This window comes from Aeromonas sp. LsrichE-8G, assembly GCF_022869435.1.
Taxonomy (GTDB): Bacteria; Pseudomonadota; Gammaproteobacteria; order Enterobacterales; family Aeromonadaceae; genus Aeromonas; species Aeromonas caviae.
The window spans coordinates 53,251-108,968 of sequence record NZ_JALIHH010000006.1 but is presented as its reverse complement, the minus strand read 5'-3'; the positions used below and the strand labels follow the sequence as shown (position 1 = coordinate 108,968).

Annotated in this window: 52 protein-coding genes, 5 tRNA genes and 3 pseudogenes (2 of these 60 only partly in view); 34 read left to right on the top strand and 26 right to left on the bottom strand. The window is 62.7% G+C overall.

Going from position 1 to position 55,718, the window contains the following annotated elements:
- Positions 1-866, bottom strand: partial view of an NADH:flavin oxidoreductase gene (locus MUW49_RS01710; protein WP_161470344.1) — the 5' portion only. It extends 241 nt beyond the left edge of the window; 866 of the gene's 1,107 nt are visible here — the first part of the coding sequence; the start codon lies at positions 864-866; its stop codon lies off the left edge, out of view.
- A gap of 116 nt (positions 867-982) precedes the next feature.
- Between MUW49_RS01710 and MUW49_RS01705 the strand changes: the two genes are divergently transcribed.
- Positions 983-1,888, top strand: a complete 906-nt coding sequence (locus tag MUW49_RS01705; protein WP_103259517.1) for a LysR family transcriptional regulator — start codon at positions 983-985, stop codon at positions 1,886-1,888.
- On the opposite strand, the gene tyrS is transcribed toward MUW49_RS01705, so the two are convergent.
- Entirely contained in the window at positions 1,883-3,148 is a 1,266-nt protein-coding gene (tyrS, locus tag MUW49_RS01700) for a tyrosine--tRNA ligase (RefSeq protein ID WP_244812351.1), read from the bottom strand. The genes MUW49_RS01705 and tyrS overlap by 6 nt on opposite strands.
- Before the next feature lie 145 nt (positions 3,149-3,293).
- Here tyrS and MUW49_RS01695 point away from each other — a divergent pair, with 145 nt between their 5' ends.
- Positions 3,294-4,103: a helix-turn-helix transcriptional regulator gene (locus MUW49_RS01695; protein ID WP_010675715.1), complete on the top strand. Its 810-nt coding sequence runs from the start codon at positions 3,294-3,296 to the stop codon at positions 4,101-4,103.
- Between the two features lie 48 nt (positions 4,104-4,151).
- On the opposite strand, the gene exeN is transcribed toward MUW49_RS01695, so the two are convergent.
- The 14 genes and pseudogenes from exeN to exeC all read right to left on the bottom strand — a co-directional run bounded on the left by exeN (position 4,152) and on the right by exeC (position 15,961).
- Positions 4,152-4,910, bottom strand: coding sequence for a GspN family type II secretion system protein ExeN (gene exeN / locus MUW49_RS01690; RefSeq protein WP_161470346.1), 759 nt, complete (start codon positions 4,908-4,910; stop codon positions 4,152-4,154).
- On the bottom strand, positions 4,907-5,398 hold the full coding sequence (gene exeM, locus MUW49_RS01685) for a GspM family type II secretion system protein ExeM (RefSeq protein ID WP_048208487.1): 492 nt from the start codon (positions 5,396-5,398) through the stop codon (positions 4,907-4,909). Before exeM ends, exeN begins: the two co-directional genes overlap by 4 nt.
- Positions 5,395-6,579 (bottom strand): GspL family type II secretion system protein ExeL, encoded by a 1,185-nt coding sequence (exeL, locus tag MUW49_RS01680; protein WP_161470347.1) that lies wholly within the window; start codon positions 6,577-6,579, stop codon positions 5,395-5,397. The genes exeM and exeL overlap by 4 nt, the downstream gene beginning before the upstream one ends.
- 113 nt (positions 6,580-6,692) lie before the next feature.
- Positions 6,693-7,718, bottom strand: a complete 1,026-nt coding sequence (exeK, locus tag MUW49_RS01675) for a GspK family T2SS minor pseudopilin variant ExeK (RefSeq protein ID WP_104452241.1) — start codon at positions 7,716-7,718, stop codon at positions 6,693-6,695.
- A pseudogene (locus MUW49_RS01670) lies at positions 7,708-7,782 on the bottom strand (type II secretion system protein GspJ); the annotation flags it as partial. The pseudogene MUW49_RS01670 and the gene exeK, both read right to left, overlap by 11 nt.
- A gap of 25 nt (positions 7,783-7,807) precedes the next feature.
- Positions 7,808-7,882, bottom strand: a pseudogene (locus MUW49_RS01665) (type II secretion system protein GspJ); the annotation flags it as partial.
- Between the two features lie 125 nt (positions 7,883-8,007).
- On the bottom strand, positions 8,008-8,649 hold the full coding sequence (exeJ, locus tag MUW49_RS01660; RefSeq protein ID WP_103858238.1) for a GspJ family T2SS minor pseudopilin variant ExeJ: 642 nt from the start codon (positions 8,647-8,649) through the stop codon (positions 8,008-8,010).
- Between the two features lie 44 nt (positions 8,650-8,693).
- The gene (gene exeI / locus MUW49_RS01655) at positions 8,694-9,047 is read right to left on the bottom strand and encodes a GspI family T2SS minor pseudopilin variant ExeI (RefSeq protein WP_257713654.1); all 354 of its coding nucleotides are present in this window, start codon (positions 9,045-9,047) and stop codon (positions 8,694-8,696) included.
- A 65-nt stretch (positions 9,048-9,112) separates the two neighbouring features.
- Positions 9,113-9,676 carry a GspH family T2SS minor pseudopilin variant ExeH gene (gene exeH / locus MUW49_RS01650; RefSeq protein WP_010675722.1) on the bottom strand — a complete coding sequence of 188 codons (564 nt, stop codon included), beginning with the start codon at positions 9,674-9,676 and terminating at the stop codon, positions 9,113-9,115.
- 47 nt (positions 9,677-9,723) lie between these two features.
- Positions 9,724-10,155, bottom strand: a complete 432-nt coding sequence (gene exeG, locus MUW49_RS01645; protein WP_010675723.1) for a GspG family T2SS major pseudopilin variant ExeG — start codon at positions 10,153-10,155, stop codon at positions 9,724-9,726.
- A gap of 151 nt (positions 10,156-10,306) precedes the next feature.
- Positions 10,307-11,527: a GspF family T2SS innner membrane protein variant ExeF gene (exeF, locus tag MUW49_RS01640; protein ID WP_244812350.1), complete on the bottom strand. Its 1,221-nt coding sequence runs from the start codon at positions 11,525-11,527 to the stop codon at positions 10,307-10,309.
- Between the two features lies 1 nt (position 11,528).
- On the bottom strand, positions 11,529-13,034 hold the full coding sequence (gene exeE / locus MUW49_RS01635) for a GspE family T2SS ATPase variant ExeE (protein ID WP_103858236.1): 1,506 nt from the start codon (positions 13,032-13,034) through the stop codon (positions 11,529-11,531).
- Entirely contained in the window at positions 13,034-15,088 is a 2,055-nt protein-coding gene (gene exeD, locus MUW49_RS01630) for a GspD family T2SS secretin variant ExeD (protein WP_010675726.1), read from the bottom strand. The genes exeE and exeD overlap by 1 nt, the downstream gene beginning before the upstream one ends.
- Positions 15,089-15,109: 21 nt before the next feature.
- Positions 15,110-15,961, bottom strand: a complete 852-nt coding sequence (gene exeC, locus MUW49_RS01625) for a GspC family type II secretion system variant ExeC (RefSeq protein ID WP_272865916.1) — start codon at positions 15,959-15,961, stop codon at positions 15,110-15,112.
- 213 nt (positions 15,962-16,174) lie between these two features.
- Between exeC and hslR the strand changes: the two genes are divergently transcribed.
- The 7 genes from hslR to MUW49_RS01590 all read left to right on the top strand — a co-directional run bounded on the left by hslR (position 16,175) and on the right by MUW49_RS01590 (position 23,204).
- Positions 16,175-16,573, top strand: a complete 399-nt coding sequence (gene hslR, locus MUW49_RS01620; protein WP_010675728.1) for a ribosome-associated heat shock protein Hsp15 — start codon at positions 16,175-16,177, stop codon at positions 16,571-16,573.
- Positions 16,574-16,677: 104 nt separating this feature from the next.
- Entirely contained in the window at positions 16,678-17,562 is an 885-nt protein-coding gene (gene hslO, locus MUW49_RS01615; protein WP_010675729.1) for an Hsp33 family molecular chaperone HslO, read from the top strand.
- Positions 17,563-17,711: 149 nt separating this feature from the next.
- Complete coding sequence (pckA, locus tag MUW49_RS01610; RefSeq protein ID WP_069784268.1) at positions 17,712-19,337, top strand: phosphoenolpyruvate carboxykinase (ATP); 1,626 nt, start codon at positions 17,712-17,714, stop codon at positions 19,335-19,337.
- Positions 19,338-19,510: 173 nt separating this feature from the next.
- Positions 19,511-20,176 (top strand): GntR family transcriptional regulator, encoded by a 666-nt coding sequence (locus tag MUW49_RS01605; protein ID WP_103858235.1) that lies wholly within the window; start codon positions 19,511-19,513, stop codon positions 20,174-20,176.
- Between the two features lie 33 nt (positions 20,177-20,209).
- Positions 20,210-22,012, top strand: coding sequence for an aminopeptidase P family protein (locus MUW49_RS01600; protein ID WP_244812349.1), 1,803 nt, complete (start codon positions 20,210-20,212; stop codon positions 22,010-22,012).
- Positions 22,013-22,149: 137 nt separating this feature from the next.
- On the top strand, positions 22,150-22,602 hold the full coding sequence (locus MUW49_RS01595) for an N-acetyltransferase (protein ID WP_128296204.1): 453 nt from the start codon (positions 22,150-22,152) through the stop codon (positions 22,600-22,602).
- A gap of 131 nt (positions 22,603-22,733) precedes the next feature.
- Positions 22,734-23,204 (top strand): glycine zipper 2TM domain-containing protein, encoded by a 471-nt coding sequence (locus MUW49_RS01590; RefSeq protein ID WP_010675734.1) that lies wholly within the window; start codon positions 22,734-22,736, stop codon positions 23,202-23,204.
- A gap of 79 nt (positions 23,205-23,283) precedes the next feature.
- Here the strand turns inward: MUW49_RS01590 and MUW49_RS01585 are convergent, their stop codons facing one another.
- Complete coding sequence (locus MUW49_RS01585) at positions 23,284-24,237, bottom strand: CYTH domain-containing protein (RefSeq protein WP_161470350.1); 954 nt, start codon at positions 24,235-24,237, stop codon at positions 23,284-23,286.
- A gap of 169 nt (positions 24,238-24,406) precedes the next feature.
- Between MUW49_RS01585 and MUW49_RS01580 the strand changes: the two genes are divergently transcribed.
- The gene (locus MUW49_RS01580; RefSeq protein ID WP_010675736.1) at positions 24,407-25,087 is read left to right on the top strand and encodes a TIGR00153 family protein; all 681 of its coding nucleotides are present in this window, start codon (positions 24,407-24,409) and stop codon (positions 25,085-25,087) included.
- A 25-nt stretch (positions 25,088-25,112) separates the two neighbouring features.
- Positions 25,113-26,378, top strand: a complete 1,266-nt coding sequence (locus MUW49_RS01575) for an inorganic phosphate transporter (protein WP_039040595.1) — start codon at positions 25,113-25,115, stop codon at positions 26,376-26,378.
- 90 nt (positions 26,379-26,468) lie between these two features.
- Here the strand turns inward: MUW49_RS01575 and MUW49_RS01570 are convergent, their stop codons facing one another.
- A complete protein-coding gene (locus tag MUW49_RS01570; RefSeq protein WP_103858232.1) occupies positions 26,469-27,707 on the bottom strand; it encodes a multifunctional CCA addition/repair protein in 1,239 nt (412 codons plus the stop codon).
- Between the two features lie 229 nt (positions 27,708-27,936).
- Here MUW49_RS01570 and MUW49_RS01565 point away from each other — a divergent pair, with 229 nt between their 5' ends.
- The 5 genes from MUW49_RS01565 (at position 27,937) to mltC (ending at position 33,009) form a co-directional block, all read left to right on the top strand.
- Complete coding sequence (locus MUW49_RS01565) at positions 27,937-29,580, top strand: ExeA family protein (RefSeq protein WP_010675739.1); 1,644 nt, start codon at positions 27,937-27,939, stop codon at positions 29,578-29,580.
- A complete protein-coding gene (exeB, locus tag MUW49_RS01560; RefSeq protein ID WP_042882413.1) occupies positions 29,580-30,263 on the top strand; it encodes a GspB family T2SS assembly factor variant ExeB in 684 nt (227 codons plus the stop codon). The genes MUW49_RS01565 and exeB overlap by 1 nt, the downstream gene beginning before the upstream one ends.
- Positions 30,264-30,431: 168 nt before the next feature.
- Entirely contained in the window at positions 30,432-31,517 is a 1,086-nt protein-coding gene (gene mutY / locus MUW49_RS01555) for an A/G-specific adenine glycosylase (protein ID WP_244812348.1), read from the top strand.
- Positions 31,514-31,786 (top strand): oxidative damage protection protein, encoded by a 273-nt coding sequence (locus tag MUW49_RS01550; RefSeq protein ID WP_010675742.1) that lies wholly within the window; start codon positions 31,514-31,516, stop codon positions 31,784-31,786. The genes mutY and MUW49_RS01550 overlap by 4 nt, the downstream gene beginning before the upstream one ends.
- A gap of 119 nt (positions 31,787-31,905) precedes the next feature.
- A complete protein-coding gene (mltC, locus tag MUW49_RS01545) occupies positions 31,906-33,009 on the top strand; it encodes a membrane-bound lytic murein transglycosylase MltC (RefSeq protein WP_041211728.1) in 1,104 nt (367 codons plus the stop codon).
- A gap of 57 nt (positions 33,010-33,066) precedes the next feature.
- Here the strand turns inward: mltC and MUW49_RS01540 are convergent, their stop codons facing one another.
- Positions 33,067-33,447: a NirD/YgiW/YdeI family stress tolerance protein gene (locus MUW49_RS01540; protein ID WP_039040598.1), complete on the bottom strand. Its 381-nt coding sequence runs from the start codon at positions 33,445-33,447 to the stop codon at positions 33,067-33,069.
- Between the two features lie 234 nt (positions 33,448-33,681).
- Between MUW49_RS01540 and MUW49_RS01535 the strand changes: the two genes are divergently transcribed.
- Both MUW49_RS01535 and ompA read left to right on the top strand, forming a co-directional pair.
- Positions 33,682-34,689, top strand: coding sequence for an SGNH/GDSL hydrolase family protein (locus tag MUW49_RS01535; RefSeq protein WP_041211862.1), 1,008 nt, complete (start codon positions 33,682-33,684; stop codon positions 34,687-34,689).
- A gap of 279 nt (positions 34,690-34,968) precedes the next feature.
- The gene (gene ompA / locus MUW49_RS01530) at positions 34,969-36,000 is read left to right on the top strand and encodes a porin OmpA (protein WP_103858230.1); all 1,032 of its coding nucleotides are present in this window, start codon (positions 34,969-34,971) and stop codon (positions 35,998-36,000) included.
- Positions 36,001-36,055: 55 nt separating this feature from the next.
- Here the strand turns inward: ompA and MUW49_RS01525 are convergent, their stop codons facing one another.
- The 3 genes from MUW49_RS01525 to MUW49_RS01515 are packed head-to-tail and all read right to left on the bottom strand — an operon-like array spanning position 36,056 to position 39,535.
- The gene (locus MUW49_RS01525; protein WP_010675747.1) at positions 36,056-36,625 is read right to left on the bottom strand and encodes an ABC-type transport auxiliary lipoprotein family protein; all 570 of its coding nucleotides are present in this window, start codon (positions 36,623-36,625) and stop codon (positions 36,056-36,058) included.
- On the bottom strand, positions 36,625-38,271 hold the full coding sequence (gene pqiB / locus MUW49_RS01520) for an intermembrane transport protein PqiB (RefSeq protein WP_049636119.1): 1,647 nt from the start codon (positions 38,269-38,271) through the stop codon (positions 36,625-36,627). The genes MUW49_RS01525 and pqiB overlap by 1 nt, the downstream gene beginning before the upstream one ends.
- Positions 38,264-39,535: a paraquat-inducible protein A gene (locus MUW49_RS01515; protein WP_049636120.1), complete on the bottom strand. Its 1,272-nt coding sequence runs from the start codon at positions 39,533-39,535 to the stop codon at positions 38,264-38,266. Before MUW49_RS01515 ends, pqiB begins: the two co-directional genes overlap by 8 nt.
- Before the next feature lie 176 nt (positions 39,536-39,711).
- On the opposite strand from MUW49_RS01515, the gene hfq reads away from it, so the two are divergent.
- On the top strand, positions 39,712-40,071 hold the full coding sequence (gene hfq, locus MUW49_RS01510) for an RNA chaperone Hfq (protein WP_039040603.1): 360 nt from the start codon (positions 39,712-39,714) through the stop codon (positions 40,069-40,071).
- Positions 40,072-40,207: 136 nt separating this feature from the next.
- Here hfq and MUW49_RS01505 read toward each other — a convergent pair whose 3' ends face one another.
- The 3 genes from MUW49_RS01505 to dapA all read right to left on the bottom strand — a co-directional run bounded on the left by MUW49_RS01505 (position 40,208) and on the right by dapA (position 43,561).
- Complete coding sequence (locus MUW49_RS01505) at positions 40,208-40,798, bottom strand: beta-phosphoglucomutase family hydrolase (protein WP_041211731.1); 591 nt, start codon at positions 40,796-40,798, stop codon at positions 40,208-40,210.
- A gap of 148 nt (positions 40,799-40,946) precedes the next feature.
- Positions 40,947-42,593, bottom strand: a complete 1,647-nt coding sequence (locus MUW49_RS01500; RefSeq protein ID WP_043152843.1) for a diguanylate cyclase — start codon at positions 42,591-42,593, stop codon at positions 40,947-40,949.
- A gap of 95 nt (positions 42,594-42,688) precedes the next feature.
- Positions 42,689-43,561 (bottom strand): 4-hydroxy-tetrahydrodipicolinate synthase, encoded by an 873-nt coding sequence (gene dapA / locus MUW49_RS01495; RefSeq protein WP_039040606.1) that lies wholly within the window; start codon positions 43,559-43,561, stop codon positions 42,689-42,691.
- 278 nt (positions 43,562-43,839) lie between these two features.
- On the opposite strand from dapA, the gene rsmC reads away from it, so the two are divergent.
- The 9 genes and pseudogenes from rsmC (at position 43,840) to MUW49_RS01450 (ending at position 48,822) form a co-directional block, all read left to right on the top strand.
- Positions 43,840-44,868, top strand: coding sequence for a 16S rRNA (guanine(1207)-N(2))-methyltransferase RsmC (gene rsmC, locus MUW49_RS01490; RefSeq protein WP_053288787.1), 1,029 nt, complete (start codon positions 43,840-43,842; stop codon positions 44,866-44,868).
- A gap of 147 nt (positions 44,869-45,015) precedes the next feature.
- A pseudogene (glgC, locus tag MUW49_RS01485) lies at positions 45,016-46,236 on the top strand (glucose-1-phosphate adenylyltransferase); the annotation flags it as partial.
- The gene (gene glgA, locus MUW49_RS01480) at positions 46,226-47,686 is read left to right on the top strand and encodes a glycogen synthase GlgA (RefSeq protein WP_244812347.1); all 1,461 of its coding nucleotides are present in this window, start codon (positions 46,226-46,228) and stop codon (positions 47,684-47,686) included. The pseudogene glgC and the gene glgA, both read left to right, overlap by 11 nt.
- 116 nt (positions 47,687-47,802) lie before the next feature.
- Positions 47,803-47,888 (top strand) — tRNA-Leu (locus MUW49_RS01475).
- A gap of 55 nt (positions 47,889-47,943) precedes the next feature.
- Positions 47,944-48,029, top strand: a tRNA-Leu gene (locus MUW49_RS01470).
- 45 nt (positions 48,030-48,074) lie between these two features.
- Positions 48,075-48,160, top strand: a tRNA-Leu gene (locus MUW49_RS01465).
- A gap of 45 nt (positions 48,161-48,205) precedes the next feature.
- Positions 48,206-48,291, top strand: a tRNA-Leu gene (locus MUW49_RS01460).
- Positions 48,292-48,362: 71 nt separating this feature from the next.
- Positions 48,363-48,448: transfer RNA gene (locus tag MUW49_RS01455), tRNA-Leu, on the top strand.
- A 101-nt stretch (positions 48,449-48,549) separates the two neighbouring features.
- Complete coding sequence (locus tag MUW49_RS01450) at positions 48,550-48,822, top strand: late competence development ComFB family protein (protein WP_029314828.1); 273 nt, start codon at positions 48,550-48,552, stop codon at positions 48,820-48,822.
- Here MUW49_RS01450 and MUW49_RS01445 read toward each other — a convergent pair.
- Entirely contained in the window at positions 48,819-49,028 is a 210-nt protein-coding gene (locus MUW49_RS01445; protein ID WP_244812346.1) for a hypothetical protein, read from the bottom strand. The two genes, MUW49_RS01450 and MUW49_RS01445, sit on opposite strands and share 4 nt — an antisense overlap.
- Positions 49,029-49,327: 299 nt before the next feature.
- Here MUW49_RS01445 and nhaC point away from each other — a divergent pair, with 299 nt between their 5' ends.
- The 6 genes from nhaC to MUW49_RS01415 all read left to right on the top strand — a co-directional run.
- Complete coding sequence (gene nhaC, locus MUW49_RS01440) at positions 49,328-50,737, top strand: Na+/H+ antiporter NhaC (protein WP_010675759.1); 1,410 nt, start codon at positions 49,328-49,330, stop codon at positions 50,735-50,737.
- A 105-nt stretch (positions 50,738-50,842) separates the two neighbouring features.
- Positions 50,843-51,766 carry a LysR family transcriptional regulator gene (locus MUW49_RS01435; protein WP_043152857.1) on the top strand — a complete coding sequence of 308 codons (924 nt, stop codon included), beginning with the start codon at positions 50,843-50,845 and terminating at the stop codon, positions 51,764-51,766.
- Positions 51,767-51,962: 196 nt separating this feature from the next.
- Complete coding sequence (locus MUW49_RS01430) at positions 51,963-53,108, top strand: ABC transporter substrate-binding protein (RefSeq protein ID WP_244812345.1); 1,146 nt, start codon at positions 51,963-51,965, stop codon at positions 53,106-53,108.
- 72 nt (positions 53,109-53,180) lie between these two features.
- Positions 53,181-54,194: an ABC transporter ATP-binding protein gene (locus MUW49_RS01425; protein WP_244812344.1), complete on the top strand. Its 1,014-nt coding sequence runs from the start codon at positions 53,181-53,183 to the stop codon at positions 54,192-54,194.
- On the top strand, positions 54,191-55,159 hold the full coding sequence (locus MUW49_RS01420; RefSeq protein ID WP_202041249.1) for an ABC transporter permease: 969 nt from the start codon (positions 54,191-54,193) through the stop codon (positions 55,157-55,159). The genes MUW49_RS01425 and MUW49_RS01420 overlap by 4 nt, the downstream gene beginning before the upstream one ends.
- Positions 55,160-55,166: 7 nt before the next feature.
- On the top strand, positions 55,167-55,718 hold the 5' portion of the coding sequence (locus MUW49_RS01415; protein ID WP_045522104.1) for an ABC transporter permease. The gene runs 264 nt beyond the window's last position; 552 of the gene's 816 nt are visible here — the first part of the coding sequence; it begins with the start codon at positions 55,167-55,169; the stop codon falls past the right edge of the window.

Sequence of the window (55,718 nt, the reverse complement as noted above, 5' to 3'; positions counted from 1 at the left end):
ATGAGCGGCACCCGCCCGGCCAACCCGACCCTTACCGCCTCCAGCAGGGCGCCGCCGTCGGGATCCCCCGCCACCGCCTTGAAGCTGTCCCCCATGGAGAAGTGCAGGTAGTCGATCCCCTCGTCCGCCAGCAGGCGCGCCACCGCCAGCTGATGGGCCAGTTCGATGCCCTGGATATGGGCATAGCTCTCGGGGGAGAGACGCACCCCGACCAGGAAACCCCGGGGTAGACGGGCGCGAATGCCGCGCACTATCTCCACCAGGATCCGCGCCCGGTTGGCGAGGCTGCCCCCCCAGCGGTCGGTGCGCCGGTTGTGCAGGGGGTTGAGGAAGTTGCAGAGCAGGAAGTGGTGGGCTGCGTGCAGCTCGACCCCGTGCAGGCCGGCACCATGGGCCCGTTCGGCGGCGCTCACAAAGGCGTCAATCAGCGTCAGAATCTCCTCCTCGCTCAGCCCCTTGACCCCGAGGGGGTAACGCCCGCCCGGCGCCAGCGCGCACGGGCCGACCGGCACCCCGTCGTTCAGCTCGGGCAGAGCCCGCATCCCGCCGTGATGCAGTTGCACCACCGCCAGCGCCCCGGCCTGCCGCGCACTGTCGGCCAGGGCCGTGAAGGCCTGCTGCTGGGCGTCCGTCATCAGGGCAGGCTGCCCCGCCCAGCAGCGTCCGCCGGGCCGCACCTGGGTGGCGGCGGCGATGAGCAGGCCGAAGCCGCCACGGGCGCAGCGCGCCAGCCAGTCGAGCTCGGCCTGGCCGGGATCACCGCCTGCGCCGCTCATGTTGTGGGTCAAAGGGGCCAGCACGGCCCGGTTCTTGAGCCGCAATCCGGCTCGCTCGAAGTGGAAGCTGTCGCCCAATGTCTTGTTCATCGTCCTCTCCCGGGATCGCAATGGCATGGCGGCCACTATAAACCCGGGCCACCAGGATATAATCAGGCGCACAAGCAAGACATTCATTCCCAGCAAGACACAATAGGCCACCCCTCATGAGTCACCACAAGCTCGACACCCTCTACCTGATGCGCCTGCTGGTCGCCATCGTCCGCTGTGGATCCTTCGCCGCGGCGGCGGCCCAGCTCGGCATCACCCCGAGCAAGGCGTCAAAAGATCTGCGCCACCTGGAGCAGAGCCTCGGCAGCGTGCTCCTGAGCCGCACCACCCGCCGGGTGCAACTGACCGACGCAGGAGAGCTCGCCTACCGCCAGGCCGACCAGATGATCGCCCTGCACGAGCAGTTGCTGGACGGGCTGCAGCGCCGCCGCTCGGCACTGTGCGGGGAGCTGCGCATCACGGCGCCGGATCTCTGGGGAGAAGTGGTGCTGACTCCGGTGCTGCTGCGCTTTCGCGCCGACCACCCGGAGGTGCGGATCATCGCCGACTTCAGCAATACCCCGGCCGACCTGCTGCGCGACAATCTGCACGTGGCGTTTCGCAGCACTGAGCTCGGCACCCAGCCCTACCTGGCGCGCCCCATCGCGGTGGACGATCTGGTGCTCTGCGCCAGCGCCGACTACCTGGACCGCCACCCGCCCCTCACCACACCGCAGGATCTGCACCAGCACAGCCTCATCACCCGCAGCCAGGAGTACGGCCGCCACGAGCGCTGGCCCCTGCTTGCCCAGGGGCGCGAGATCCCTCTCGAGGTAGCGGGCGAGCTGGCCTTCAGCAGCAAGAAGGCGATTCACCAGGGGATGCGCCAGGGACTGGGGATAGCCCGCCTGCCGCGCTACCTGGTGGCGGCCGAGCTGGCCGAGGGGGTGGTGCGCGAAGTGCTGCCGGACTATCGCCCCAAGGGGGCCCATTTCTACGCCCTCTATACCCAGCGCCGGGCCGAGTCGGCCCTGGTCGGCCACTTCCTCGACTACGTCATCGAGGCGCTCACCCCTTCATGAGCAGATCACCAGGTGGTACTGCTTCTTGCCCCGGCGCAGCAGCAGGTAGCGGCCGAACAGCCGATCGTCAGCGGTGAGCGGCTCATCCCGGCGGATCGCACCGTTGACGCTGACGGCCCCCGCCGCCAGCAGCTCGCGGGCGATCCGCTTTGAGTTGGCCAGGCCGCACTCCACCAGCAGGGTCACCAGATCCGTTTCCCCCTTGATGGGGCTGCTTGGCATGCCATCTTGCGCCAGCTGGGCCAGATCGCTCTCCCCAAGGCGGGCTACCTCGCCACTAAATAACAATTCGCTGATGCGCTGCGCCGCCGCCAACGCCCCCTTGCCGTGTACCAGTTCGGTCAGCTCGTCCGCCAGCACCTGTTGGGCCAGCTTGCGCCCCTGCCGCTTCGCATCCTCCGCCTCCAGCTCCTCAATCTCGGCCAGCGGCATAAAGCTGTAGTAGCGCAGGAAGCGGTAGACATCCTCGTCTGCGGTACCGAGCCAGAACTGGTAGAAGGCGTAAGGGGAGGTGAGCGCCGGGTCGAGCCAGATAGCGCCCCCCTCGGTCTTGCCGAACTTGGTGCCATCGGCCTTGGTGATGAGCGGCAGCGTCATGCCATAGACCTGTGTCTGATGCAGCCGCCTAGTGAGATCCATGCCGCTGGTGATGTTGCCCCACTGGTCGTTGCCGCCGATCTGCAGGGTGCAGCCGAGGCGCTGGTTGAGCACGGCGAAGTCCTGGGATTGCAGCAGGGTGTAGGAGAACTCGGTGAACGAGATGCCCTGATCCGGACGGGCCAGGCGCTGGCGCACCGATTCGCGGGCCAGCATGGCGTTGACCGAGAAGTGCTTGCCAATGTCCCGCAGAAAATCGAGAGCGGACATCTGCCCCATCCAGTCGGCGTTGTTGACCAGCAGCGGCGCCGCCAGCCCGTCGCTCGCCGGCAGCAGGGCGCTTATCTGGGCCGACAGGCTGGCGACCCAGCCCTGCACCGTCTCGGCGCTGTTGAGGGTGCGCTCGCTTGCCTTGAAGCTGGGATCGCCGATAAGGCCGGTGGCCCCGCCCACCAGGGCCACCGGGGTGTGGCCCGCCAGCTGGAAGCGGCGCAGCATCAGCAGTGGCACCAGGTGGCCGATGTGCAGGCTGCCAGCGGTGGGATCGAAGCCGCAGTAGACGGTGCGCGGGGTGGCAAGATGGTCGGCCAGCGCCACCGGGTCGGAATTCTGGGCCACCAGGCCGCGCTGGGTCAGCTCATCGAGCAAGTGAGGATTTGTCATGGGGGGCTCCAACAGCAAGAGAAAGAGGGCCATCCTCGCCGTTTGCAGTGCTGGCAGATATGTCCCCCAGGGGACAGTTTTGCCACTCCCGTGCTAGCATCCTGCCATCGTGGGGAAGCCATTCCCTGACCCGGAGCCCATCGCCATGCCCCCGTCTCCTGCCACGGATACCCTGAGCCTGACCGCCGCCGTCGATGCCCTGCACGGCAGCGGCTTCCCGGCAGCCCTGGTGCGCCTCATCCAGCAACAGGTGGCATTCGACTGTGCCCTGCTGCTCGGGGTGGGGCTGCGCCCCGTCTACCTCTACGACAACCTGCATCATCAGCGGGCCCTATTGTTCGACCGCTACCTCACCCGCCACTTTAGCCAAGATCCCTTCATGCAGGCGCTGGAGCAGGGGCTGGGTGCCGGGGTCTGGACCCTGGCGCAGGTGTCACGGGGGCGGCTCGACCCCGAGTATCGCCACCACTTCTATCAGGCCACCGGCTGGCAGGAGGAGGTGGGGCTGATCCTGCCGGTGCGCGGCGGCCTCACCCTGATGCTGTTTCTCGGCCGCCTCGACAAGCGCAGCTCCCTCAGCCGTGACGAGCTGGCCAGGCTGGAGGCACTGTTCCCGCTGGTGCACTCCCTGTGTCGCCAGCACTGGCGGGAAGAGACACCCCGCCTGGCTCGCAGCCCGGCCAGGTCAGATGGCACTGACCTCAAGGGGGCGGTGGAGCAGGCTATCGCCAGTGTGGGGGGAGATCAGCTAACCCGGCGGGAGCGCCAGGTGGCGGGTTTGCTGTTGCAGGGGCTGGATACCGAGGCCATTGCCGATGCACTCGGCATCGGCAGCGGCACGGTGAAGAATCACCGCAAGCACCTCTACGCCAAGTTGAACCTGCACTCCCGGGCCGAGCTGTTCAGCTTCTTCCTCAATCACCTCATCACGGCGCCAGCCGGCGCGCCCCCATAACGACACCACCCCGCCGGGGCGGGGTGGTTCAAACCATGGGCAACGCCGTCAGATGCGGCCCTGATAACGCAGCGGGAAGCGCCCCTGCCCATCGGGCTGGCCGAGGAAGGGGAGCCCCTGTTTCATCTGGTCCGGCAGCTCGGGACCCGGTTTCAGGGTGCCCTGGAACAGGTACTGGCGATTGGCCTGCAACTCCAGCTTGCCCAGCACCTGCACCGCCTCCGAGCCCTGCTTGATCTCGGCCACCAGCCGGGAGTCGAGACAGGTGAGCGTGATCTCGGGATCCCCCAGGGCCAGCTTGCCCGCCGGGGTGTCCGCCTGTGCGTCATACCAGTGAAGATCCCCGTAAAGGTTGTCGCACCAGGGAGTGCCCTGGGCAAACTGATCGATCTTGAGCTGCAACTGACCCGTCGCCGTCAACGGGAAGGGGGGTCTCATCGGCACCCGATCCAGCACCCAGGGGGCCGGCGCATTCAGGGTGATGTCGCGCCCGAAAGCGGCACCGTTCCAACCCAGGATCCCCTGCCCGTTGAGTCCGCTGCGCTCGCCAAAGCGCACCGACACCTCGGGCGCCAGCCGCAGCAGGGACCAGCCATCGAGATCCCAGCGCAACTGGGTGAGGGACTCGCTGGCATATTGCACCCGGGCGGCCTGACCGCTCCAGAGGGTGCCGCTCACCCCCTCCAGCCGCACCAGATTGGGGGGCAGCGGCAGATGGCGCACCACCAGGGATGCTGGCAACTGGGCCAGCAGGAAACCGAGATAGGCCAGCAGGAAGAGACTGGCGATCACTATTTTTCGCTTCATTGGGAACGACTCAACTGCAAACGTCTGACCTTGACCAGCCCGGGGGCCAGCCCCTCGCGGGCCAGCTCGATGATCTGCACCTGGACGCCGTATTGATCCGAGAGGGTCGCAAGCCAGATCAGCAGATCATCGAACGGCACTGTGTCTATCCATACCTGCAGCTCCTGACCCTGGGGCTGCAAGCGAGCAATCTTGATCTTCTGGTTGAAGGCGGTGCGGTTCACCACACCGTCCAGGGTACCGCCGGTATCGACCTGGCGCCCCTGTCCCCCCTGCATCGCCAGCACCTCCTGCCCTTTCTCCTTGAGCCAGGCCAGGGTCTGCTGCTGGTTCACCACCTGCCGCTCGCGCTCGGCAATGCGATTTGCAACCGGCTGCCAGATCGCCCAGTAGAAGAGCCCGATGAGCAACACGCTGCCCCCCACCGCCACCAGCCGCTGCTCGCGGGCACTGATGCCGCGCCACCAGCTCTGCAGTTTGTCCATCATGACGACCTCCCCTTGAGCACCAGCGCCCCTTCGACCTTGCCTTCGGTGCTTCGCACCTCACCCTGCTGCACCGCGAAGCGCTTGCCCGCCAGCTCGCGGAAACGTTCGATCTCGGTGAAGCCGGGGGCCGTCACCTGCAACCTCAGCTCGCCCCGGGCTGCATCGAAGCGCAGCACCTCGGGCTTGAGGCCGGGCACCTCGGCAAACACCGGGGCCAGCTCGGTCAGGAGCAACAGGACGCCATCCTGGGGAGCCTGCCCCAACTGCTGGAGGTGCTGGGTCATCTGGCTGCGCACGTTGACGATGCGCGTCTCCCCCGGGAAGATCCGGGTGTAGACCTGCCGGATCTCCGCCTTGAGGGCCTTGTCCTGTTCCGCCAGCTGGTGCAGATGCACACCGCGCTGCACCAGGGCCACCAGCAACAATACGCCTGCCAGCACCGCCACCTTGCGCCACTGCAACCAGTAGCGGGCGTATTCGGTCTGGGGACGATAGGGCCCCTGCAACAGGTTGGCCTGGCAGGTCAACGCCCCTTTCGCCAGCAACAGCATGGGCAGTTCCGGGTCAGCCCCCTGCCAGTTGCCCGCCGCCATGGCGGGGATGGGAGTATGGCAGTGAAGGGTGACAGGTTCGGTCTGCGCTGCCAGCAGCATGGCCAGCAGGGATTCCTCCGCCACTATGCCCTGACGGGGGCCCTGGCGGACCAGCCACTCCTCCCCCAGTTGCAGGGCTGACCAGCCATCGGCGGCGAGCGGCAGCGCCAGCACGTCGGGCAGCAGGTGCAGGGTCTTGAGCCCTGCCTGCTCCAGCCAGCCGAGCCAGGAGTGCATCTTCCCCTTGTCCACCGCCATCAGATCCACCTCGCGGCCCTGATGGCCGAGCACCACCAGGTGCAGATCGTCCACGTCTGAGGCGATCTGCTCCTCCAGCAGATAGGGCAGGGCCGCCGCACTCTGGCGGCTGTATTTGCCCGGCAGATTGACCCGCCGGAAGATAAGATCGCTGCCGGGCACCAGGGTCACCACGGGGCGACCACCGGCACGCTCCTGCAGCTCGCCGAGGGCGTGCGCCGATGCCAGGATGCCGGAGGCGATGATCTCCTGCTCCTGCGCCGACCAGACCAGCCAGTGCACTGGCTGCTGCGCATTGGTCCCCAGACGGATGACCAGACTCTCGCTCACTAATGTCTCTCCTGCCATGCCCGCTCCTCCCTCAGGGGGGCGGGCGCACAGCCATGGGTTGCAGTCCAATCGGGGGATGCGCAGGGCAGCTGAAACCGCCCCACGCCCCCTTGTTATTCGGCGCCGCCGCTCAGGCGACGCAGCATCACCAGCTTGTTGTCCTTGCCACGCTGGAAGACGGTCTCAAGCCTGGCGCGGGTCTCCCCCACCTCCGCCAGCAGGCGGGCCTCGAAGAAGCTGCTCTTGATGTCCAGGGCGCCATCCAGCCCGGTGATGGCACCCGGCTGAACCTGCAACTGCTCCGTCATCTCCTGCTTGTTCTTCCACCCCTTCTTGGGGCGGCTGGTCAGCACCCGCTTGGCATCGTCCAGCCCGATCTTCCCCTGGTAGAGCCCCACCAGCAGGGCCGCCTGCTCCGGCCGGATGGTGTTGATGTTCACCACCAGCTTGTCATTGGGCAGGGAGCACACATAGGGGGCCAACCGGGCGTACAGGCTGGCGCTCACCCCGCGCACTGCCCGCAATTCGTCGGTGCCCAGCATCCGCTGGTTAGCCACCAGGTAGGGGGGATTGAGTCCCTCGTAGTAGGCATCCTCGGCCCCGTTGCTCGAGACCAGCTGGGTATCCTTGTCGGTCCAGTCACGGATGGCGTCCGTCAGCTGCACCGCTTCGTAATCATCCACCTCGAGCTGGGCGAGCAGGGCCCGGAACACCTTGAACTGATAAGGTTGGGCCTCGAGATCGTCGCCGTTCTCCCCCTCCTTGAGGGGCACGCTCAGGCTGTTGAGGTTGAAGCAGGATTGCAGATCCCGCACCCGGCCCGAGAGAGTGCCATCCTCCACCGGGAAGACCCCGTCCTCCCGCGCCCAGTTCTGTCCCAGACTCACCCGATCCGGGTCATCCTTGAAGTCCTGGTTCAGCACCTTGATCACCAGGGCCTCCGCCGACATGGCATACCACCAGGCCTGCTTGCCCAGGGTGAGGTTGGCGGTGCGGCGCAGCTCCAGTTGCAGGCGGCCACTCATGTTGCTGGCGACGATCACCATCACCGCGAGGATGAGCAGCACCACCAGCAGCGCCATGCCCCCCTGGCGGCCCAGTGTAGTGCGGGATCGGCCCCGGCCGCGCTTAATTGCCATTGTCCGCCCTCTGGCCACCGGCTCCGATCAGGAACTGGCGACGTCGAATAGTGCCGTCATCCTCCGTGACGGACAGGGGAGAACGACGATCAGTTACCATTCTCTGCCCTCTGACCACCGGCTCCGATCAGGAACTGGCGGCGTCGAATAGTGCCGTCATCCTCCGTGATAGACAGGGGAAAACGACGATCAGTTACCATTCTCAGCCCTCTGGCCACCGGCTCCGATCAGGAACTGGCGACGTCGAATAGTGCTGTCATCCTTCGTGACGGACAGGGGAAAACGACGATCAGTTACCATTCTCTGCCCTCTGGCCACCGGCTCCGATCAGGAACTGGCGACGGATGGTGCCGTAGTCTTCAAGCTCCAGCTCCACCGCCAGCCCGTAGGGCAGCAGGTCGCGCTGGGTCCACTCCTCCTTCCACTGTCCCTTGTCGTAGAAATAGAGGCGCAGCGCCGTCACGCCGGTCAGCACGGGCTGAATGCGCGGCTCGGTGCCAATGGCCGGATCCGGATAGAGGTAGCTCAACCGCTCCAGGGTCTGCCCCTTGAGACGCCAACCCACCCGTTGCAGGCCGGAGCGCGGCAGTATGCCGTCCGGATTGAGCCAGCCGCCGCGAATGAAGGCCATGCCCCAGTCGTCGCTCTGCTGGCCGAAGCGGGACGCCGCCAGCAGCACCTTGTTGTTCTCGCCGTCGATGCGACCGCTGCGCGGCACCATCTGGGTGACGTCCCGCTCCAGCAGGCTGAAGGCGAGCTGCAGTTCCGAAAGGCGGGCCTCCTTGCGCTTGGCAACCTCGTCGCTGGTCAGCACCCCTTGCAGCACCTGATAGGCCCCCAGGCTCAGGGTGGCGAAGATGGCAATGGCCACCAGCATCTCAAGCAGGGTAAAGCCGCGGTGGCGCGATGGGCGGGGGTTGCTCTGGATCATCGGCTGACACCGGCTCCGGATCATGGACGCACGTTGATGAATGTTCATCGGCTGAGATAGGTCCGGATCATGGCCACCGGGCTGTCGGCCTTGGGCGCAGTGCGCACTTCCATGTCCAGCGCCCTGAAGTTGCTGTCCGCCGTGGCGACGCCGCGATAGCGCCAGTACCAGGTCTGCCCGGCCATCTCCTCGTCCCCTTCCACCCAGCTGTCTCCCGGCCATTTGCCTTCGAGCTTCTGCTGCACCAGCTGATTCTCCACCACCCAGGTCGCCAGGGTCTTCTGCTCCAGATAATTGAGGCCGGCCAGGTGTTCGCTCGCGGTCTTCATCACCGCCAGCCCGGCGATGGCAAACACCGCCAGGGCCACCATGACCTCCAGCAGCGTCATGCCGCGCACCCGGGCGGGGCCGTCCGACAGAGCGGTGCGACGCGCTAGAGCGCCCCCTGCGGGCCTGGCGCTCCTCACTCTTCTTCCTCTTCATCCTGCAACAGGGAGAGACGACCGAACTCGTCCCCCCTGACGGTGCGCAGGTAGTGCAGATCCTCGTCCTGCTGGCTCAGGGTCAGCACGAAGGGAGAGAGCTCTCCCCCCGGAAAGACCAGGATCTGGGGTGTCCGCTCGCGCTCGTCCCGACCCTGCTCCTGGCGTTCGTCCGACGCAGTACGCCAGTTGAAACCTTCCAGCTCCACCGCCAGGGTCATCCCCTCCGGCAACGTCACCGGCCCCAGCAACTTGTCACCGGTCAGGGCGCGCCACTTGCGATCCTTGGGATCCCGGGACATAAACTGCCAGCCGTTCTCCTCGACCCGCAGCCCCAGCAGCCTGCCATCCATCACCGAATACTCCTGGGCCTGCTGCAGGGTCGCCATGAAGCGGCGCGCCTGCTTGTCGAGCTCCCGATCCCCCCTGGCGCCCCCCATGCTGAGGGTGACGGCGGTCGCCACCAGTCCCATCAACATGGCGACCAGCAACACCTCCAGCAGGGTAAAACCGGCCTGGTGACGGGCCGAAGAGGCCACCTTCATTCAGGCAGCCCCGGGGTGGCGCAGTGAGCACGACGCGGCGGAATCACTTATTGGAAGTCCTTCAGGTTCCAGTTGCCGATGTCGTCATCGGTCCCGGCTTCGCCGTCCATCCCCATGGAGAAGATGTCGATCTTGCCGAACTGGCCCGGGCTCAGCAGCTGGTACTGGTTGCCCCAGGGATCCTGCGGCAGGCGCTTGATGTAGCCCCCTTCACGGTAGCTGCGCGGCTCAGGGGATGCGGTCGGCTTGTTGACCAGGGCATCCAGCCCCTGCTCGGTGGTCGGGTAGCGGTTGTTGTCCAGCTTGTACATGTCGAGGGCGTTTTCCAGCGCCACTATGTCGGAGACCGCTTTTTGCTGATCCGCCTTCTCCTTGTTGCCCATCAGGTTGGGCACCACCAGGCTGGCCAGGATCCCCAGGATCACGATGACCACCATCACTTCCAGCAGGGTAAAACCCGATTGACGACGCTTTTGCATGACTGACTCCCTAACGAAATGAGATGGCATGAGCCATCAACGATTAACTGTTAAACCACGATCGTTCGATGACGCCTGTCGGCTAATCGAACCTGCGGAGTTGATTGGATTGGTAGGTTCGAATAGCGAAGCGTATTCGAACGTCCGAACCTCACAAATTCACCATGTTGTTGAGCTCGAGGATCGGCTGCAGGATCGACATCACGATAAACAGCACCACCCCGGCCATGGAGACCACCAGCATGGGCTCGAACACCCCGAGGGCGATGTTCACCTGGGTTTCGAACTCCCTGTCCTGGTTGTCCGCCGCCCGCTCCAGCATGCTGTCGAGCTCGCCACTCTGCTCGCCCGAGGCGATCATGTGCAGCATCATGGGCGGAAAAATTCTGGTTTCATCCAGCGACTTGCGCAGGCTGGTCCCCTCCCGCACCCGCTCGGTGGCCTCACCGATGCGCATGCGGGCATAGTCGTTTGAGAGCACTTCCCCGGCGATCTTCATTCCCTCCAGCAGGGGGACGGCGCTGGCGTTGAGGATGCTCAGGGTGCGGGCAAAGCGGGCGGTGTTGAGACCGCGGCTGACCCGACCGATCACCGGCAGGCGCAGTATCACCTGGTGCCAGCGACGACGACGCTTGTCGTCGGTCAGCCACCAGCGCCAAATCAGACCGCCAATGCCAAGGAGCAGCAGGAACCAGAGGCCGTAGTGCTGCAACAGCTCGCTGGTGCCGATGAGGAAACGGGTGGTGCCCGGCAGTTGCTGGCCCATGTGTTCGAACTGGGCCACCACCTTGGGCACCACGGCGGTGAGCAGTATGGAGATGACCCCCACCGCCACCAGGGTGAGGACGATGGGATAGATCATCGCCTGCAGCAGCTTGGTGCGCATGTGCTGGCGCTGCTCGGTGTAATCGGCGAGACGGTTGAGCACCTTCTCCAGGTGACCGGACTTCTCGCCGGCCGCCACCATGGAGCGGAACAGCTGGTCGAACACATGGGGGAAGGCCCCCAGCGAATCGGCCAGGGAATACCCCTCCACCACCTTGCTGCGCACCGTCGCCACCAGGCTGCGCAGGTGGGCCTTCTCGCACTGCTCGGCGACCGCCTTGAGGGCCTCTTCGATGGTGAGACCGGCCCCCACCAGGGTGGCCAGCTGGCGGGTGATCATCGCCAGCTCGGCGGTGCTGGCACCACGGCGGAACAACACGAAGCGGTTCGCCTCGCGCTTGGCCTTCTCGGTGGTCTCGTTCACCTCGAGCGGGGTCAGCCCCTGCTCGCGCAGCAGCTGGCGCACCTGGCGGGCGGAATCCCCCTCCAGCACGCCGCTCTTGTTGCGCCCCTTGCCGTCGAGGGCCTTGTATTCGAATGCTGCCATCTCAGTCTTCCCGGGTCACGCGCAGCACCTCTTCGAGGCTGGTCTGCCCCTTGAGCACCTTGTCGATGCCGTCGCGGCGGATGCTGGGGGTGTGACCCCGGATCAGCCGCTCGATGGCGAGCTCGCCGCTGGCGCTGTGGATCGCCTCGCGCACCGCCTCGTCCACCACCACCAGCTCGTGGATGCCGGTCCGGCCGCGATAGCCGGTGTGGTTGCACTGCTCGCAGCCCACCGGACGCCAGATCTGCTGATCCGGCGCAAGCTCGATGCCCATGGCAACACGCTCCTGCTCGGTGACAGGGTGCGGTGCGCGGCAATCCGGGCAGAGGGTGCGCACCAGCCGCTGGGCCAGTACCGCCAGGAGCGACGAGGAGAGCAGGAAGGGCTCGATCCCCATGTCCCGCATCCGGGTGATGGCGCCGATGGCGGTGTTGGTGTGCAGGGTCGACATCACCAGGTGACCGGTGAGGGATGCCTGCACCGCGATCTGGGCGGTCTCGAGGTCACGGATTTCCCCCACCATCACCACGTCCGGATCCTGGCGCAGAATGGCGCGCAGGCCCCGGGCGAAGGTCATGTCCACCTTGCTGTTGACCTGGGTCTGGCCCACCCCTTCGAGGTCATATTCGATGGGGTCTTCGACGGTCAGGATGTTGCGATCCCGGGAGTTGATCTCCGAGAGGGCCGCATAAAGGGTGGTGGACTTGCCCGAACCGGTCGGGCCCGTCACCAGGATGATGCCGTGGGGCTTGCGAATGAGTTCGCTGATGATGTTGCGGTTGGCCAGCGTCATGCCGAGCTGCTTGAGCTCGAGGCGCACGTTGTTCTTGTCGAGCAGTCGCAATACCACCCGCTCGCCGTAGCTGGAGGGCATGGTGGAGACCCGCACGTCCACCGCCCGGCCGCCGATGCGCAGTGAGATGCGGCCATCCTGGGGCACCCGCTTCTCGGCGATGTCCATGCGCGACATGACCTTGATGCGCGACACCAGCAGGGAGGCGAGTTTGCGATGGGGGCGCAGGATCTCCCGCAGCACCCCATCGATGCGAAAACGGATCACCAGGGCCCGCTCGAAGGTCTCGATGTGGATGTCGGACGCCTCTTCTTTTATCGCCTCGCTCAGCATGGCATTGATGAGGCGAATGATGGGGGCGTCGTCGTCGGCATCCAGCAGATCCTCGCTCTGGGGCAGCTCTTCGGCCAGGGCAAAGAAGTCCATCTCGTTGCCGAGATCCTCCATCAGCTGACGCGCCTCGGAGGAGTCACGCTGATAGTGGGCCATCAGCAGCTCTTCGAAGGCCTCGCCGTCCATCTGCTCCACCGTGAAGGCGCAGCCCGCCACCCGCCGCACTTCCAGCAGGGTTTGCGGTGTCACGCCCTGGCGGCAGAGCAGCACCGGGGCACCCTGGCGCTCGGTCAGGATGGCCCCGAAGTTGCGGGCAAACGCGAACGGCAGTTCCGGCAGGGGAGCCGGCAGCTCGCTGCCATCGAGCTGGTAGGCGGCCATCAGGGCTTGCTCTGCACGAAGGGCTGCTCCTGCACCTGGGCGCGCACGCCGGTGGCGGTCGCCTGCTGCTGGGCCTGCATTCTCTGGATCTGCTGCTGCACCTCGGGGGACATCATCACGTCCTGGCCATAGGCGGGCAGCACCTGGCGAGCCGGCGAGGTGGCATAGCCCTCTTCCGCAGCCCGGCTCAGCTGTTCGGCCCTGAACAGGGTGTACTTGTTGCTGGAGACTCCGGAGTAGACATTGGCGTCACGCAATATGGTCGGGCGGATGAAGACCATCAGGTTGCGCTTGGCGGTGGAGGTCTTGGAGGAACGGAACAGGTAGCCCAGCACCGGAATGTCCCCGAGCAGGGGCACCTTGGAGATCTGCTCCTGGGTCTGTTCGTCCATCAGGCCGCCCAGCACCACTGTCTCGCCGCTCTTGACCAGCACGGCGTTCTTCACGGTACGGGTATCGAAGGTGGGGCCCAGGTTGGCGGTCCCGGTCGCCTGCTTCTGTGCCACGCTGGAGACCTCCTGCTCGATGTTGAGCAGCACGGAATCTCCTTCGTTGATCTGGGGCGTCACCACCAGCTTGGTCCCCACCGTCTTGCGCTCTATGGTGTTGAACACCTGATCGCTGGTGGTGGAGCTCTGGGAGCCGCTCTGCACCGGCACTTCCTGACCGACGTTGAAGGAGGCCTCCTTGTTGTCCATGGTGACGATGCTCGGGGTGGAGAGGATGTCGTTCTTGCTGTTGGTGGAGAGCGCCGTCACCAGCGCCGCCCAGTCTCCGTGATAGAAGCCTGCCGCCATGCCGCTGAAGCTGCCCGCCAGGGATGACAGGCCGTCGGTGTTGCCGTTGTCTTTGTAATCCTTGGCGGCGATGGCCAGGGAGCCGATGGGCAGACCGGTGTCGGTGAACTGGGTGCCGCCGCCATTGGTGTTGGCCCACTGCACCCCGAGGTTCATGCCGTCACCATCCGATATCTCGACGATGATGGCCTCCACCAGCACCTGGGCACGACGAATGTCGAGCTTGGCGATGACCTGCTCCAGCTCGGCCATCACATCCGGCTGGGCGGTGATCACCAGGGCATTAGTGGTCTCGTCGGCGGAGATGGCGAGCTGGCCGCCGCCGATGCTGGCGCCGCCCGTGGCCGTGGCAGCCGCCCCGCCCTTCTTGTCGGCGGCGATGCTGGAGCTGACCCCCTTGAGGACGTCCACCAGATCCTTGGCCTTGCCATATTTCAGGTAGAAGACCCGGGTGTTGCCCTGGCTCTGCAGATCCCGGTCGAGCTGGCGCACCATCTGGATGATGCGAGCACGGGCCTTGGGCTCGCCGCTGATGACCACGGAGTTGGTGCGCTCGTCGGCCACCACCTTGGGGGAGAGCAGCAGCGAGGCGTTGGCCCCCTGATTGCTGCCATCCTTGTTGAGGTTGGTCACCAGCCGCACCATCTCGCCGGCGGAGGCGAACTTGAGCTTGATGACGTCCATGTCCTGATCCCCCGCCTTGTCCACCCGGCGAACTACCTCCACCAGGCGGTTGACCACGGCGGCGCGGCCGGTGATGAGCAGCACGTTGGAGGGCTCGTAGTGGACCACGTTGCCGCCGCCGGCGTTGTCGTTGAGCTGACGCAGCAGGGGGGCCAGTTCACGGACCGAGACATTGCGCACCGGCACGACCCGGGTCACCATCTCGTCACCCACGCCGGGGTTGGTGTCATCCACCACGGGGATGGCCGAGGTCTTGGCATCCTTGGAGCGCACCACCTTGAGCACGCCGTTGTTCATGGGCACCACGGCAAAGCCGTAAACGTCGAGCACGCTCAGGAAGAACTGGTAGTACTGATCCTCGTTGAGCAGGTCATAGCTGCGCACGTTGATCTTGCCGCGTACCGATGGCTCTATGATGATGGTTTTGTTCAGGTTCTTGCCGACCGTGTTGATGAACTCCTCGATGTCGGCGTTCTTGAAACTGGCGGAATACTCGGTGGCCCAGGCAGAACCGGCCATCATCAAGGCTGCCGCCATGGTGGCCAGACGCCAGCCCTTCCCTTTATTTGTCATTCTTGGTGCTACTCCAATTCATTATTCTGACAAGCCGACATAGACGTCGTAGAGCTGTCCTTGCCGCTCGACGGTGACGGTCATTTCCGTGGCGCCCGCCACCTGCTGCATCGCCTGCATGGCCTGGGCGTTGTCACGCAGATCCAGGCCGTTGATGCTGACCGCCAGATCGTTGGCGACCAGTCCGAGTTGATTGAACAGTTCCGGATTGCGACCCGGGTTGAGGCGATAGCCGGTCATGCGACCGTCCACCCGGACCGGAGAAATATTGAGGTAATCGGTGATCTTGCCCGGGTTGCCCAGCAGTTCGCTGCGCACGGAGGAGAGCCCCTCCTGGCGGGCCGGTTTGGGCAGGGGCTTGCCATACTCCTCCCCGTCCAGCATCAGGGTCTCGTCACGGCCGTCCCGGGCGATGATGACCCGATCGGCAAACACCTGGCGTATCCTGGCCTGGGTACCGTCGATGTAGTCCCCGATGCCGTAAGAGTTCTGTGTCCCGTTGTGGGCGATGATGGCGATGGACTTGGCGGGATCCGAGCTTGCCAGCACCCCGTTGAGCTGGGCGTTGAGCTGGGTTTTCGGGGCATCCGCCGCCACCGTCTCTGCCGCCTTGTCCGCCTGGGGTTGCAGCGCCTTGCCAAAGAGAGAGAGGCGGCTGAGGTTGCCAAGATCGAGGCGATCGCCACCACTCCCCTGCACCGAGGTGACCGAGGGTTGCCAGGGGGTCAGGGGAGCGGGCTGGGCCAGTTCGTACAGGCGCCAGGTGAGCACGGCACACTGCTGGGCCAGCAACAGCAGCAGAAGCCAGAACAGGGGCTGGCTGAAACGGGAAAGTGGCATGGCCTTGCAGCGAGCCAGAAGGGAAGTCAACAAATCATCCCTGAACGGTAGCGTCATCTTTCTCAAAATTGTCTGGCATCCAAGTCGGTTGGCTATTGTGTACGGCAATGGACCCAGAGACAACCGACCGGATGGGACCAAGGGGTGAAAATTCAGTTTCCGTCACACCCGGATGCCCCCTGTTTCTATCCCGGGGCCCGCCTCTGGTATAATCAGGCACCTTTTCAGCCATCCCGGAGCCGATCCATGTCGAATCCAGCACAAAGCAGCACTCAGGTCCGTCTCGACAAGTGGCTGTGGGCTGCCCGCTTTTACAAGACCCGCAGTCTGGCGCGGGATCAGATCGACGGTGGCAAGGTGCACTACAACGGCCAGCGCACCAAGCCGGGCAAGGCGGTCGAGGTCGGCGCCCTGGTGCGATTCTGGCAAGGCCAGGACGAGCGGGAGGTGCGGGTGCTCGAGGTGAGCGAGCAGCGCAAATCCGCCCCGCTGGCCCAGCAACTCTATGAAGAGACAGAGGCCAGCCTGAAGAAACGGGCCGAAAACAGCGAGGCCCGCCGCTTCAACAGCCAGTTTGCCCCAAGCCCGGAGCGCCGACCTGACAAGCAGGAGCGACGCCAGCTTATCCGGGTCAAGCAATCCTAATCCGCGTCGGTGGCCCCTTTATGACGACAGGTGGAGGAATTAGTTCCTAACCACCTGTTTAACAATGTGTTTATTTTTCCCCAAGAACATCCTAGGAAACCATGATGAGTAACCAAGACCTCCTGTATCGCTATCTGTTCGAAGAGTACGAAGTGCGTGGGGAGCTGGTCCAGCTGGATCGTACCTACCGCCACATCATCGACGCCCAGAACTACCCGGTACAGGTGCAGCACCTGCTGGGCGAGCTGCTGGTTGCCACCAGCCTGCTGACCGCCACCCTCAAGTTCGAAGGCTCCATCACGGTGCAGCTGCAGGGGGACGGTCCGGTACGTCTGGCCGTCATCAACGGCGACAACAACCAGCAATTGCGCGGCGTGGCACGCTACGAAGGGGAACTGCCGACGGACGGCAAGCTGCAAAGCCTGATCGGCAACGGCCATCTGGTCATCACCATCACCCCGGATCAGGGAGAGCGCTATCAGGGCATCATCGCCCTGGAGGCCGACACCCTGGCGGCCTGTCTGGAGCACTACTTCGCCCAGTCCGAACAACTCGCCACCCGCCTCTGGATCCGCACCGGCCACCACGAGGGCGAGCCCCGTGCGGCGGGCATCCTGCTGCAGGAGCTGCCGGCCCAGAGCGAGGATCACAGCGAAGATTTCGACCACCTGGTCCAGCTCACCACCACCATCAAGGACGAAGAGCTGTTCGGTCTGGACGCGGAAGAGATCCTCTACCGCCTCTACCACCAGGACAAGGTACGGGTGTTCGATCCCCAGGCCATCGAGTTCCGCTGCACCTGCTCCCGCGCCCGTTGCGAAGGGGCCTTGCTGCAGATAGACAAGGAAGAAGCGGTATCCATGGTGCAGGAGCTCGGCAAGATCGACATGCACTGCGATTACTGCGGCGCCCACTACGAATTCGACGGGATAGACATCGAAACCCTGTTCAGCAGGGCTCCCGGTAATGATGCAAACCAGTTACACTAATCAAAGGCGGGCAAAACCCGCCTTTAACTTAAATAACAAAAAAATACCCTATTTTATAAAGTTTGATGGCGATCGCTAAAAACTACCACCTAGGTGGTAGCATGAACGTCAGATAGAACCCTACACACCTCTGAACCCAGGAGAATACAATGACAATCGTGGTAGAACCCACCCTGGCCCAACAACTGAAGCTGGACCAATACGGTATCAAAAACAGCCAGGAAATCGTTCGCAACCCCTCCTATGAGCAGCTTTTCGCTGAAGAGACCCGCTCAGACCTTGAGGGCTTCGAACGTGGCGTCGTCACCGAGCTTGGCGCCGTCAACGTCAACACCGGCATCTTCACCGGCCGCTCCCCTAAAGATAAATATATCGTCAAAGATGCCACTACCCAGGATACTGTGTGGTGGTCTGACCAGGGTAAAAACGATAACAAGGCGATTACCCCGGAAGTGTGGTCACATCTGAAAGGGCTGGTCACCAAACAGCTCTCCGGCAAGCGTCTGTTCGTGGTGGACGGCTTCTGCGGCGCCAACCCGGACACCCGCCTGGCGGTGCGCATCATCACCGAGGTGGCCTGGCAGGCGCACTTCGTGAAGAACATGTTCATCCGCCCGAGCGAAGAGGAGCTGAAGGCCTTCAAACCGGACTTCGTGGTGATGAACGGTGCCAAGTGCACCAACCCGAACTGGAAGGAGCAGGGTCTCAACTCCGAGAACTTCGTCGCCTTCAACATGACCGAGAAGATGCAACTCATCGGCGGCACCTGGTACGGTGGCGAGATGAAGAAGGGCATGTTCTCCATGATGAACTACTTCCTGCCCCTGCGCGGCATCGCCTCCATGCACTGCTCCGCCAACGTGGGCAAGGATGGGGACGTGGCCATCTTCTTCGGCCTCTCCGGCACCGGCAAGACCACCCTCTCCACCGATCCCAAGCGTCAGCTGATCGGCGATGACGAGCACGGCTGGGATGATCACGGCGTGTTCAACTTCGAAGGGGGCTGCTACGCCAAGACCATCAAGCTCTCCGAAGAGGCCGAGCCGGACATCTACCACGCCATCCGCCGCGATGCGCTGCTGGAAAACGTGACCGTGGCCGCCGATGGCACCATCGACTTCGACGATGGTTCCCGCACCGAGAATACCCGTGTCTCCTACCCCATCTATCACATCGACAACATCGTCAAGCCGGTCTCCAAGGCGGGTCACGCCACCAAGGTGATCTTCCTGACCGCAGACGCCTTCGGTGTGCTGCCCCCGGTCGCCAAGCTGACCAAGGAGCAGACCAAGTACCACTTCCTGTCCGGCTTTACCGCCAAGCTGGCCGGTACCGAGCGCGGCATCACAGAGCCGACCCCGACCTTCTCCTCCTGCTTCGGCGCGGCTTTCCTCAGCCTGCACCCGACCAAGTACGGCCAGGAGCTGGTGAAACGGATGGAAGCGGCAGGGGCTGAAGCCTATCTGGTCAACACCGGCTGGAACGGCACCGGCAAGCGGATCTCCATCAAGGATACCCGTGGCATCATCGACGCCATCCTGGATGGTTCCATCGAGAAGGCGCCGACCAAGGTACTGCCGGTGTTCAATCTGGAAGTGCCGACCGAGCTGCCGGGCGTCAACCCCGCCATCCTGGATCCGCGAGACACTTACGCCGACCAGGCAGAGTGGGATGCCAAGGCGGCCGATCTGGCCGGGCGCTTCATCAAGAACTTCGAGCGCTTCACCGACAACGACGAAGGCAAACGCCTGGTCGCGGCGGGCCCGCAGTTGTAAGAAACGCGCATCGCATCTCGCAATCCCGTACCGGTCAGCCCTGCTGGCCGGTATTTTTTTGGCCGATGCGCGGCATATGACTCCCGCCAAGCCTTGCCTTGACGGCCCTTGCGCGTTAGATTCAGCCAAACTTTATACAATATACAATTTTGCAACCTGCCCGTGACCCCAGCATGACCCCACCTTACAAGACCCGAACCCAGATGGTGATGGAGAACCTCCGCGGCCGGATATTGCGTGGCGAGTTTGCAGCGGGCGCCCCCCTGCGCCAGGACGCCATCGCCAAGGAGCTGGCGGTGAGCCGTATCCCGGTACGGGAAGCCCTGATGCAACTGGAAGCCCAGGGGCTGGTGAAGTTCGAGGCCCATCGCGGCGCCGTGGTGACCATGCTGGATGCCTCGGCCATCGAGGAGCTCTTTTATTTGCGGGCACTGCTCGAAGCCGATACCCTGTTCCACGCCGTCGACCTGATGACGGAGGAGACCTTCGCCCAGGCGCAAGCCATCCTCGCCCAGTTTGATCTGGCGCTGGAGTCTGGCACCCAGATCGAACACTGGGCCGAGTTGAATCACCGCTTTCACGCCACCCTTTACCAGGCAGCCAATCGCCCCCAGGCACTGGAACTGATCGCCCAGATCAATCTGAGCTGCGACCGCTATGTGCGTTTCGAACTGCTGTTCGACCAGGGCGGCGTGGACAAGGCCGAGCGGGAGCACGCCCGACTCCTTGAACTGTGCCGCGCCCGGCGCAAGCACGAAGCAGTGGTACTGCTCAAGCAACACATCGAGGCGGCAGGCCAATCGATCAGACAGATCCTGGCAAGCGGCCACCATCAATGAACACTCACATCACCACAAGCTGGCAATAACGACATGAACCATTTCGAGATTATTGAAACCCGCGTCGCCCAGGTCAGGGCCACACTGGCCACGCTGGAGCTGGACGCCTTCATCGTTCCCCACGACGACGAGCATCTGGGGGAGTACATTCCCGCCTATGCCGAGCGGCTGGACTGGATCACGGGTTTCAACGGCTCCGCCGGGCTCGCCATCATCATGGCGCATCGGGCGGCCCTGTTCATCGACGGTCGTTATACGGTGCAGGCGCGCATGCAGGCGCCGGCCGAGCTGTTCGAGTTTCTCCACCTCAATGAAGACCCCCACGTACAGTGGCTGGCGGAGCAGTTGCCCTCAGGCTCCCGGGTCGGTTTCGATGCTCGCCTGCACAGCCTGGCCTGGTATCAGAACGCCAACGCCGTGCTGACCGAGCGCGGCATCGAGCTGGTGCGCATCGACGAGAACCCCATCGATCTGCACTGGAGCGATCGTCCCGCTCCGACCAAGAGCCCTGTCATCCTCTACAGCGAGGAGCTGGCGGGCCAGTCCAGCCAGGCCAAGCGCGAAATGCTGGCCAGCGATCTGCGCAAGCGCGGGCTGGATGCGGTGCTGCTGACCCAGGCCGAGCCCATCAACTGGCTGCTCAACCTGCGTGGTCGCGACGTGGAACGCCTGCCGGTGGTGCTGGGCTTTGCGGTGCTCTACGCCAACACCACCATGGATTTCTTCGTCGATACCGACAAGATCGACTGCTTCGCCTTCAGCCAGCACGTGGGGCAGGATGTCTCCGTCTACCCCATCGACAAGCTGGGTGACGTGTTGCAGCGCATCGGCGAGGATCAGCAGAAGGTGCTGGCCGACCCCAACACCGCCAACGCCTGGACCCAGCTCGTGATGGAAGAGGCAGGCGCCATTCTGGTGGCCGGCCAGGATCCCACCATGCTGCCCAAGGCGTGCAAGAACCCCGTGGAGCTGGCCGGCATGCGTGCCGCCCACCTGCGCGACGGCGTTGCCGTCACCCGCTTCCTGGCCTGGCTGGATCGCCTGATCGCCAGCGGCGAGTTCGACGGTGTGGACGAAGGCACCCTGGCAGACCAGCTGGAAGCCTTCCGCCACGAGCAGGAGCACTATGTGGAGCCGAGCTTCGACACCATCTCGGCACTCGGCCCCAATGCCGCCATGTGCCACTACCGCCACACCAACGGTACCCCGCGGGCCTTCGGCCAGGACAGCATCTATCTGGTGGACTCCGGCGCCCAGTACCTGGACGGCACCACCGACATCACCCGCACCGTCAAGGTGGGTGAGGTGACCGACGAGCACAGGGCCATGTTTACCCGGGTGCTGCAGGGTCATATTGCCCTGGATCAGGCCCGCTTCCCCCGCGGTACAGCCGGCATCCTGCTCGACGTGCTGGCCCGCATGCCCCTGTGGCAAGCCGGCTACAACTACGACCATGGCACCGGTCACGGGGTCGGCCACTTCCTCAGCGTGCACGAAGGCCCGCAGCGCATCGCCCCCAAGGGCAGCCTGGTGGCCCTGCAGCCGGGCATGGTGCTCTCCAACGAGCCGGGCTACTACCGGGAAGATGCCTTCGGCATCCGCTGTGAAAACCTGGTGGTGGTGACCGAACAGGAGGCCCGTGGCGAGCAGCCGATGCTGGGCTTCGAGCGACTGACCTATGTGCCGTTCGATATCCGCCTCATCGATCGCAGCCTGCTGAGCCCGGCGGAGTTCCGCTGGATCAACGAATACCATGCGGAGGTCTACCGCCGTCTGAGCCCGCTGCTGGAGGGCGAGGATCTCGCCTGGCTGGAGCAGGCGACCAGCCTCCTCTGATGACACAGGGCCTGCGGGCCCTGTTTCTTTATCCGCGGCATGCCACAAATGCCCCCCTTGCATCGACTCCCCGCCCCTTCTACCCTGTGCCTCCTTTTTGGCTGCCCCGCAGCAGAGACCCGATGAGAGGAGCCCCGATGCACTCGTCCCCCGTATTGCGCCTTGCCACCCACACCGACATGCACGCCATCTGGCAGATAGATGCCGATGTCTTCGGCGAGGATGTCTACCCCGGTTTCTTCTTTCGCCAGGCCATGGATCTGTGGCCCGAACTGCTGGTTGTCGCGGAGCGGGAAGGCCGGCTGCTGGGCTATGCCCTCGGGGGGCTTGGTCAGGATCGGTCGCAGGGCTGGCTGCTCTCCCTCGCGGTGCGTCCCGAAGCACGCGGCTTCGGCCTGGCCGAGCAAATGATGTTGCAGGTGGAGCAGGCTCTGGCGCATTTGCAGGTTGCCCGGGTGAGGCTGACCGTGGATCCCGCCAATCCGGCCCAGCGCCTCTACTTAAGGCTGGGTTATCAGCAGTTGGCAGAAGAGAGAGGCTACTTCGGGCCGGGCGAGGATCGCCTGCTGCTGGAAAAAGCCCTGATCTGACCATCCACCACCGGCACGGGAGCCTTCCGGCCACATAATTGGTTACACTTTGCGGGTTTAATGCGCAATCTGGTTGGCGTAAAGTGCAATTCATCACCAGATTAATCCGATGCCCGCCCAGGAGGCCCATCATGTTCAAACGTATTGCTCTCGTCACCCTGCTGGCGGCCACCACCGCCATCACCGGCTGTGCCAACAGCGACGTCTACTCCGGCGATGTCTACACCAAGGATCGCGCCAAGCAGGTACAGACCGTCAGCTATGGCACCATCCTCTCCACCCGCCCCGTCAAGATCCAGGCCGATGAGAACTCCCTGATCGGCACCATTGGCGGTGCCGTGGTCGGCGGCCTGCTCGGCAGCACCATAGGCGGCGGTCGTGGCAGTGACATCGCGGCGGCCGGTGGCGCCATCGCGGGTGCGGCGGCCGGCAAGGCGGCAGGGGACAAACTCAACCAGGTTGACGGGGTCGAGCTCGAGATCAAGAAAGAGAACGGCGAATCCATCGTGGTGGTACAAAAGGCCAGCCCCACCTTTGTGCCTGGCGCCCGGGTCCGCATGACCCAGGGCAACGGCACCATCAACGTGGCCGTGGTGAACTGATAGCGCCGCTCAAGGTGCACAATGCCATAAAAAAAGGTGAGCCCGGGCTCACCTTTTTGCGCTCTGCACCACTGAGGATTCACCCGCCCAGATGCAGCCAGGCCGCGATGGACAGCTGCAGGCCCACCAGGTCGGCATGGTGGAACAGGGCATGCAGTGATGCACGATCCCCGGCCACCTGCATCATCAGATGCTGTTGTGCCTGCAGGTCGGCCAGCCAGGAGGGGGGCACCGTCAGCGTGCCTGCCGCCTCGGCAACCAGGGATACCCCCTCGAGCAGAGCATGCAGCGCCCGTTGTTGTTCGCCAGCATCGCCACTCTCGAGCCAGAGCTGCTCATGATACTGCCAGTGCTGCATACCCAGGGTAATGCTGGTCTTCTGATCTTTGCCCTCAATCCCTTGCAGGGGCTGCACGGCCAGTGGCTTGCCAAGCCCAGCCAGCCTGTATCCGCGCTGCGCCTTGGACTGGGCACCCAGCCGCAATCCTCCCAGCGCCGCCAGCTTGCTCGCCAGGGTGAACAGGGCGCGGGCATCGCCGGATTTCAGCTCCAGCTCCAGCTCGTCGATCCCGGTACGCCCCAGGGCACCGGCAATCTCCCCCTGATCCCAGGCCAGCTCGATCTCGGCATCTCCGAATGCGATCAGCCAGTGGCGGCGCAGGAAATCGGTGCTGAACTGGGCCACCAGACGGCTCTGGAGTTCATCGCGCACCACCAGACTCGGCCAGATATCGGCAGGAAAGGCAGACAGGGTCGGAATGGTTCCCTCTACCGGGGTGTTGTACTCGGGTCTGGCGTGCAATCCGCCCACGACCTGCCCCCGGCACTTGATGGTCTGCTCGGAAAAATCATCGCTGCGACGAATGCGCAACCCCATCTCGAGCCCACGCAAACCCAGATCGGGCGTGTCGAAATAGACGTTGCCAAGAGTGGCTTGATTGGAAGAGATAATCTCTAGTGAATTCAGAATGTTGGAGAGGGATTCTTGAATATTGCTGGTGACGAAAAACTTTATCTCGATCTCAGTTTGCATAGTCATTCCGGGCTGGCGGGCAACTTTGGGGGGCATGTTCAGGGTCGCGAGGATATAATGCCAGCGACAGTTCACGATTAATTCACGGTTTTATTGATGGCACAGTTCGGTTACCATGCGCCCCTCATAAAATCGTATCGAGTGTTTTTTCACCGACACAGGTTTGGCCATGCCAGTAAATACTATTTTGGGTCTTTTTGCCAAGTCCCCCATCAAGCCGCTGCAGAAGCATATCGTCAAGGTTCACGTGTGCTGCGAACAGCTCATTCCCTTCTTTGATGCCGTCGCTGAAGACCGCTGGGAAGATGCCGAGAAGATCCGGCAACAGATCGCCCAGCTGGAAAAAGAAGCGGACATCCTCAAGCGCGAAATCCGCTTGAAACTCCCCCGCGGCCTGTTCCTGCCGGTCGCCCGTACCGATCTGCTGGAGCTCTTGACCCAGCAGGACAAGATTGCCAACCGTGCCAAGGATATTTCCGGTCGCATGCTTGGCCGCAAGATGGAATTCCCCACCGAGATGCGCGCCGATTTCATGGCCTATCTCAAACGCTGTATCGATGCGACCGCCCAAGCCGAAAAAGCCATCGGAGAACTCGATGAGCTGCTTGAAACCGGCTTTAAAGGACGTGAAGTTGAAATGGTTGCCGAGATGATCCACCAGCTGGATCTCATCGAGGACGATACTGACACCATGCAGATCGGACTGCGCCAACAGCTGCAAGCCGTTGAGCACAAATACAATCCGATCGACGTTATGTTCCTCTACAAGATCCTCGAATGGGTAGGTGACCTGGCTGATCAGGCAGAGCGCGTTGGCGCCCGTCTGGAATTGATGCTGGCTCGTTCGTAATCGACTGACTGGGTAAACACTACTAATGGACATTATCGCGAATTACGGCACCACCCTGGTGCTCGTGGCGGCCTTGTTCGGCTTTTTGATGGCCTGGGGCATTGGTGCGAACGACGTCGCCAATGCAATGGGCACATCGGTCGGCACCAAGTCCCTGACCATCCGTCAGGCGATCATCATCGCCATGATCTTTGAATTTGCCGGTGCCTATCTGGCCGGTGGCGAAGTGACGGCCACCATCCGCAGCGGCATCATCGACAGCAACGCCTTTGCCGACACGCCGGATCTGCTGGTGCTCGGCATGATCGCCTCCCTGCTGGCTGCGGGTCTGTGGCTGATCCTGGCCTCCTATTTCGGCTGGCCCGTCTCCACCACCCACTCCATCATCGGCGCCATCGTGGGCTTCGCCGTGGTGAGCATCGGTCCGGAAGCGGTACAGTGGAACAAGTTTGGCGGCATCGTCGGCTCCTGGGTAGTCACGCCGGCCATCTCGGGCATCATCGCCTACTTCATGTTCATCAGCGTGCAGAAGCTCATCTTCAACACGGACAATCCCCTGGACAATGCCAAGCGCTATGTCCCCTTCTACATGTTCCTGACGTCCCTGGTCATCTGCCTGGTCACCATCAAGAAGGGGCTGACCCACGTCGGTCTGCACCTGAGCAATGGCGAAGGCGCGCTGCTCTCCGTCGCCATCTCCATCGCGGTGGCGTTTGCCGGCTGGATCTATATCCGCGGCCAGCAGTACAACCCGAAAGATGACAGCAAGATGCACTTCGCCAACGTGGAGAAGGTGTTCGGCATCCTGATGATCATCACCGCCTGCGCCATGGCCTTCGCCCATGGCTCCAACGACGTGGCCAACGCCATCGGTCCGCTCTCTGCAGTCGCCTCCATCGTGGCTGCCGGCGGCGAGATCGGCGGCAGCTCCCACATCGCCTGGTGGATCCTGCCCCTTGGCGGCATCGGCATCGTCATCGGTCTGGCCACCATGGGCGAGAAGGTGATGGCGACCGTCGGCACCGGCATCACCCACCTGACCCCGAGCCGTGGCTTCGCAGCCCAGCTGGCCACCGCCGCCACCGTGGTGATAGCCTCCGGCACCGGTCTGCCCATCTCCACCACCCAGACCCTGGTCGGTGCCGTCATGGGCGTCGGTCTGGCACGGGGCATCGCGGCCCTGAACCTGGGCGTGCTGCGCAACATCGTGGTCTCCTGGGTCATCACCCTGCCCGCGGGCGCCATCCTGGCCATCGCCATCTTCTACGTGTTGCAGGCCTGCTTCTCCTGAGCAGCCCACGCCGCACGACAAAAAGCCCGGGTCATTGACCCGGGCTTTTTTATGCTTCGCCCATATCACGCCGTCGATCGGCTGCGCCGTTTACTCCTCGATAAAGGTCCACTCGTCGCGCACCCGGCTGATGGCATCGAGCCGCCGTTTGGCAAGCTGCTCGCGGATTGCCTCCCCCTTGAAGCCGGCCGCCACTATCTCCTTGACCGGCACAGCCTGCGCCGCCTCCAGGGCCTGAGCGACATAGTCCGGCTGGCTGTAGACTTTCTCTTCGAAGCCGGTACGACCGTGGAAGTCGGCGCGACAGGCATCGAGCAGCTGGGTAAAGCGCTCCGGTCTGCGCCAGGCATCGGCCTTGTCGAATACCTTGAGCAGGGTCGCGGGCTTGAGCTCGAAGGCAATGTGGATATGGGTGTGCAGGTCGCTCACCAGCAGTGCCAGATCGCGACACTCGTTCGGCACCCGGAAGCGCTCGCAAAAATCGCGAATGAGCGGCAACCCCTTCTGACCATGGCCGTGATGGCTCGGCCAGAAGGCGGGCGGGGTCAGCCCCTTGCCAAAGTCGTGGCAGAGGGACGCGAAGCGCACGGTCAGTTCGGGGGAGAGACGACATGCCTGCGCCAGCACCATCATGGTGTGGATGCCGGTGTCGATCTCCGGGTGCCATCTGGCAGGGGCCGGCACACCGAACAGGGCATCGAGCTCGGGGAAGAGCGCCTTGAGTGCGCCGCATTCGCGCAGCACCTCGAAGAAGATCTGGGGTGTCGGCCCCAGCAGCACTTTTTCCAGCTCCTTCCAGACCCGCTCCGGGGTCAGGTGGGCCAGCTCTCCAGCCTCCGTCATCTCGCGCATCAGCCCCAGCGTCTCGGGGGCCACCACGAACCCCTGGGCATGGAAACGGGCGGCGAAGCGCGCCACCCGCAGGATGCGCAGGGGATCCTCGGCAAAGGCCGGCGAGACATGGCGCAGCAACCGCGCCTCCAGATCCTGCACGCCGCTGTAGGGATCGTGCAGTTGCCCGTCCTCATCTTCGGCGATGGCGTTGATGGTGAGATCCCGGCGCAGCAGATCCTGCTCCAGCGTCACCTCGGGGGCGGCATGGCAGACGAAGCCGGTGTAACCCTGCCCCTGCTTGCGCTCGGTGCGCGCCAGGGCGTACTCCTGCTGGGTTTTGGGGTGAAGAAAGACTGGAAAGTCTCGGCCCACCTGGGTGAATCCGAGACCCAGCATCTGCTCCACCGTGGCGCCGACCACCAAGTGATCCCGATCCCCCTGGGGCAATCCCAACAGGCGATCCCGCACCGCCCCTCCGACCAGATAAATCTGCACGCGCACTCTCCCTCGATAAACTTGCCACGATGATACCGCTTTTGGCCAAGAGAGACGATGTGAACCCGTCGCACCAGGCTCGCCATCACTCGGCCGGGCGGCGGCTTCCCGTCATCGTCCCGGGCGACTCAGCCCGTGGTTCGAGCCAGCTCCCCTTATGGTATCCGGGTCTTTGACATCCCTTTTGGGAGGCTTTAACCTGCCGCCCATAACAATGGAATGGATCCTTATGTACACACAGTTCTTCGGTCTGTCGGAGCCCCCGTTCTCCATCTCGCCCAACCCCAAATACCTCTATATGAGCGAGCGTCACGGGGAGGCCCTCGCCCACCTCAACTACGGGTTGCAGGACGGTGGTGGCTTCGTGCTGCTGACCGGGGAAGTGGGTACGGGAAAGACCACCGTCTCCCGCTGTCTGCTGCAGCAATTGCCCGCTGACACCGAGATCGCCTACATCCTCAATCCCTCTCTGACCGAGCGGGATCTGCTGGCCGCCATCTGCGACGAATTCCAGTTGCCCTACGGCGAAGAGGCCAGCCTCAAGCAATTGTTCGACCTTATCCGGGATCATCTGCTGGCGAATCTGGCGGCAGGCAAGCGCAGCGTGGTGCTGGTGGATGAAGCCCAGCACCTGCTGCCCGGCGTGCTGGAGCAGTTGCGACTGCTCACCAATCTGGAGACAGACGAGAAGAAACTGCTGCAGGTGGTGCTCATCGGCCAGCCCGAGCTGCAACAGATGCTGCGCCAGCCCCTGCTGCGCCAGCTGGCGCAGCGGATCACCGCCCGCTATCACCTGCTGCCGCTGTCGCGCCAGGATGTGGATGCCTATGTCCGCTTCCGGTTGCAGGTGGCAGGCTGCGTCCAGCCCATCTTCACCCCCAGGGCCATCCAGACCCTGCATCGCCTCTCCGGGGGCATTCCCCGTCTCATCAACCTCATCTGCGACCGCGCCCTCATCGCCGCCTTCGCCCGTGGCAGCCACAAGATAGTGCACGGGGACATCAGCCAGTCCGCGTATGAGGTGAGCGGCATTCGCGACGAGGGAAGCTGGCAATCCGGCCTCACGGTCGCCCTGGTGGGCGCCCTGCTGGTCGCCACCGGCTGGTGGGGCTGGCAATTCTTTGGATTCTTCCCAGCCCGCCCCCTGGTCAAGGTCGAGGTACCGGTCAAGGTGGATGACACGCCGGAGCAGCAGGCCCAGCTGACCCGCGCCATCAATCAGGCGCTGGAGCCGGACGTCGCCATGCAGAATCTCTACAAGGTATGGGGCTACCAGGCCGAGCTGGAGGAGGCAACCTGCGACAATGCCCCCCGTGCGGGCCTGCGCTGCCAGGAGGGAGAAGCCTCCCTGGCGCAATTGCAGGCGCTGCAATACCCGGCCCTCATCAGTCTCACCGACGAGACCGGCGGCCTCTATTACGCCACCCTGGTCAGCCTGGGGGCGGACAAGGCTTCCCTGCTCATCGGCAACCAGAGCTGGCAGGTGGACAGGCAGTGGCTCTCCGACGCCTGGGGCGGCAGCTACACCCTGCTCTGGCGCATGCCCAGGGGCAACGTGCCCCTGATAGCGAGCAATGCCGGGGCTGCCCAGGTGCAGTGGCTGGACAACGCCCTTAGCCGCGCCATGCAGCAACCCGATCGCAAGGTGAGCCGCTTTGATGCCACCCTCAAGAACAAGCTGCAACAGTTCCAGCGCGAGCAGGGACTGACCCCGGACGGCATCGCCGGCAGCAACACCCTGCTGCGGCTGAATGTGGCCTCCGGCGAACCCATGCCCAGGCTGGAGGATGAATCCCTGCGAGCCAGCACGCCGGTCGATCTCGACAGCGTGGCGGATGATGAGACGGATCCCATGGTCGAGGAGGCCTCCTGATGTCCACCCTGCTCAAGGCCCTGCGCCGGGCCGACCAGCCCCAGTTCACCCCCCATATGCCGCTCATGGGTCTGCCCGTGAGCCAGGAAGAGGAGCCCAACCGCCGCTGGATCTGGTGGGCCCTGGTGCCCCTGGCCCTGGTGATGGGCGCCGCCGCCAACTATGGCTGGCACCTCTATCACCTCAAACCCGTGGAACAGCAGGTCGAAGTGAAGGAAGTGGTGACTCCCCCCTTCGTGCGGGTCGAACCCAGGCCCATGATCACCCGGCCGCTGCCGCCCCCCCTGCCGGAGCCCGTGGTCGCTCCAAGACCTGCCGCAACCCCGGCTGCGACTACCGCAAACCAGGGGGGACAGAGTCTGGCAGAACGGCTGATGGCCGCCCTCAACAACACGCCGCTGGTGGAAGAGAGTGCGCCCCAGGCTCAGGTCCAGACCAGTGCCATCCCCCTCGGCGCCCTGGCCCCGGCCCTGAAACAGCAGGTACCGTCCCTGACCTATGGTGCCCACAACTACTCCTCCGACCCGGCCAAGCGGGCCGTCGTGCTCAATGGACGGGAGTGGCGCGAGGGGAATGAGATCGCCCCCGGTGTCATCCTGGCAGCCATCGCCCAGGACTACATCGTCCTGCAGGTCGACGGCCAGTATGCCAGCCTCAAGGCGCTGCAAGACTGGCGCGGCTGATCTGCCGGCATCCGGTGGCCCTCCCCCCGGGAGGGTCACCGCCCATTCTGAGGGAGCCCGAGAGCTCCCCTTTTTCATCAATAACCTACACTCGACCATTGCCATGCGCCGGGTCGGGGATCGCCCTCCTGATGGCGGGCGGACTTATCATCAGAACATGAGCACACTGTGAGCCACTCAGACAACACCACCTTCGCCACCCGCATTCTGGACTGGTACCAGATCCACGGCCGCAAGACCCTGCCCTGGCAGCAGGACAAGACCCCCTACCGGGTCTGGGTCTCCGAGATCATGCTGCAACAGACCCAGGTTGCCACTGTCATCCCCTATTACGAGCGGTTCATGGCCCGCTTCCCCGACGTGCTGGCCCTGGCCAACGCCCCCATCGACGAGGTGCTGCATCACTGGACCGGGCTTGGCTACTACGCGCGCGCGCGCAACCTGCACAAGGCTGCCCAGCAGATCCGCGATCTGCACGGCGGCCTCTTTCCGGAACAACTGGAAGAGGTGATGGCCCTGCCCGGCATCGGTCGCTCCACCGCCGGGGCCGTGCTCTCCCTCTCTCTGGGCCAGCCCCACGCCATCCTGGATGGCAATGTGAAGCGGGTACTCACCCGCTGGCTGGCGCTGGCGGACTGGCCGGGCCAGAAGCAGGTCGAGCACGATCTCTGGGAGCTGGCGACCCGCCTCACCCCGCGCGTCGGGGTGGCCCAGTACAATCAGGCCATGATGGACATGGGGGCCACCGTCTGCACCCGCAGCAAGCCCGCCTGCGAGCGCTGCCCGGTGCAGGCCGATTGCCAGGGGCTGTCGCAGGGCAACCCCACCGCCTACCCTCACTGCAAGCCGAAGAAGAGCATTCCGGCACGCAACGGCATTATGCTGATCATCCGCCACGGCGATCAGCTGCTGCTGGAGAAGCGTCCGCCGCAAGGGATCTGGGGCGGGCTTTACTGCTTCCCGCAGGTGGAATCCCTCACCGAGGTGACCGGACGACTGCGGGAGTTGGGGCTGGAGGATGCCGCCTATCAGGAGCTCGCTGGATTTCGTCACACTTTCAGCCACTTCCACCTCGATATCCGCCCTTTGCTGATCGAAATGGCTGTTCCGCCCGCCCCCCTGCTCATGGAAGCGGATACCCGACTCTGGTATAACTTACGCCATCCTGCCGAGGTGGGATTGGCGGCGGCCACGGCCCGTCTGCTCGCCTACCCGGACTTACAACCAGACTTGCAACCACAGAGGTCAACATGAGCCGTACCGTATTTTGCCTGCGCCTGAAGAAAGAAGCGCCGGGTCTCGATTTCCAACTCTACCCCGGTGAACTCGGCAAGCGGATCTTCGACAACATCAGCAAGGAAGCCTGGACCGAGTGGCAGAAGAAGCAGGTCATGCTGATCAACGAGAAGAAGCTGAACATGATGAATCTCGAGCACCGCCAGTTGCTGGAAAAAGAGATGGTCAGCTATCTGTTCGACGCGGGTGAAGTCCAGATCGACGGCTACACCCCTCCCAGCCAGTGAGCGGGAATCGAGTCAAAGGGCCAGCGTCCCCCTGAGTCGTCAATATGCCGCAGGGTGACACCAATCCTGGCTCAGGCCAGTCAGTGACGGGCGGCCCCACCGCCCGGTTTGAGGATCTTATGGGTCGTTTTTTTGGGCTGCTGTGCGCCCTGCTGTTTCTCTCTGCCTGTTCATCCACACCCCAGACCAGCGGGGGTGGCGATGATGATCTGGTCAACGGCAAGGACGTGCGCGGTTTTGAACACATGATCAGTGCGCTCTCCCATAACGTGAACGAGATATGGGGGCGCGAGGCGCTGTTCGCGGGCAAGTTTGACTACGTCAAATACACGGATCAGTACAAGAGCCGCGCCCACATCGATTTCTCCAGCGGTCACATCATGGTGGAGACCGTCTCGGGTCTGGATCCCCGTGCCCACCTGCGTCGCGCCATCATCGAAACCCTGCTGACCCCGGACGATCCGGCAGAGGTCGACCTTTATTCCGACCGTGAGATCATGCCAGGTGGCGAGCCCTTCCTCTATGGCCAGGTGCTGGACAACCAGGGGCAAGCGATCCGCTCCAGCTGGCGTGCAGAGCGTTATGCCGACTATCTGATCGCCAACGCGATGAAGAAGCGCACCCTCGGGATCCGCAACATCTTCTTCATCGACATTCCCATGGTGGCCAACCACGAAGACAGGCGCGGCTACAAATACGCCAGCATCATCCGCGATGCCTCCCGCAAGTACGGGGTCGCCGAGAGTCTCATCTACGCGGTGATCAAGACCGAGAGCAGCTTCAACCCCTATGCGGTCAGCCACGCCAACGCCTATGGCCTGATGCAGGTGATCCCGGCTACCGCTGGGCGGGATGTCTATGTAAGGGTCAAGGGCAAGGATGGCCAGCCGACCAGGGAAGATCTGTTCAATCCGGCCTACAACATCGATGTGGGGACCGCCTACCTGCACCTGCTGCAGACCGTCTATCTGGCGGATATCCAGGATCCCCAGTCCCGCCGCTATGCGGTGATCTCCGCCTACAACGGTGGTGCCGGAGGGGTGCTCAACACCTTCTCCAACGATCGCAAGGCGGCCCCCGGCATGATCAACCGCCTCTCCCCCGAGGCCGTCTATCAGGTACTGACCGAACAACATCCCAAGGCAGAGGCTCGCCGCTATCTCTACAAGGTCAATCAGGCCGAGAAGGGGTTCAAGCGAACCGTCGCAAGCCGGGCTGGCTGATGGCATGCAAGAAGGGCGCTCCTGGAGCGCCCTTCTCATTTACTGTGGCCAGAAAGCTTACTTGGCGATGAAGCCACCCTTGCTCAGGGGCGCAGCCCCCACCTTCTCCAGGTGTTCCACCTCGACTTCGGTCTTGTTCCAGCTGTGGTCCACCTCGCCGCGCACGCGGATCAGATCGTCAGGGCCTACCTCGGTACCGCGCCACACGTCACCGTCCACCTCCACTTCCACCTCGCCGCTGTCGTCACGGAACAGGTAGTTTTCGCCACCCAGGTGTTTGACCAGCTTGCCTTCCAGGGTCACCCACTGATCATCGGCCACGTCTTTCAACTGGGCGACCGATACCTTGTTCTGCTCCTTGGGGCCGGTGTAGGCCGCCATGGCGAAAGAAGAGACGGACATCAGGGCCACCAGGGCGATTGCTTTTGCGTTGTTCATTTCATGCTCCTGTCTTTGCTGTATGAGGGCATCTTGCCCGGGGGCGCGTGAAACAAACGTGAAGCCTCCCCATTCAGGGAGGAGTGATGTGATCGCAAGCGATTAAATGGCCACGGCATGCTGCAAAAATGTATTCGAGTGGATACCTTTTCACCTGGCCATGCGGGTTCCCAGCCCGCCGCCATCGAGGAACAGCCCGCAGGCCCGCCCTGCCCCATCCATGAGAACAGCTACATGAACAAATGGCTTTTGTGTTTATTGGGTCTCTTCGCCCTCACGGCCCATGCCGCCGAGACACGTCCCCCCTTCTCCCGCATCGTGATGTTCGGCGACAGCCTCTCCGATACCGGCAAGATGTACGACAAGATGCGCGGTTACCTCCCCTCCAGCCCGCCTTACCATCAGGGCCGCTTCTCCAACGGCCCGGTCTGGCTGGAGCAGCTCACCCAGCACTTCCCGGGCCTCGCCATCGCCAACGAGGCGGAAGGGGGCGCCACTGCCGTGGCCTACAACAAGATCTCCTGGAACCCCAAGTATCAGGTCATCAACAACCTGGACTACGAGGTGACCCAGTTCCTGCAAAAGGATGGCTTCAAGCCCGACGATCTGGTGATCCTCTGGGTCGGTGCCAACGACTACCTGGCCTATGGCTGGAACACCGAGCAGGATGCCAAGCGGGTGCGCGACGCCATCAGCGATGCGGCCAACCGCATGGTATTGAACGGTGCCAAGCAGATCTTGCTGTTCAACCTGCCGGATCTGGGCCAGAACCCCTCGGCCCGCAGCCAGAAAGTGGTCGAGGCAGCCAGCCATGTCTCCGCCTACCACAACCAGCTGCTGCTGAATCTGGCACGCCAGTTGGCTCCCACCGGCATGGTGAAATTGTTCGAGATCGACAAGCAGTTCGCCGAGATGCTGCGCGAGCCACAGAACTTCGGCCTGAGCGACACCGAACACGCCTGCTATGGCGGCGGCTATGTGTGGAAGCCGTTCGCCTCCCGCAGCGCCGCCACCGACAGTCGACTGGCCCCCTTCAATCCCGAGGAGCGCCTTGCCATCGCCGGCAACCCTCTGCTGGCTCAGGCCGTCGCAACGCCCATGGCGCGCCGCAGTGCGGGCGAGCTGAACTGTGAAGGCAAGATGTTCTGGGACCAGGTCCACCCCACCACAGTGGTACACGCCGCCCTGAGCGAGCGGGCTGCCGCCTTCATCGAACAGGAGTACGAATTCCTCCCTCGATAACGGAGGCCATCCTGCCAGGGCCGGCGCTTCGCCGGCCCTCTTGCCGACAAGGGAAAGCAACCCCATATGACACCCATCACAGATTCGAGTCACGGTTCCCCGGCGCTCTTCTGTCTCCACTATGATGCAGATGGATATCACAATATGTTTTATATCAGTTGCTTGTAGATCGAGAAAAGCGAGCTACGTTTAAACGTGTTGTGGTCGAACACAGGCCCAACCCACGAGGCGAGGCGACATGAATTCGCGCTCCCCACACACAAGATTGCAGAGGCATCTATGAACAAAACACTGATTACCTTGCTGGTTTCAGGCTTGCTTGCGGCCAACGCCCAGGCAGCCGGACAAGACAACACCTGGTATGGCGGTGCCAAACTGGGTTGGTCCAACTTCTACGGTGTCGATGAAAGCAACGCCATCGCCATCACCGACAAAGACGACGATGAAGTCGGCGCCGGTGCGTTCGCCGGTTACCAGATCAACCAGAATCTGGGTGTCGAACTCGGTTATGACTACCTTGGCAAGCTCAAGTACAGCGGCACCCGCAATGGCGCGGCCTTCAATGACTCCGTGCAAGCCCAGCTGGCCCAGCTCACGCTGAAACTGGGCTTCCCGGTTGCGGACAATCTGGACCTTTACGGCCGTGTCGGGGGCGGCTATGGCTGGACCGACAGCGATCAGCTGGAAAACGACAGCCGCTTCACCTTCGTCGGCGCGCTCGGTGCGGAGTATGCCCTGAACCTGGATTGGGCAGCCCGCCTCGAATACCAGTACAGCACCCCGTATGGCAGCCGTGACGATACCGGCCTACGCATGGACAACGGCCTGCTCTCCCTGGCCGCCGTCTATCGCTTCGGTCAGGTTGCACCGGCTCTGCCGGTCGCTGCTCCCGCCCCCGCGCCCGAGCCCGTGATGGTCGACAAGCAGTTCACCTTGAGCTCGGACGTGCTGTTTGACTTCAACAAGGCCACCCTCAAGCCCCAGGCCGGGCAGGCGCTGGATACCCTCTACAGCCAGATTGAAGAGGCCAGGCCCAAAGACGGGTCGGCCACCGTCATCGGCTATACCGACCGCATCGGTTCCGAGACCTACAACCAGAAGTTGTCCGAGCAGCGTGCCCGGACCGTGGCCGATTACCTGATTGGCAAGGGCCTGCCTGCCGGCAAGGTCAATGTGGAAGGGCGTGGCAAGCAGTCTCCCGTCACCGGCGACAGCTGCACCAGCAAATCCAAGCGCGAGCTGATCGTCTGCCTGGCCCCGGATCGCCGGGTAGAGGTCAAGGTACAGGGCGTCTCGGAAGTACAGCAATAACGACGACCCCAAACAAAACGGGAGGCCATGGCCTCCCGTCTTTTTTTATGCTTCCTCAGATGCGCGTGCGTACATCCGCCGCAATCTGATCGAGCAACAGTTGCCAGCCCTGTCCCAGCTCGTTCACCAGGGCGCCATACCCATCGGCAGGCAGCACCCGCTCCTGCTGGAAGGGAACATCTCTCAACACGACCCCCTCCTCCGTCAGCAGGCGCCAGCGACCGCTAAGCAGGGCCCGGCCGTCGTGCCGCCCCTGGAAACGCTCGACCGAGATGCTCAGCACAGGCCCCTTGCGGGCCCCGTCCTGACGCACCACCCAGCCAGGCAAGCGGCTGGAGAGGCCATTGAGGGTCAACTGGTTCAACTGGGCATCGAGGGAACCTGCCCAGCGATGGTACTCGGCAAAGTGCAACTCCTTGCCCTCCAGCTGATAGACCAGGCTCATCCGGTCAAGCTGACCGGACAGGGCGACGGGGCGCAGCACCAACTGGTGCTGCGGCTGCGCCGTGGTGACACTCGACGGCGCCGTGTCAGCATCCAGCGAATAGTAATGCAGCGTCGTCGGCGCACTGCCACATCCCGCCAGCAGGCCCAGCAAGGCCAGCGTCAACATCCGTTTTTTCATCATTTTCCTCGCTTGGGCTCGGGATCCCGCGGACGAGCGCGGTCAAAGATCAGCGAACTCGGCTGCTCGTTCAGTGAATGGACCAGAGGTTGCAACTCACTCATCAGCTGGTTGAGTGATTGCACCGACTGACGCAGCTCCTGATTGGTCTGGGAACCGGCATCATAGGTCTGCAACGTCTCCTGCAACTGCTTGAGGCTCTGGTTGAGGGAGGCCGGCAACTGCTGGGTCGACTGCTGACCGGTAAACTGCTCCAGATTCGCACTCACGGCACTGACATGCTTGAGCGTCTTGTCCAGCGTCATCAGGGTGCTGTTGACCTGAGTGAGGGTGGTGGCCATGTCCATGTCGACGAACTTGTCGAGGATGAGGTTCACCTTGCGCTCGATCTGATCCAGCCCGGCCTGGGCAGTCGGGAAGACCTGATAGCCCGCCATCTTGAGCGGCTGATAGACAGGCGCATCCGGATAGAAGTTCAGATCGATCACCTTGCCCCCCGTCAGCAGGCTGGCGGTCTTGAGGCTGGCCCTCAGCCCTTCCTTGAACTGCTTGTTGAACAGGGCCCGCCACTGCTCCTTCTCCGCATTGGCATAACGGTGGGAGAGACGCTGCACCTCGATGCGCGCCAGCACCGGGATCTGCCGGCTCTTGAATAGCTGGACGCCCTTGTCGTCGATGAGATAGGGAGCCGAGATGACGGTACCGACCCGGATGCCGCGATACTGTACCGCCGCGCCGGGATGCAGCCCGCCCACGTCATTGTCGAACAGGAAGACATAGTCGATGAACTGATCCAGGCTACCGGCCAGCACGCTCTCCTCGTCCTTGAACAGCACGAACTCGTCGTTCTGTTTCACCGGCTCCCCCGGCAACCAGCCGGGAGGCAGCCCCATGGTGATGCCGCCGTTGATCAGGCTCTCCAGCGAGTCCATCTTCACCTTCATCCCCTCGCTGCTCATGGAGACCTCGAAGCCGGGCGTCAACCAGAACCGGGAGTTGCTGCTCACCAGGACGTCATAAGGCGCGTTGATGAAGAGCTGGTACTGCATCTCGCTCTTCTCGGGCAGGAATTTGGCCTCTTCGACCTGACCGATGGTGAATCCCTGATAGCTGATGGGGGAACCCGCGCCCAGCGCGTTGGCATCCCGGCTGGACAGGGATAGCCGCAATCCCCTGGCATCCAGGGATGTCAAGGGCGGCCTGTCCAGCATGGCGTATTCGCTTCGCGCCCTGCCCTTCTTGCCGGGAGAAAGCTCGATATAGGCACCGGAGAGCAAGGTGCCAAGACCGGAAACGCCCTCACGCCCGACCCTGGGCTTGACCACCCAGAACTGGCTGTCTTTCTTGAGCATGCCGGCGGCGGCATTGGTCAGGCGAGCCTTGAGCACGGCATGGCTATAGTCCTCGCTGAGCTCCACCGTCTCGATACGGCCCACCTCCACTTCACGAGAACGGATCACCGTCTTGCCCGCCACTATGCCCTCGGCGGTCGCCACCGTCAGGGTGAAGCTCGGCCCTTGTGAATACCAGTGCTGGAACAGCATCCAGGCGCCGATGAAGAGGGCCAGCAAGGGCACCATCCAGATAGCGGCAGCCGAACTCATGAAATCAGAGCCCGGTTTCCACCTTGTCTTACGCTCACTCACGTTCGCGTTCTCCTTGTTGTAAATCCCAGATCAGGCGGGAATCAAAACTCATGGCAGCCACCATGGTGACCAGTACGACCCCGGCAAAGGCGACGGCCGCAGGGCCAGGGTAGATGGTCATCAGATTGTCGAGCCGGATGAGACCGGCCAGGATGGCCACCACGAAGACGTCGATCATCGACCAGCGCCCCACAAATTCGGTCATGCGATAGAGTTTGAGCTTGCCGAGGGGAGATGCCCCCTGGCCGCGCTGCACCACGTAGCAGAGCCACAGCAGCGCCAGGATCTTCACCAGCGGCACCACCACGCTCGCGAAGAAGATGACGGCGGCAATGGGGTAGGAGCCCATGGCCCACAGCAGCACCACCCCGCCCATGATGGTCGAGGGGCTGTCATCCCCCAGGAACACGGTGTCCATGATGGGATACAGGTTGGCTGGGATATAGAGGATCACCGAAGTGATCAGCAGGGCCCAGGTGCGGTTCAGACCACCCGGCTTGCGGCTGTGCAGGTGATCCCCGCAGCGAACGCAACTATGGGCATCCTGCTCGTTCAGGGCGCCGCAGATGTGACAGCCCACCAGACCGCACGACAGGGCGCTCTCCTCGGGATCCAGCTCCCTCGCCGCCGTCGGACCGAACAGTCGCTGCCACAGCCACATCCGATCCAGGGAGGAGATCATCTTGATGAGCAGCAGGGTGTAGCCAACGAAGGCCCAGAACGACAGCCCCATCTTGATGTCGGCCATCCCCATCAGCTTCACCAGAGAGATGAGCACGCCGATGAGGAAGACGTCCACCATCAGCCAGGGCTTGATCCGGCACAGCAGGCGGCCAAGGGAGCGCAGGGCCTTGCTGTGCAGATCCTTGTCCAGGCGCCACAGCACCAGCATGATGGAGCCGATATAGACCAGCGGCAACCCGATCAGGGTAATGCTCAGCACGGCCCCGAGGAACAGGTAGCCTTGATCCACCAGGGTGGTGATGCACTGCAGGAAGGTCATCTCCTGCCCCACCCCCTTGGCCGAGAACGACATGAAGGTAAAGGCGTTGGAGAGCACGAACATGATGATGGCCGCAAAGCCATAGGCGATGGGCCTGCGCTCCTGCTCCGGCAGATGACGAGTCAGGGTATGGCCGCAGCGCGGACAACTGCTCGTCTCCCCCACGGCCAGCTCGGTGGCCGGCACCAGCAGGTCACACTCTTCGCAGGCGGTCGCGTCATGGGTATAGGTGGGTGGATGTTGGTGTGAAACCGGATGCAAGATAAGACCCCAGCATGAGGCCCGCCACGGGGCCAGAGCCGCCAATTATTGCAGCAGTGGCCCCTGCCGACCAGCCCTGTCGTTGTCCATCCTGCCCGGGTGTGAGAATGACTTTGACAAGGCAGTGACCATTTAGCACAATCAAACGCCACTTTTTTTCCGCGGGACAATAATTTATGACAACTGAATCCCCAAGCTACTCCACTATCGAGCAGGCCTTCTCCCTCGGGAACGGGCAAGATTCTGCCCTCAACTGGTTGCGCAAAAACCGTAGCCAGGTCGCCATCTTCCTGGTGAGCGGCATCAAGCTGGAGGGGACCATCAGCGGTTTTGACCAGTACAGCGTGCTGTTGACCGATGCCCATGGCAATCAGCAACTGGTCTACAAGGCCAAGATTTCCACCATTGCCATGCACTCCGGCCGTCCTGCCGTCAGCATCCAGCGGGCCCGCAAGCCACGGGTTTCCATGGCGCCGCGCCCCCATGGCGCCCCCAGCCGTTATGACGACAACCAGGGTGGTGGCAGCGAGCAGTAAATCTCGCCACTGCCCATCCTGACGGTGTCGCTGCGTCAGCCAGTGACACCTGTTCCCCACTCTCATGTTTCGCCTGTCCCGTATGAGAGTGGGGCTTCTCTCCCGAGCCGGTTGTTGACCCGCTCGTCTTCGTTACTCAGTAGGTCAACCCGACCGGTTTTCCCTCTCTGACCATGCAGACCTGCATGCCGGCCGCTTCACCGGCCTGTGCGCCTATGCCCGTATCCTCGAACACCAGACATTGACCGGGCTCGACACCCAGGCGTCGCGCCACCAGCAGGAAGGTGTCTGGATGGGGTTTGTGCAGCTCCACGTCGTCGGCGGTAACCACCACGGGGAAATACCGATCCAGCCCTGTGTTGCGCAGCACCGCTTCGGCATTTATACGGGGGGAGCCTGTCCCTATGCCCATGGGGATCCGGCCGTGATAGCGTTCCACCAGATCCAGCATGGCCGGGAAGGGGGTGGCCTTGTGCAGGTTGGCGACATAGTGTTCGGTCTTGCAGCGTGTCACCACCAGGGGATCCAGCGCGATCTGCTGCACTTCGGCCACCAGCAGGGCTATCTTGCGGCTGGGCATGCCTCCCAGCTCATAAAACCAGTCGGCGTCGAACCGAAAGCCAAACTCGCGGGCGGTGTGCTCCCAGGCGGCCAGGTGCAAGGGCATGGAGTCCACCAGAGTGCCGTCGAGGTCGAAAACCAGGCCTTGAAATCCGGATAGGGTCATGGTGCAGGATCTGTCTGTGAAAAATGGGCCCCCATTCTAGCCAGAGCGCGGGCGCATCGCCATGCGCCAGATGGCGAGAAACGCTTGCCACCTCATTTATACAGGGCGGCGTGGATCTGATGCCGGGCAGGCAGCCCCCACGCAGGTGTCAGCGATAGGCCAGGGTACAGGCCCGCCCTTGTGATTTGGCGTGATAGAGTGCCTGATCCGCCTGCTCGGTCAGGGTTTGCCACTCCTTGTCCGATGACGGGACCAGATAGCTGAACCCGATGCTGACGGTGAGTGTCGCCGCCACCCGGGAAGCCGGATGGGGAATTTGCAAGGCGTCAAGGCCGTGGTGGATCTGCTCCGCCAGCCGCTCCGCCTCTCCCGGCTGCGGTGAACACAGCAGGATGACAAACTCCTCCCCCCCATAGCGGGCCACCAGGTTGGTACGCCGCCGCTCGGTATCCTGCAGCAGTGCCGCCACCCGCTGCAGGCACTGATCCCCCTTGCCGTGGCCGAAGTGATCGTTGTAGGACTTGAACTCGTCCACATCGATCATCAGCACCGCCAGCACCCCCTGATGGCGGCGAGCCCGCTCCCACTCCCGTTCCATGGTGATGTCCCATTGGCGGCGGTTGGCGATGCCAGTCAGGGGATCTTCCAGAGACAGCAGGGAGAGGCGCCGGTTGGCCTCCTCCAGCGCCCGGTTGGTATCGGCCAGTTGCCGGGTGCGCTCCTGCACCCTCAGCTCCAGCTCCCGATTGAAGCGCTCAAGCTTCTCCTGGGTGCGCTGGCGGATCAGCAACTGGGAGAGCACGGCGGCATACTGCTTGAAGATCTCGCTCTGATACGCCTTGAGGGGGCGCCGCCAGAGCAGGTTGTCGGCGGCGATCCAGCCGATGGGGGTACTCCCGTCCCAGAGCGACACCATGGCGTTCCAGCCGCGACCCACCTCCTGCTTCTCGTAATAGAGAGGCGTGTCCTCCAGCACCAGGACATAGTCCTTGCGACGCAGCGCCTCCTGCACCGTGGGGTGATCCGGAATGGGGCTGATGAAATGGCGCTCGTCGATGAGCTCACCCGCCTCGTTGGTACCCCAGGTACCGTGCATGATCTTGAATTCACTGTCAGTCAGGAAGATGGCGATGCGATCGAACTGCAACTCCTGGCGGGCCAGTGCCACCGCGTCGTGCAGCAAACGATCCTCGCTCTCGCAGCGGGAGAGCTTGACCCCCACCTGATGCAGCGCCTGCAGCATGCTGAGGAAAGAGTCCTGCAGGGCCTGGCTGCGCACGAGGTCTGCCTGGGTGTGGAGCCGCTGATCCCGCTCCAGATCCACCTGTCCCGCGAGTCGCCGACTCTCGAGCTCGGCGGCGAGATAATGCATGAGCAGCTGGATGCTCTGCTGCTGGCGTCTTGGCAGGCGATCGAGACGACGGCGGGTTTCCAGATAGACCACGGCCTCCAGCCCCTTGTGACGCTTGAGGGGGAAGCTGGCGCGCAGGCGCGGGATCTCGGGTTCGACGCTCTCCCTCTCCCAGATGGCACGGGTCGGCGCGATGGGCTCCACCAGCAACTGGCCGAGCGCAAGGGAACGTTCGATGAAGAGGATGGGCAACTCGAGGGAAGAGAGGATGTCAGCGCTCAGGCAGAGCAGACCCTGTTCCGGGCGATAGTGATAGAGCTGGGGCGTCGGAGCACGCAGCCACAGATAGATCTGTTCAGCCTCTGTTTTTTCCCTGACCGCAGACAAGGTCACTTCACAGAGATGTTCAAAACTGGTGAAGTGCTCCGGATCCCATTCTTCCATGCCAAATCATCCTTGGTTGTATCCAAGCGAGTATATCGGCAAAGCCCGGCCATTAATTGACCGGGCAATCAAAAGCGAGATCCAGAGCCCAGTTTTTACAACAGATTCAATGCCTGCATGGCACTGCGGATGCGCTCGCGGGTGGCCTCGGAGAGCGGCATCACCGGCAGACGGCACTCTTCGCTGCACAGACCCAGCAGGGAGACCGCATACTTGGCCCCTGCGGGGCTCGGCTCGGCGAACATGGCCTGGTGCAGCGGAATGAGCTTGTCCTGCAATTCCCGGGCAGCTTGCCACTCACCGGCCAGCGCCAGGTTCTGCACCTCGGCCACCAGCTTGGGGGCCACGTTGGCCGTCACCGAGATGCAACCCTGGCCACCACCGATGTTGTAGGCCACGGCGGTGGCATCTTCACCGGAGAGCCAGGCAAACGGCTTCTTGATGAGCTGGCGTTCAACCCAGGGGCGGGCCAGATCACCGGTGGCATCCTTCACGCCGGCAATGCGCGGCAACTCGGCCAGACGGGCCAGGGTCGCCGGCTGCACGTCAACGATGGCGCGGGGCGGAATGTTGTAGACGATGATGGGTTTGGTGGTGGCGTCGTGCACCGCCTTGAAGTGGTGGTAGAGCCCTTCCTGATTGGGGCGGTTGTAGTAACCGGCCACATGCAGGGTGGCATCCGCTCCCATCTGCTCGGCATAGCGGGTGTATTCAATGGCTTCAACCGGGTTGTTGGAGCCTGCACCTGCGATCACGGGAATGCGCCCGGCCACCAGCTTGACCACCAGCTCCACCACGCGGCAATGCTCATCGTGGGTCAGGGTCGGGCTCTCCCCGGTCGTGCCGACCGGCACTATGCCATGGGTTCCCTGCTCTATGTGCCACTCCACCAGGCGAGCCAGTGCGGCCTCGTCCAGCTGGCCCTGTCGAAATGGGGTGATCAGGGCAACTATCGAACCTTGAAACATGGGATTTCCTTCTCCTAAACAGATGGATTGGTCAATAAAAAGCCCCGGTACGGGAGTCGCTACCGGGGCTTGAATCGTCTCAGGGATGAGAGGTTACGCGCGCACGCCAGCAGGCCCGATTGTCAGGCTGTGTTTATGCTTTCGTTTCGATACGCATGACCGCATTGCATCATCTCTGGGTAAATAAGGCGTCTGGGCATATTTCGGGAACACGGCATAAATGTCAAGGCGAAAGCGGCCATGTATAATGGCCGCCCAAAAATGCGTGGAGAGACCCAATGAGCCGTCCTGTCAGTGCCGTCAGTCAGATGCTGGAACGTAACCAAGCCCTCTTTGTCGGCAAGCGGCTGTTGGTGTGCGGTGCCCTGGAGGATGATTATCCTCGTCAACTGGCCGAGTTGGCACAAAGCCTGACCGTCTTCACCACGGATTACTGCTATTACCGCAGCCAGCAGGCTGCTCTGGGAGACGCCATCCTGTTCGATCACCAGCTGGGGGGCGCCCCCCGATTCGATGCCCTGCTGCTGCTGATGCCCAAGGCCAAGGCCGAGGCGCAATACCTGCTGGCCATGATGACGCCGCTGCTCGAAAGCGGGGCCGACCTGTTCCTCGCCGGCGAGAACCGGGGCGGCATCAACGGGGCAGACAAGCTGCTGGCACCTTATGGCGAGAAACCGATCAAACGCGACTCTGCGCGCCGCTGCTCTCTCTACCACGGCACGTTCGACAAACCGGTTGTCCCCTTCGAGCTGGACGCCTGGTTCAGTCGCTATGAGTGCCAGGCGGGCGACACCACCCTGACCGTCATGGCCCTGCCCGGGGTCTTCAGTGCAGACGGCCTGGATCTCGGCACCCAGATGCTGCTGGCGAGCCTCCCCCCCGTAACGGGCAAGCTGCTCGACTTTGGCTGCGGCGCCGGCGTCATCGGTTCCGTGCTGGCCAAGCGCAACCCGGCCCTGGCTGTCACCATGGTGGATATCAATGCCCTGGCACTGGAGTCCAGCCGCCGAACCCTGGCGGTCAACGGTCTGAGCGGACGTGTTCATGCCTCCGATGTCTATTCCGACATTGCCGAAACATTCCAACAGATTGTCTCGAATCCCCCCTTCCATGCCGGGCTCAAGACCTTCTACGCCGCCACCGAAACCTTCCTGGCAAAGGCACCTGAGTACCTGACCGCAAATGGCGCCCTGACCATAGTCGCCAATGCCTTCCTGCGATACCAGCCTATACTCGATGCGCACTTCAAACAGACCGAGGTGATCGCGGGCGATGCCAAATTCAAGGTGTATCTGAGCAAAGCTTAAAGAAGTGCAACGGTTGTAATAAAACAAGTAGAGAGTGCCAGACGGGATCTGTTAAGGTACCAAGAAAACGTTTACCACCCCTTTAGGGGTGTTTTTTTCGCAGCGACATGAAAACCTTTTCAACATCATGATCTCAGGGAGAGAACGACGATGGCAGGCATACTCACCATGATACTGGCAGGCGGTGAAGGTACCCGACTGCAACCGCTGACCACCACCCGCAGCAAACCCTCCGTACCCTTTGGCGGCAGTTACCGGTTGATCGACTTCGTGCTCAACAACTTCGTCAACGCCGACTTCCTGCGCATCTATGTACTCACCCAGTTCAAGTCCCAGTCCCTTTACCTGCACATGAAGAAGGGCTGGAACATCGTCGGCATCACGGATCGCTTCATCGACCCCATTCCGGCCCAGATGCGAATGGGCAAACGCTGGTATGACGGCACCGCAGACGCCATTTATCAGAACCTGCGCTTCATCGAGATCTCCGACCCCGAGCACGTCTGCATCTTCGGCTCCGATCACATCTACAAGATGGACGTGAGCCAGATGGTGAGCTTCCACAAGCAGAAAGCGGCCGCCCTGACCGTCGCGGCACTGCGCATGCCCATCGAGGAAGCAAGCGCCTTCGGGGTGATCGAGGTGGATCAGGAAGGGCGCATGATTGGCTTTGAAGAAAAGCCCCGTCACCCGAAACACATCCCCGGCGACCCCACCCAGGCCCTGGTCTCCATGGGTAACTACATCTTCGAGACCGAGGCCCTCTATCGGGAGCTCAAGCGGGATGCCGCCGAGGAGAACTCCAGTCACGATTTCGGCAAGGACATCATTCCCAGCCTGTTCCCCCGTGCCCCCGTCTACGTCTACGACTACAGCACCAACGTGATCCCGGGCGAGAAGCCCAACGTCTACTGGCGCGATGTGGGGACGCTCGACTCTTACTGGCAGGCGCACATGGACCTGGTGGCCGACGATGCCCCCTTCTCTCTCTACAATCGCAAGTGGCCGCTGCACACTCATTACCCGCCCCTGCCCCCCGCCACCTTCATCGATACCGACGACTGCAAGGTCAAGATCGCCAACTCCCTGATCTCCGGTGGCTGCTTCATTCAGGGCAGCCAGATCCAGCGATCCATACTGGGATTTCGCTGCAACATAGGCCCCTGCAGCCACATCAGTGAATCCGTGCTGCTGGGGGATGTGAAAATCGGCGAAGGTTGCTCCATTCGCCGCGCCATCATCGACAAAAACGTTGAAATTGCACCCGGCACCGTGATCGGTGAGAATCTGGACCATGACAGAGAGCGGTTTACCGTATCCGAAGGCGGTATCGTCGTGGTACCTAAGGGAGCAAGAGTTGGCTATTAACCCACTGAAAATCCTGTTTGTAGCCTCGGAGGTTGAGGGGCTGGTGAAGACCGGGGGCCTGGCAGATGTGGCCAAGGCCCTGCCGCAGCATCTCGCCCGTCAGGGGCACGATGTGCGCATCATTATGCCCTTCTACAAGACCATCAAGCGCCGGGACGAGGCCACCCTCCTCGCCTCGCGCTGGCTCCCCACCCCCCAGGATCGCAGTGATATCAGCTATCGCATCCATCAGCTGGAACTGGACGGGATCTGCGTCTATCTGCTCGATTGCCCGCACTATTTCGACCGCCCCCAGCTCTATGCCGAGAACAACCAGGCCTATCCCGACAACGGTGAACGCTTTGCCTTTCTGGCCGCGGCGGCCCTGCATGCGTGCGAACAGCTGGGTTTCGCTCCCGACATCGCCCACTGCAACGACTGGCACACCGGTCTGCTGCCGCTGCTGCTGAAAACCCGTCATGCCCACAACCCCTTCTTCCAGCGCACCCGGTCGGTCATCAGCATTCACAACGCGGCCTTTCAGGGGGTATTCGAGCGCCAGCAGTTCTGGGCCGTGCCGGAAATCCACGACTACGAGCAGCGCATCAACTACGACTATGGTCACATCAATCTGCTCAAGTGCGGTGTGCTCTACGCAGACAAGATCAATGCGGTCAGCCCCAACTACGCCAGCGAGCTGCTGACGCACCTGGGCGCTCACGGCATGGCCAGCGTATTCCAGCAGCGGGCTGCTGACCTGTGTGGCATCCTCAACGGCTGTGACTATCAGGACTGGGATCCCGCCTTCGATCCTCTGTTGCCCGCCACCTATGATGCCGACAACCTGGATGGCAAACACACCTGCAAGCGCATCCTGCAGCAGGAGACGGGGCTCCCCGTCGGCAACCTCCCCATCTATGGCATGGTGTGTCGACTGACCGAGCAGAAAGGAGTACACCTGCTCATCCCGGCGCTAGACAAGTTCTTGCAGCATCAGGTCCAGGTGGTAATTGTGGGCTCCGGTGATCCCTCTCTCGCCGCCCAGTTGCAGAGCATTGCCCAGCATCATCCCGACAAGTTTGCCTTCATCAATGCCTATGACGACCGTCTGGCCCATCTGGTGGAGGCCGGCGCCGACTTCTTCCTGATGCCTTCTCTGTTCGAGCCATGCGGGCTCAACCAGATGTACAGTCTGGCCTATGGCACCCTGCCCCTGGTGAGGGCTGTCGGCGGATTGAAAGATACCGTCGTGGACTGGGATGCCGACCCGACGCACGCGACCGGTTTCTGCTTCAACGATCCCACTGCCAGCACCTTGCTCGATGCCATGCGCCGCAGCCTGCTCCATTATCTGCAGGAGCCGGCACGTTTTGCCCGTGTGCAGCACCACGCCATGAACACCCGCTTCGACTGGGCAGACTCCGTCATCCTGTACGAACAGATGTATCAGGATGCGCTGGCCACCGTCTGACGCCGATTGCTGAAGTTTTGTGCCCTTGGCACGCCTTTATCCGTCAACAGCGAAAAAAGTCCCCTTTGGCTGTTGACGCCCCCCCAAAACTCTATAGAATCCCCCACCGCAGTGATGCGAAGGTGGCGGAATTGGTAGACGCGCTAGCTTCAGGTGTTAGTGTCCCACGGATGTGAGGGTTCGAGTCCCTCTCTTCGCACCATACTGCAACATGCTCTTATCAGACGGCATGTAAATTCAGACTGATAACCCGATGTGCGAAGGTGGCGGAATTGGTAGACGCGCTAGCTTCAGGTGTTAGTGCCCCCCGGGTGTGAGGGTTCGAGTCCCTCTCTTCGCACCATGCTTTTGTCAGACAGCATGTAAATCCAGACTGATAACCCGATGTGCGAAGGTGGCGGAATTGGTAGACGCGCTAGCTTCAGGTGTTAGTGCCCCCCGGGTGTGAGGGTTCGAGTCCCTCTCTTCGCACCATGCTTTTATCAGACAGCATGTAAATCCAGACTGATAACCCGATGTGCGAAGGTGGCGGAATTGGTAGACGCGCTAGCTTCAGGTGTTAGTGCCCCCCGGGTGTGAGGGTTCGAGTCCCTCTCTTCGCACCATGCTTCTGGCATGTAAAACACAGAAAATGCGCTCCAACCGCATTTAAAAACCAGCTGGAGAAAATCAGTGTGCGAAGGTGGCGGAATTGGTAGACGCGCTAGCTTCAGGTGTTAGTGTCCCACGGATGTGAGGGTTCGAGTCCCTCTCTTCGCACCATTCATTCTGCAAAGGCCCGTTACGAGAGTAACGGGCCTTTTGTGTTTTCATTCCCCATGGCTATGCTGTTGAAGATGCTACGCCACCACGGGGGTTTTCCCATGATCCTGGATACCGATATTCACAACTTCTATGAGCATCTGGTGCTCAAGGAGATAGAAAAACAGGGGTTGGCTCGAACATTGACCCCCTATCAGCTGGCAGACCTCTGCTGCCTGACACTCAACCAGCTTCCTTCCCACTATATCCGCCACGATGTCGACATGATCTACTTCACGACAGACGCCGAACGCAGCGAGATGGAGAAGAAGGTCATCGCCTCCCTGCGCCAGGCCTACGACAAGATCCAGGCCGTCCCCACTCGCCAGGCTTAATGCCAGCCCTGCTGCCAGAGCAGAGTGACGACCCCTGTCATTCCCGCAACCGGCAGCAGGATCAACACCGGTCTCAGCCTGGGTTCCAGCATGACCCAGGCAGCCAGCAAGAACCCCAGGCTCCAGAACCCGTATTCCTTCTCCTGACCCCAGACCAGCACCGCCAGAAGGGCGGCCAAGAGCAGAACGCGTGCTATCCAGTTCATTGGCATTGGTCCGAAAAAGATTAATGACAATCATTATCATCTTTGGTGTTGTCATCTGCAATCGAACTTGCCTATTGATCTCCGACTATCAAACGGTGTCGATTGAACAGTGAAAAATGCCGATTAGATCAACTATTTTGTGGGATTTTAAAATTTTAAAGCTTTTTTGCCGAATGAGCAGGGATTTTACACCTCCGCTTTATGGTAGATTGCGCCCTCTTTTGGTAAGCCTCTCGGGATCGACGCATCCGCAGGACGAGAGGGGCTGACCTTGGCGAGCAAGAGTTTAGGGAGCGTCTATGCAAAACCAACAACACCACATCCGATTGCCGGGCATGTCGCAAGTATTTGCCTGCCTGGCCATTTTCCTGGCCCTGGCCTTCTCCTTCACCAGCGTGCTGGATCTGCCAATCCAGCTGGCACTGTTCATCGCCTGGTTCGTCATCATGGGACTCGGCATCAAGCTCGGCCACGATTACAAATCCCTGGAGCAGGCGGCAGTCGACGGCGTCGCCAAGGGGATGGGGGCCATCCTGATACTGATCTCCGTCGGTGCCCTGGTGGGCACCTGGATTGCCGGCGGCATCGTCCCCAGCATCATCTACTTCGGCCTCAAGGTGATACACCCCTCCATCTTCCTGCTGGCGACCCTGATCATCTGCTCTCTCACCTCGCTGGCCACCGGCACCTCCTGGGGCTCGGCGGCCACCGCCGGCATCGCCATGATGGGTATAGGCCACAGCCTGGGGGTACCCGCGCCGCTGGTAGCCGGTGCCGTGCTCTCCGGCGTCTACTTCGGTGACAAGCTCTCCCCGCTCTCCGACTCAGTGGTGCTGGCCTCGACCATGTCCAACGTCGACGTGATGGAACACATCAAGGGGATGCTGCCCATCAGCCTGTTCTCCTACGTCATCACCGCCGCCCTGTTCACCGTGGTCGGCATGCAGTACTCCGGCAACGTCAGCCTGGAGCAGGTCAATCTGGTGATGGACGCCCTCGACAAGCAGTTCAATATCACCCCCATGGCCATAGTGCCCGTGGTGCTGGTGCTGGGCCTGTTGGCCAACCGCAAGCCCGCCTTCCCGGTGATAAGCTTCGGCGCCTTGCTGGGTCTTGTCTGGGCCATCGTCTTCCAGGACATGGATCCGGTGAAGGCCATGCACTCCGCCTACAGCCCGTTTGCCATCACCTCAGGCGTCGATTTCATCGACAACATCCTGGGCCGTGGCGGCATGGAGTCCATGCTGGGCTCAGTGGCCGTCATCATCTTCGGCTTGGGCTTTGGCGGTCTGCTGGAGAAGGTCGGCATCCTGGAAGTGATCGCCAGCGCCTTCGAGAAGCGCATCAACAGCGCCGGCAGCCTGACCAGCCACACCATAGGCACCGCCTTCCTGGCCAACGTGTTCGGTTCCGCCATGTATGTGTCCCTGATCCTGACCCCCAAGATCATGGCCAAGAACTACGACCGGCTGGGGCTTGCGCGCAAGAACCTCTCCCGCAACGCCGAGTTTGGCGGCACCCTCACCTGCGGCATGGTGCCCTGGAGCGACAACGGCATCTTCATGGCCGGGGTCCTCGGGGTGGCGACCCTCGACTACCTGCCCTACATGTGGCTCAGCTTCACCTGCATCATTGTGACCATCACCCTCGCCTATCTGGGCAAGGGAGTGAACCGTGTACCGGTCACAGAGGCGGTGACAGCCCGCTAATTTCCGTAAAAACAACGACAAAGGCGCCATCACGGCGCCTTTTGTCTGGGTGCGATTCGAGGTTAAGCTGGCACTCACCTTGATCGCACGTGGCAGGACGCCCAGATGAACTTCACCTTTCGCCAGATCCGCTATTTCGTGGCGGTGGCCGACAGCTTCTCGGTCAGCCGCGCCGCCGCCGAGCTGCACATCTCCCAGTCGGCGGTCACCAGCGCCATCCGCGAGCTGGAGACCGAGCTCGGCGCCGCCCTGTTCGAGCGCAATCCGCGCGGGGTCAGCCTCACCACTCAGGGCCACCAGTTTCTGCTGCACGCCCGTCGCATCCTCGGCGCCATGACCGAAGCCAGCCACTCTCTCAAAGCGGTAGCCCAGCAGGATCAGGGGCGGCTTACCATAGGCGTAACCACGCTGGTGGCAGGCTACTACCTGTCGGAGGCCCTCGGCCGCTTTCGCCGCGCCTTCCCGGCGGTGCAGATCGAGGTGAAGGAGGATGAGCAACCCTATCTCGAACACCAGATCGTCAACGGCGAGGTGGACGTGGGGATCCTGATGACCAACCGCACCATCCGCCAGGAAGCGTTCGATACCGAGCTACTGACCCGCTCGCCGCTGCGGGTCTGGCTCGCCGCCAACCACCCCCTCTGCGCCGAGTCGACCCTCTCTCTCAAGGCACTCGGCGAGGAGCCCATGATCTCGCTAACCGCCGACCAGCTGGACCAGATCATCGGCGGCGGGCTGCGCCGCTACGGCATAGCGCCACGCATCGTGCTGCGTACCGCCTCGGTGGAAGCGGTGCGCAGCTTGGTGGCGAGCCAGCTCGGGCTCGCCCTGCTGCCGGACTTTGCCTACCGCCCCTGGTCGCTGGAGCAGGAGCGGGTCGAGGCCCGCGCCATCAAGGAGCCCATCCCCGCCATCGACATCGGTCTGGTGTGGCGGCGCGGCTCGCGCCTTGACTGGGCCGCACGCGAGTTCATCGACATCGCCAGAGATCAGAGCCGGCTACGGGCCCGCCAGCACCTCCCCCGCTAGGACTGAGCCTGAACAGCCGTGACTCCGGCAAAAAAATCAGATTCATCCGCACTCGATATCGATTTTACAGATACCCAAGCCGTTAAAAATTGAAATTCTCATTGCTCCCGGCTTCTCCTACGCTCATGACTGGTTAACAGGATGTTAATGCCTACTGTGGCGCCGCCACGGTTGCCAATCATGCAAGGAGAGCAAGATGAAATTGACCCCTCTGACCCTGGCCCTGATCCCGGCGCTGCTGGCAAGCCAGGTCCAGGCTGCCCCCACCACCCTCGACAAGGGTGAAGGCCAGCTCAACATCGTGGCCTGGGCCGGCTACGTGGAGCGCGGCGAGACCGACAAGAACTACGACTGGGTGACCGGCTTCGAGAAAGAGACCGGCTGCAAGGTCAACGTCAAGACGGCCGCCACCTCGGACGAGATGGTGGCGCTGATGAACGAGGGGGGCTTCGATCTGGTGACCGCCTCCGGCGACGCCAGCCTGCGCCTCATCGCCGGCGGCAAGGTGCAGGCACTCAACCTGGCGCTCATCCCGAGCTACGGCAAGATAGACCCCCGCCTGCAGAATGCCCCCTGGCACACGGTAGACGGCAAGCACTATGGCGTGCCCTACCAGTGGGGCGGCAACATATTGATGTACAACACCAAGGTGTTCCCCAAGGCGCCCGACTCCTGGAACGTGGTGTTCGAGGAGCAGACCCTGCCGGACGGCAAGTCCAACAAGGGTCGGGTGCAGGCATTTGACGGCCCGATCCACATCGCCGATGCCGCCCTCTATCTGATGAGCCACCAGCCGGCGCTCGGCATCAAGGATCCCTACGAGCTGAACGAGGATCAGTACAAGGCCGCCCTCGACCTCCTGCGCCAGCAGCGCAAGCTGGTGGGACGCTACTGGCACGACGCCTTCGTCCAGATCGATGACTTCAAGAACGAGGGGGTGGTGGCCTCCGGCTCCTGGCCGTTCCAGGCCAATACCCTGATCGCCGACAAGCAGCCCATCGCCACTACCGTGCCCAAGGAAGGGGTCACCGGCTGGGCCGACACCAGCATGGTGCACAGCGAGGCGAAGAACCTCACCTGTGCCTATCAGTGGCTGGAGCACTCCCTCAACAACAAGCTGCAGGGGGATCTCGCCTCTTGGTTCGGCTCCGTGCCGGTGGTGCCGGCCGCCTGCGAAGGCAATGCCCTGCTCGGAAAAGAGGGGTGCAAGACCAACGGCATCGACAACTTCGATCGGGTTCACTTCTGGCGTACCCCTGTCTCCCAGTGCAAGAGCCAGGGAACCTGCGTGCCCTACTACCGCTGGGTCTCGGACTATATCGCCATCCTGGGTGGTCGCTGAGGTGCCTCAGTAAATGCCGATATGGGGCCGGACAGGAGTCCGGCCCGCTTCCCACACAGACAAGGACGCCCCATGAATGCCGTACAATTTGACCGGGTCAGCCGCCACTATGGCGAGGTGAAGGCGGTCGACGACATCTCCTTCCAGATCCCGTCCGGAGAATTTTTCACCCTGCTGGGGCCGAGCGGTTCCGGCAAGACCACCTGCCTGCGGATGATCGCGGGCTTCGAATACCCGAGCGAGGGGGAGATCCGGCTGTTCGGCGAGCCCTGCTCCACCGTGCCCCCCTACGATCGCAACCTCAATACCGTGTTTCAGGACTACGCCCTGTTTCCCAACATGGATGTGCGCGACAACATCGGCTATGGCCTGATGCTCAAGGGCGTCGCCAAGGCGGAGCGTTACCGCAAGGTGGACGAGATGCTGGAGCTGGTGCGTCTGCCCGGCGTCGGCAACCGCAAGCCGGGCCAGCTCTCCGGCGGCCAGCGCCAACGCATCGCCATCGCCCGGGCACTGATCAACCAGCCGCGCATCCTGCTGCTGGACGAGCCGCTGGGGGCCCTCGACCTCAAGCTGCGCGAGCAGATGCAGCTCGAACTCAAAGCCTTGCAGCGCCAGCTCGGCATCACCTTCATCTTCGTCACCCACGATCAGCAGGAGGCGCTCTCCATGAGCGACCGCATCTGCATCTTCAATCTGGGCAAGATCGAGCAGATCGCCGCGCCGGATACTGTCTATGACGCCCCCGCCACCCCCTTCGTCGCCCGCTTCGTCGGCACCGTCAACCTGTTCGAGGGGGAGCAGGCCCGCCGTCTGTGCGGCGATGCTCGCCAGATGATGGTGCGCCCGGAGCGGATCCGCCTCGCCGAGGCCGGCACACCGGGCTGGTCCGGGGAGGTGCGCGAAGTGGAGTATCTCGGCCCCTTCGTGCGCTACCGGGTCGATCTCGGCGAGCAGCTCGAGCTTATCGTCAACCACCCCAACGAGGGCCAGACCCGCCTGCCCCGTGGCGCCCGGGTCAGCCTCAGCTGGCCGGAGCAGGCGATCCATCACCTGCACACCGCCCCTCTGGGAGCTCAACCATGAGCGCCCCCCACAGTGCGAGCCTTGCCATGAGCCAATCCACTGCCCCCCTCTCCTATCGGCCGCTGCGGCGCCTCTCCACCCTGCTCTACGGGCGGCCGGGTTTGTTGCTGGCCATCCTGCTCGGGCCGCCGCTGCTGTGGCTTGGCATCATCTATGTCGGCTCCCTGCTGATGCTGCTCTCCAACGCCTTCTTCGGACTGGACGAGTTCAGCGGCCAGATCCGCCACGAGCTGGGGCTGCAGAACTTCGTCGCCCTGCTGCGGGCTGAGAACCTGGACGTGATCCTGCGCACCGTCGGCATGTCGCTGCTGGTGACCCTGGCCTGCGCCCTGCTCGGCTTTCCGGTGGCCTACTACATGGCGCGCTACACCAGCGGCAAGACCCGAGCCCTATTCTACGTCGGCATCATGCTGCCGCTCTGGTCCAGCTATCTGGTACGGGTCTACGCCTGGAAGCTGATCCTGGCCAAGGAGGGGGTCATCAGCTGGCTGGCAGATACTCTGGGACTGGACTGGCTGCTGGACGCCATCCTCTCGCTGCCGGTGATAGGGGGGCCGTCGCTCTCGTTCTCGCGCATCGGCACATTCATCGTGTTCGTCTACGTCTGGCTGCCTTTCATGATCCTGCCCATCCAGGCGGCGGTGGAGCGGATCCCGCGCTCCCTGCTGGAAGCGAGCGGCGATCTCGGCGCCACCCCGGCCCAGACCTTTCGCACCCTGATCCTGCCGCTGGCCCTGCCCGGCGTGGTGGCGGGCTCCATCTTCACCTTCTCCCTGACGCTGGGGGACTACATCATCCCCGGCATCATAGGCAACTCCACCATGTACATAGGTCAGGTGGTCTACATGCAGCAGGGCACGGCGGGCAACCTGCCCTTCGCCGCCGCCTTCTCGCTGGTGCCGATCCTCATCATCGCCATCTACCTGACCATCGCGAAACGCTTGGGGGCCTTCGATGCGCTCTAATACTTCCATGAAACGGGACCATGGCAGCCAGCCCTCCGGCCTGCTCAAGTACGCGGCCATCGGCGGCCTCTTGTTCCTGCACTTCCCGATCCTGTTCATCTTCCTCTACGCCTTCACCAGCGAGAGCAAGAGCTATCAGTTCCCACCGCCCGGGCTCACCCTCAAGTGGTTCGAGGTGACCCTCAACCGCCCCGACGTGTGGCGCGCCATCCAGCTATCGCTGGAGGTAGCGGGGCTGGCGACGCTGGCCGCCATGGTGCTCGGCACCCTGGCGGCGGGGGCCATCGCCCGCAGCCGCTTCTTCGGCCAGGAGGTGGTATCGCTGTTGCTGGTGCTGCCCATCGCCCTGCCCGGCATCGTCACCGGCATCGCGCTGCGCTCCGCCTACGGGGTGATGGAGATCCCTTTCAGCTTCTGGACCATCGTCATCGGTCACGCCACCTTCTGCGTGGTGGTGGTCTACAACAATGCCCTGGCGCGCTTTCGCCGCACCAACCAGAGCCTCATCGAGGCGTCGATGGATCTCGGTGCCGACAGCTTCCAGACCCTGCGCTACGTG

What these genes read in the sequence shown, in the direction of transcription:
- ompA (WP_103858230.1), top strand. Translation starts at nt 34,969, where the DNA reads ATGAACAAAACACTGATTACCTTGCTGGTTTCAGGCTTGCTTGCGGCC.
- MUW49_RS01565 (WP_010675739.1), top strand. Translation starts at nt 27,937, where the DNA reads ATGTACACACAGTTCTTCGGTCTGTCGGAGCCCCCGTTCTCCATCTCG.
- MUW49_RS01435 (WP_043152857.1), top strand. Translation starts at nt 50,843, where the DNA reads ATGAACTTCACCTTTCGCCAGATCCGCTATTTCGTGGCGGTGGCCGAC.
- MUW49_RS01425 (WP_244812344.1), top strand. Translation starts at nt 53,181, where the DNA reads ATGAATGCCGTACAATTTGACCGGGTCAGCCGCCACTATGGCGAGGTG.
- dapA (WP_039040606.1), bottom strand. Translation starts at nt 43,561, where the DNA reads ATGTTTCAAGGTTCGATAGTTGCCCTGATCACCCCATTTCGACAGGGC.
- hfq (WP_039040603.1), top strand. Translation starts at nt 39,712, where the DNA reads ATGACAACTGAATCCCCAAGCTACTCCACTATCGAGCAGGCCTTCTCC.
- MUW49_RS01605 (WP_103858235.1), top strand. Translation starts at nt 19,511, where the DNA reads ATGACCCCACCTTACAAGACCCGAACCCAGATGGTGATGGAGAACCTC.
- exeJ (WP_103858238.1), bottom strand. Translation starts at nt 8,649, where the DNA reads ATGATCCAGAGCAACCCCCGCCCATCGCGCCACCGCGGCTTTACCCTG.
- MUW49_RS01585 (WP_161470350.1), bottom strand. Translation starts at nt 24,237, where the DNA reads ATGCAAACTGAGATCGAGATAAAGTTTTTCGTCACCAGCAATATTCAA.
- exeB (WP_042882413.1), top strand. Translation starts at nt 29,580, where the DNA reads ATGTCCACCCTGCTCAAGGCCCTGCGCCGGGCCGACCAGCCCCAGTTC.
- MUW49_RS01600 (WP_244812349.1), top strand. Translation starts at nt 20,210, where the DNA reads ATGAACCATTTCGAGATTATTGAAACCCGCGTCGCCCAGGTCAGGGCC.
- exeK (WP_104452241.1), bottom strand. Translation starts at nt 7,718, where the DNA reads ATGGCAATTAAGCGCGGCCGGGGCCGATCCCGCACTACACTGGGCCGC.
- nhaC (WP_010675759.1), top strand. Translation starts at nt 49,328, where the DNA reads ATGCAAAACCAACAACACCACATCCGATTGCCGGGCATGTCGCAAGTA.
- MUW49_RS01550 (WP_010675742.1), top strand. Translation starts at nt 31,514, where the DNA reads ATGAGCCGTACCGTATTTTGCCTGCGCCTGAAGAAAGAAGCGCCGGGT.
- rsmC (WP_053288787.1), top strand. Translation starts at nt 43,840, where the DNA reads ATGAGCCGTCCTGTCAGTGCCGTCAGTCAGATGCTGGAACGTAACCAA.
- mltC (WP_041211728.1), top strand. Translation starts at nt 31,906, where the DNA reads ATGGGTCGTTTTTTTGGGCTGCTGTGCGCCCTGCTGTTTCTCTCTGCC.
- MUW49_RS01595 (WP_128296204.1), top strand. Translation starts at nt 22,150, where the DNA reads ATGCACTCGTCCCCCGTATTGCGCCTTGCCACCCACACCGACATGCAC.
- MUW49_RS01450 (WP_029314828.1), top strand. Translation starts at nt 48,550, where the DNA reads ATGATCCTGGATACCGATATTCACAACTTCTATGAGCATCTGGTGCTC.
- exeD (WP_010675726.1), bottom strand. Translation starts at nt 15,088, where the DNA reads ATGACAAATAAAGGGAAGGGCTGGCGTCTGGCCACCATGGCGGCAGCC.
- exeE (WP_103858236.1), bottom strand. Translation starts at nt 13,034, where the DNA reads ATGGCCGCCTACCAGCTCGATGGCAGCGAGCTGCCGGCTCCCCTGCCG.
- exeH (WP_010675722.1), bottom strand. Translation starts at nt 9,676, where the DNA reads ATGAAGGTGGCCTCTTCGGCCCGTCACCAGGCCGGTTTTACCCTGCTG.
- MUW49_RS01430 (WP_244812345.1), top strand. Translation starts at nt 51,963, where the DNA reads ATGAAATTGACCCCTCTGACCCTGGCCCTGATCCCGGCGCTGCTGGCA.
- tyrS (WP_244812351.1), bottom strand. Translation starts at nt 3,148, where the DNA reads ATGACAAATCCTCACTTGCTCGATGAGCTGACCCAGCGCGGCCTGGTG.
- MUW49_RS01525 (WP_010675747.1), bottom strand. Translation starts at nt 36,625, where the DNA reads ATGAAAAAACGGATGTTGACGCTGGCCTTGCTGGGCCTGCTGGCGGGA.
- exeM (WP_048208487.1), bottom strand. Translation starts at nt 5,398, where the DNA reads ATGATGGACAAACTGCAGAGCTGGTGGCGCGGCATCAGTGCCCGCGAG.
- pckA (WP_069784268.1), top strand. Translation starts at nt 17,712, where the DNA reads ATGACAATCGTGGTAGAACCCACCCTGGCCCAACAACTGAAGCTGGAC.
- exeF (WP_244812350.1), bottom strand. Translation starts at nt 11,527, where the DNA reads ATGGCAGCATTCGAATACAAGGCCCTCGACGGCAAGGGGCGCAACAAG.
- MUW49_RS01540 (WP_039040598.1), bottom strand. Translation starts at nt 33,447, where the DNA reads ATGAACAACGCAAAAGCAATCGCCCTGGTGGCCCTGATGTCCGTCTCT.
- MUW49_RS01500 (WP_043152843.1), bottom strand. Translation starts at nt 42,593, where the DNA reads ATGGAAGAATGGGATCCGGAGCACTTCACCAGTTTTGAACATCTCTGT.
- MUW49_RS01580 (WP_010675736.1), top strand. Translation starts at nt 24,407, where the DNA reads ATGCCAGTAAATACTATTTTGGGTCTTTTTGCCAAGTCCCCCATCAAG.
- MUW49_RS01575 (WP_039040595.1), top strand. Translation starts at nt 25,113, where the DNA reads ATGGACATTATCGCGAATTACGGCACCACCCTGGTGCTCGTGGCGGCC.
- hslO (WP_010675729.1), top strand. Translation starts at nt 16,678, where the DNA reads ATGAGTAACCAAGACCTCCTGTATCGCTATCTGTTCGAAGAGTACGAA.
- MUW49_RS01695 (WP_010675715.1), top strand. Translation starts at nt 3,294, where the DNA reads ATGCCCCCGTCTCCTGCCACGGATACCCTGAGCCTGACCGCCGCCGTC.
- MUW49_RS01420 (WP_202041249.1), top strand. Translation starts at nt 54,191, where the DNA reads ATGAGCGCCCCCCACAGTGCGAGCCTTGCCATGAGCCAATCCACTGCC.
- MUW49_RS01590 (WP_010675734.1), top strand. Translation starts at nt 22,734, where the DNA reads ATGTTCAAACGTATTGCTCTCGTCACCCTGCTGGCGGCCACCACCGCC.
- MUW49_RS01535 (WP_041211862.1), top strand. Translation starts at nt 33,682, where the DNA reads ATGAACAAATGGCTTTTGTGTTTATTGGGTCTCTTCGCCCTCACGGCC.
- exeN (WP_161470346.1), bottom strand. Translation starts at nt 4,910, where the DNA reads ATGAAGCGAAAAATAGTGATCGCCAGTCTCTTCCTGCTGGCCTATCTC.
- MUW49_RS01445 (WP_244812346.1), bottom strand. Translation starts at nt 49,028, where the DNA reads ATGAACTGGATAGCACGCGTTCTGCTCTTGGCCGCCCTTCTGGCGGTG.
- MUW49_RS01505 (WP_041211731.1), bottom strand. Translation starts at nt 40,798, where the DNA reads ATGACCCTATCCGGATTTCAAGGCCTGGTTTTCGACCTCGACGGCACT.
- hslR (WP_010675728.1), top strand. Translation starts at nt 16,175, where the DNA reads ATGTCGAATCCAGCACAAAGCAGCACTCAGGTCCGTCTCGACAAGTGG.
- MUW49_RS01705 (WP_103259517.1), top strand. Translation starts at nt 983, where the DNA reads ATGAGTCACCACAAGCTCGACACCCTCTACCTGATGCGCCTGCTGGTC.
- exeG (WP_010675723.1), bottom strand. Translation starts at nt 10,155, where the DNA reads ATGCAAAAGCGTCGTCAATCGGGTTTTACCCTGCTGGAAGTGATGGTG.